This window comes from Thermogemmatispora tikiterensis (assembly GCF_003268475.1).
GTDB classification, from domain to species: Bacteria; Chloroflexota; Ktedonobacteria; order Ktedonobacterales; family Ktedonobacteraceae; genus Thermogemmatispora; species Thermogemmatispora tikiterensis.
In genome coordinates this window covers 5811088-5868758 of record NZ_MCIF01000002.1, presented here as the reverse complement: position 1 = coordinate 5868758, position 57671 = coordinate 5811088, and the positions used below count along the sequence as shown (strand labels likewise).

The 57671-nt window shown below is 63.6% G+C and carries 42 protein-coding genes, 1 CRISPR repeat array and 2 riboswitches (1 of these 45 running past the window's edge); of the genes, 17 read left to right on the top strand and 25 right to left on the bottom strand.

Annotation, left to right across the window (positions count from 1 at the left end):
• Window positions 1-756, top strand: the end of a protein-coding gene (locus tag A4R35_RS23355) for a glycoside hydrolase family 3 C-terminal domain-containing protein (RefSeq protein ID WP_112433777.1). It extends 2718 nt beyond the left edge of the window; 756 of the gene's 3474 nt are visible here — the last part of the coding sequence; its start codon lies off the left edge, out of view; it ends in the stop codon at window positions 754-756.
• Window positions 757-913: 157 nt separating this feature from the next.
• Here the strand turns inward: A4R35_RS23355 and thiS are convergent, their stop codons facing one another.
• The 4 genes from thiS to thiO are packed head-to-tail and all read right to left on the bottom strand — an operon-like array spanning window position 914 to window position 3962.
• Window positions 914-1147 (bottom strand): sulfur carrier protein ThiS, encoded by a 234-nt coding sequence (thiS, locus tag A4R35_RS23350; RefSeq protein WP_112433775.1) that lies wholly within the window; start codon window positions 1145-1147, stop codon window positions 914-916.
• A 41-nt stretch (window positions 1148-1188) separates the two neighbouring features.
• Window positions 1189-1905: a thiamine phosphate synthase gene (gene thiE / locus A4R35_RS23345; protein ID WP_112433773.1), complete on the bottom strand. Its 717-nt coding sequence runs from the start codon at window positions 1903-1905 to the stop codon at window positions 1189-1191.
• Between the two features lie 18 nt (window positions 1906-1923).
• On the bottom strand, window positions 1924-2709 hold the full coding sequence (locus tag A4R35_RS23340) for a thiazole synthase (RefSeq protein ID WP_317616013.1): 786 nt from the start codon (window positions 2707-2709) through the stop codon (window positions 1924-1926).
• A complete protein-coding gene (gene thiO, locus A4R35_RS23335; protein ID WP_112433771.1) occupies window positions 2706-3962 on the bottom strand; it encodes a glycine oxidase ThiO in 1257 nt (418 codons plus the stop codon). Before thiO ends, A4R35_RS23340 begins: the two co-directional genes overlap by 4 nt.
• Window positions 3963-4504: 542 nt before the next feature.
• On the opposite strand from thiO, the gene A4R35_RS23330 reads away from it, so the two are divergent.
• From A4R35_RS23330 to A4R35_RS23315, 3 genes are all read left to right on the top strand, one after another.
• On the top strand, window positions 4505-4903 hold the full coding sequence (locus A4R35_RS23330; RefSeq protein WP_112433769.1) for a hypothetical protein: 399 nt from the start codon (window positions 4505-4507) through the stop codon (window positions 4901-4903).
• Between the two features lie 63 nt (window positions 4904-4966).
• The gene (locus tag A4R35_RS23325) at window positions 4967-5275 is read left to right on the top strand and encodes a hypothetical protein (RefSeq protein ID WP_146747315.1); all 309 of its coding nucleotides are present in this window, start codon (window positions 4967-4969) and stop codon (window positions 5273-5275) included.
• 467 nt (window positions 5276-5742) lie between these two features.
• Window positions 5743-7185, top strand: coding sequence for an extracellular catalytic domain type 1 short-chain-length polyhydroxyalkanoate depolymerase (locus A4R35_RS23315; RefSeq protein ID WP_112433763.1), 1443 nt, complete (start codon window positions 5743-5745; stop codon window positions 7183-7185).
• 122 nt (window positions 7186-7307) lie between these two features.
• Here A4R35_RS23315 and A4R35_RS23310 read toward each other — a convergent pair whose 3' ends face one another.
• Both A4R35_RS23310 and A4R35_RS23305 read right to left on the bottom strand, forming a co-directional pair.
• Window positions 7308-9425 carry a WD40 repeat domain-containing serine/threonine-protein kinase gene (locus A4R35_RS23310; protein ID WP_112433761.1) on the bottom strand — a complete coding sequence of 706 codons (2118 nt, stop codon included), beginning with the start codon at window positions 9423-9425 and terminating at the stop codon, window positions 7308-7310.
• Window positions 9426-9533: 108 nt separating this feature from the next.
• Window positions 9534-10403 (bottom strand): class I SAM-dependent methyltransferase, encoded by an 870-nt coding sequence (locus A4R35_RS23305; protein WP_112433758.1) that lies wholly within the window; start codon window positions 10401-10403, stop codon window positions 9534-9536.
• Window positions 10404-10639: 236 nt separating this feature from the next.
• Between A4R35_RS23305 and A4R35_RS23300 the strand changes: the two genes are divergently transcribed.
• The 4 genes from A4R35_RS23300 (at window position 10640) to A4R35_RS23285 (ending at window position 16124) form a co-directional block, all read left to right on the top strand.
• Window positions 10640-11140, top strand: a complete 501-nt coding sequence (locus A4R35_RS23300; RefSeq protein WP_112433756.1) for a hypothetical protein — start codon at window positions 10640-10642, stop codon at window positions 11138-11140.
• A 240-nt stretch (window positions 11141-11380) separates the two neighbouring features.
• A CRISPR array of direct repeats spans window positions 11381-12453; the repeat unit is 37 nt; unit sequence GTCAGAATGCTTGTCCTGCCCGCTTTGGGATTGAAAC.
• Between the two features lie 455 nt (window positions 12454-12908).
• Window positions 12909-13613: an ArsR/SmtB family transcription factor gene (locus tag A4R35_RS23295; RefSeq protein ID WP_112433754.1), complete on the top strand. Its 705-nt coding sequence runs from the start codon at window positions 12909-12911 to the stop codon at window positions 13611-13613.
• Window positions 13601-14767 carry an MBL fold metallo-hydrolase gene (locus tag A4R35_RS23290; protein ID WP_223258464.1) on the top strand — a complete coding sequence of 389 codons (1167 nt, stop codon included), beginning with the start codon at window positions 13601-13603 and terminating at the stop codon, window positions 14765-14767. Before A4R35_RS23295 ends, A4R35_RS23290 begins: the two co-directional genes overlap by 13 nt.
• Entirely contained in the window at window positions 14751-16124 is a 1374-nt protein-coding gene (locus A4R35_RS23285) for an MFS transporter (protein ID WP_189362248.1), read from the top strand. Before A4R35_RS23290 ends, A4R35_RS23285 begins: the two co-directional genes overlap by 17 nt.
• On the opposite strand, the gene A4R35_RS23280 is transcribed toward A4R35_RS23285, so the two are convergent.
• From A4R35_RS23280 to A4R35_RS23255, 6 genes are all read right to left on the bottom strand, one after another.
• Entirely contained in the window at window positions 16058-17848 is a 1791-nt protein-coding gene (locus tag A4R35_RS23280) for a helix-turn-helix domain-containing protein (RefSeq protein WP_112433752.1), read from the bottom strand. The two genes, A4R35_RS23285 and A4R35_RS23280, sit on opposite strands and share 67 nt — an antisense overlap.
• Window positions 17849-17910: 62 nt before the next feature.
• Window positions 17911-19512: a hydantoinase B/oxoprolinase family protein gene (locus tag A4R35_RS23275; protein WP_112433751.1), complete on the bottom strand. Its 1602-nt coding sequence runs from the start codon at window positions 19510-19512 to the stop codon at window positions 17911-17913.
• Window positions 19506-21608, bottom strand: coding sequence for a hydantoinase/oxoprolinase family protein (locus A4R35_RS23270; RefSeq protein ID WP_112433750.1), 2103 nt, complete (start codon window positions 21606-21608; stop codon window positions 19506-19508). The genes A4R35_RS23275 and A4R35_RS23270 overlap by 7 nt, the downstream gene beginning before the upstream one ends.
• A gap of 99 nt (window positions 21609-21707) precedes the next feature.
• A complete protein-coding gene (locus A4R35_RS23265) occupies window positions 21708-22517 on the bottom strand; it encodes a putative hydro-lyase (protein ID WP_112434405.1) in 810 nt (269 codons plus the stop codon).
• A gap of 64 nt (window positions 22518-22581) precedes the next feature.
• Window positions 22582-23898 (bottom strand): MFS transporter, encoded by a 1317-nt coding sequence (locus tag A4R35_RS23260; RefSeq protein WP_112433749.1) that lies wholly within the window; start codon window positions 23896-23898, stop codon window positions 22582-22584.
• A 337-nt stretch (window positions 23899-24235) separates the two neighbouring features.
• The gene (locus A4R35_RS23255; protein WP_189362246.1) at window positions 24236-25462 is read right to left on the bottom strand and encodes an ROK family protein; all 1227 of its coding nucleotides are present in this window, start codon (window positions 25460-25462) and stop codon (window positions 24236-24238) included.
• A gap of 76 nt (window positions 25463-25538) precedes the next feature.
• On the opposite strand from A4R35_RS23255, the gene A4R35_RS24460 reads away from it, so the two are divergent.
• From A4R35_RS24460 to A4R35_RS23235, 5 genes are all read left to right on the top strand, one after another.
• Complete coding sequence (locus tag A4R35_RS24460; protein WP_189362244.1) at window positions 25539-25700, top strand: hypothetical protein; 162 nt, start codon at window positions 25539-25541, stop codon at window positions 25698-25700.
• Between the two features lie 461 nt (window positions 25701-26161).
• Window positions 26162-27499: an ABC transporter substrate-binding protein gene (locus A4R35_RS23250; protein WP_189362242.1), complete on the top strand. Its 1338-nt coding sequence runs from the start codon at window positions 26162-26164 to the stop codon at window positions 27497-27499.
• Window positions 27500-27740: 241 nt separating this feature from the next.
• Entirely contained in the window at window positions 27741-28625 is an 885-nt protein-coding gene (locus tag A4R35_RS23245) for a carbohydrate ABC transporter permease (RefSeq protein ID WP_112433746.1), read from the top strand.
• 119 nt (window positions 28626-28744) lie between these two features.
• Complete coding sequence (locus tag A4R35_RS23240; protein WP_223258462.1) at window positions 28745-29689, top strand: carbohydrate ABC transporter permease; 945 nt, start codon at window positions 28745-28747, stop codon at window positions 29687-29689.
• A gap of 77 nt (window positions 29690-29766) precedes the next feature.
• Window positions 29767-32481, top strand: a complete 2715-nt coding sequence (locus tag A4R35_RS23235) for a glycoside hydrolase family 78 protein (protein WP_112433744.1) — start codon at window positions 29767-29769, stop codon at window positions 32479-32481.
• A 154-nt stretch (window positions 32482-32635) separates the two neighbouring features.
• On the opposite strand, the gene A4R35_RS23230 is transcribed toward A4R35_RS23235, so the two are convergent.
• The 5 genes from A4R35_RS23230 to A4R35_RS23210 all read right to left on the bottom strand — a co-directional run bounded on the left by A4R35_RS23230 (window position 32636) and on the right by A4R35_RS23210 (window position 40136).
• Window positions 32636-34189 carry a DUF4129 domain-containing protein gene (locus A4R35_RS23230; protein ID WP_112433742.1) on the bottom strand — a complete coding sequence of 518 codons (1554 nt, stop codon included), beginning with the start codon at window positions 34187-34189 and terminating at the stop codon, window positions 32636-32638.
• Complete coding sequence (locus tag A4R35_RS23225) at window positions 34110-35513, bottom strand: DUF58 domain-containing protein (protein ID WP_112433740.1); 1404 nt, start codon at window positions 35511-35513, stop codon at window positions 34110-34112. The genes A4R35_RS23230 and A4R35_RS23225 overlap by 80 nt, the downstream gene beginning before the upstream one ends.
• Window positions 35510-36532 (bottom strand): AAA family ATPase, encoded by a 1023-nt coding sequence (locus A4R35_RS23220; RefSeq protein ID WP_112433738.1) that lies wholly within the window; start codon window positions 36530-36532, stop codon window positions 35510-35512. The genes A4R35_RS23225 and A4R35_RS23220 overlap by 4 nt, the downstream gene beginning before the upstream one ends.
• A gap of 77 nt (window positions 36533-36609) precedes the next feature.
• Window positions 36610-36676: riboswitch (Fluoride riboswitch) on the bottom strand.
• Window positions 36677-36793: 117 nt separating this feature from the next.
• A riboswitch (Fluoride riboswitch) is annotated at window positions 36794-36851 on the top strand.
• 226 nt (window positions 36852-37077) lie between these two features.
• Complete coding sequence (locus tag A4R35_RS23215) at window positions 37078-38604, bottom strand: MutS-related protein (RefSeq protein WP_112433736.1); 1527 nt, start codon at window positions 38602-38604, stop codon at window positions 37078-37080.
• Window positions 38601-40136, bottom strand: a complete 1536-nt coding sequence (locus tag A4R35_RS23210) for a MutS-related protein (RefSeq protein ID WP_112433733.1) — start codon at window positions 40134-40136, stop codon at window positions 38601-38603. The genes A4R35_RS23215 and A4R35_RS23210 overlap by 4 nt, the downstream gene beginning before the upstream one ends.
• 796 nt (window positions 40137-40932) lie before the next feature.
• On the opposite strand from A4R35_RS23210, the gene A4R35_RS23205 reads away from it, so the two are divergent.
• The gene (locus tag A4R35_RS23205) at window positions 40933-41829 is read left to right on the top strand and encodes a class I SAM-dependent methyltransferase (protein ID WP_112433731.1); all 897 of its coding nucleotides are present in this window, start codon (window positions 40933-40935) and stop codon (window positions 41827-41829) included.
• A gap of 128 nt (window positions 41830-41957) precedes the next feature.
• Here A4R35_RS23205 and uidA read toward each other — a convergent pair whose 3' ends face one another.
• Both uidA and A4R35_RS23195 read right to left on the bottom strand, forming a co-directional pair.
• Window positions 41958-43772, bottom strand: a complete 1815-nt coding sequence (gene uidA / locus A4R35_RS23200) for a beta-glucuronidase (RefSeq protein ID WP_112433729.1) — start codon at window positions 43770-43772, stop codon at window positions 41958-41960.
• 213 nt (window positions 43773-43985) lie between these two features.
• Window positions 43986-44855 carry a class I SAM-dependent methyltransferase gene (locus A4R35_RS23195; RefSeq protein WP_189362240.1) on the bottom strand — a complete coding sequence of 290 codons (870 nt, stop codon included), beginning with the start codon at window positions 44853-44855 and terminating at the stop codon, window positions 43986-43988.
• Between the two features lie 400 nt (window positions 44856-45255).
• Here A4R35_RS23195 and A4R35_RS23190 point away from each other — a divergent pair, with 400 nt between their 5' ends.
• Window positions 45256-46647: a sensor histidine kinase gene (locus A4R35_RS23190; protein ID WP_189362238.1), complete on the top strand. Its 1392-nt coding sequence runs from the start codon at window positions 45256-45258 to the stop codon at window positions 46645-46647.
• Window positions 46648-46749: 102 nt separating this feature from the next.
• Complete coding sequence (locus A4R35_RS23185) at window positions 46750-47469, top strand: response regulator transcription factor (RefSeq protein ID WP_112433723.1); 720 nt, start codon at window positions 46750-46752, stop codon at window positions 47467-47469.
• 145 nt (window positions 47470-47614) lie between these two features.
• Here A4R35_RS23185 and A4R35_RS23180 read toward each other — a convergent pair whose 3' ends face one another.
• The gene (locus A4R35_RS23180; protein ID WP_112433721.1) at window positions 47615-48277 is read right to left on the bottom strand and encodes a DoxX family protein; all 663 of its coding nucleotides are present in this window, start codon (window positions 48275-48277) and stop codon (window positions 47615-47617) included.
• A gap of 669 nt (window positions 48278-48946) precedes the next feature.
• Here A4R35_RS23180 and A4R35_RS23175 point away from each other — a divergent pair.
• A complete protein-coding gene (locus tag A4R35_RS23175; RefSeq protein WP_112433719.1) occupies window positions 48947-50302 on the top strand; it encodes a multicopper oxidase domain-containing protein in 1356 nt (451 codons plus the stop codon).
• 197 nt (window positions 50303-50499) lie between these two features.
• Here the strand turns inward: A4R35_RS23175 and A4R35_RS23170 are convergent, their stop codons facing one another.
• The 5 genes from A4R35_RS23170 to A4R35_RS23150 form a co-directional block, all read right to left on the bottom strand.
• The gene (locus A4R35_RS23170) at window positions 50500-52575 is read right to left on the bottom strand and encodes a PAS domain-containing sensor histidine kinase (protein ID WP_189362236.1); all 2076 of its coding nucleotides are present in this window, start codon (window positions 52573-52575) and stop codon (window positions 50500-50502) included.
• A gap of 243 nt (window positions 52576-52818) precedes the next feature.
• Window positions 52819-53271, bottom strand: a complete 453-nt coding sequence (locus tag A4R35_RS23165) for a cupredoxin domain-containing protein (RefSeq protein WP_112433715.1) — start codon at window positions 53269-53271, stop codon at window positions 52819-52821.
• 224 nt (window positions 53272-53495) lie between these two features.
• Window positions 53496-55415, bottom strand: coding sequence for a chloride channel protein (locus A4R35_RS23160; protein WP_112433713.1), 1920 nt, complete (start codon window positions 55413-55415; stop codon window positions 53496-53498).
• An 85-nt stretch (window positions 55416-55500) separates the two neighbouring features.
• On the bottom strand, window positions 55501-56136 hold the full coding sequence (locus tag A4R35_RS23155) for a TetR/AcrR family transcriptional regulator (protein WP_189362234.1): 636 nt from the start codon (window positions 56134-56136) through the stop codon (window positions 55501-55503).
• Window positions 56137-56443: 307 nt separating this feature from the next.
• Window positions 56444-57671 (bottom strand): glycoside hydrolase family 6 protein (locus A4R35_RS23150; protein ID WP_148668803.1); only part of this gene is annotated, 1228 nt, incomplete at its 5' end.

Here is a 57671-nt window from a genome sequence, read left to right as displayed (position 1 = left end):
CTGCAGGTTCCCCAGGGCTGGCAGGCACGTCCAGAGGGAACAACCACGTTTGCAACGGTGAGGGCCGGCCAGACGGTGCAGGTACACTGGCAGGTAACGGCTCCGGCGGGCGCCCCCGCGGGCAGCTATACGCTGCAGGCGAGTGCGCGCTTTGTGAGCGCGGACGGGCCAGGACACCTGCAGGCTTCGACCAGCCTGACGGTCCCTTATCCTTCGCTGGCGGCGGCCTACAACAATGTGGGCATCAGCGATGATAGTAACCCGTCGGCGGGCAATTTTGACGGCGGCGGCTACAGCTATTCGGCTCAGGCGCTGGCGGCGGTCGGGCTGACGCCTGGGGCGACGGTGATACATGATGGGGTGACCTTTACCTGGCCCAATGTGCCGCCCGGGCAGCCCGATAATGTGAGCGCTGAGGGGCAGGCTGTGGCCTTCTCGGCCCAGGGGACCACGCTGGCCTTCCTCGGGGCGGCGGCCTTTGGCACTCAGAGCGGGTCGTTGACGATCCTCTATAGCGATGGGACGAGTCAGCAGGCCACGCTGACGCTGGCCGACTGGTACGCCAATCAGCCGGCGCCGGGCGATGAGTTGCTGGCGACGGCGGATCACTGGAACCGTCCCCCGGGTGATACGCTCGGTCCCCATGCGGTGAGTGTCTACTATACGGCTCTGCCGCTGCAGGCTGACAAGCAGGTGGCCTACCTGCTTTTGCCGACGAACAGCAACCTGCACCTCTTCGCGGTCGCCGCCAGGTAAAGCAGGCGCCGACTCCACGCGGAGCGGAAGGCCGGGCTGTGCGCGCGGCAGCCCGCGGCCTTACCCCGCGTTGACAGGCTGGCACGGTTCCGCTCCTTTTCCCCCAGGGAGTGGGCCGCGCCAGTTTCTTTCTCTCCGCTGTGGCAATGGCCCCAGTTCAGCCGCCGCCAACCATCGTGACCAGCTCCAGGCGACAGCCCTCGTGCAGGCGCGTTTCGGCGAAGCGCTCGCGCGGGACAATGATACCGTCGAGCAGGGCCACGACGCGGCCTGGCGTCAGGGCGAGCTGGCCCAGGAAGTCGGCGATGGTGCACTCGCGTGGGACATTCCAGGGCTGGCCGTTAGCGACAATGGTCATCAGTTCCGCCTGGGATACTGCATCTTCTGCCATTGGTGTACTCGTCTCCTCCTTTCTTGCTCCTTGCCTGGCTTTCAGATCGCCTGGCTGCCGTGGGATGGCCGCCGGCGGGCCTGGGCACCAGCGGCCAGGGCCTGGCGCAGCGCCTCCACGGCCTGAGCCACGGAGGCAGCACCGTAGATGGCCGAGATGACGGCGATGCCGTCGGCTCCAGCGGCGATCACCTGGGCGGCATTGGCGGCACTGAGGCCGCCGATGGCCAGCAGCGGAAGGCGAGGCCAGCGGGCGCGCAGTTGTTCAAGCAGCTCAACGCCAGCGCCGGTCTGGCCGGGATGGGAGGGTGAGGGGAAGATGGTGCCGGCCAGCAGGTAATCGGCACCGGCAGCGACGGCCTCCTCTGCTTCGGCCAGCGAGTGGACCGAGGCCCCGAGCAGCAGCGACTGCCCACAGCGCTGCAGCAGGGCGCGAGCAACGGCCAGCGGCAGCGAGCGCCTGCCGAGCTGGACGCCGTCGGCCCCGGCAGCCAGGGCCACATCGAGGCGATCGTTGATGATCAGGCGGGCGCCGAGCTGGCGCGCCAGCGGTCTCAGGATGGTCGCCAGCTCATAGAGACGCGCCGCCGATAGATTCGGCCCGCGCAGCTGCAGGAGGTCAATACCCGCCTCCAGGGCCTGGCGCGCGATGTCCAGCAGAGCCGGATGCTGCTCGTCGGTGACCAGACAGAGCAGCGGCCCGCGCTCCGCAACCAGGGCCGGCCAGTCGCTCGCGGCTGGTGCTCTCTCTTCTGTCATGGTGCTCGCTTGCTCAGCTCAGGATGGGCTGCCGACCAGACCGGTCAGGGGGCTGCTGGCCACGGCCTGGGGACGGCGCGGAATGCGTCCGGCCAGGAAGGCGGCCCGTCCAGCTTCGATGGCCAGTTTCATGGCGCGCGCCATCAGAACCGGATTGCCGGCCTGGGCAACGGCGGTATTGATCAGGCAGGCTGCGGCCCCCAGCTCCATCGCAAAGGCGGCATCCGAGGGGGCGCCGATACCGGCGTCGACGATCACGGGGACGCGCGCCTGCTCGATGATGATCTGGATCTGCGGCAGGTTGAGCAGCCCCTGTCCGGAGCCGATAGGTGAGCCAAGGGGCATGACGGTGACGGCTCCAGCATCCTGCAGGCGCCGAGCCAGGACGGGATCGGCGTTGATATAGGGCAGGACCTCGAAGCCCTCTTTGACGAGCTGGCGCGTGGCTTCCAGGGTGGCGACGGGATCGGGCAGCAGATAGTCGGGATCGGGAATGACCTCCAGCTTGACCCAGCGCGGCAGACCCATCGCCGCCGCCAGATGGGCGATCTGGATGGCCTCCTCGGCAGTCTTGCAGCCGGCGGTGTTCGGCAGAATGGTGTAGCGCCCGGTATCGAGATAGTCGAGCAGCGTTGGCTGCCCGGGGCGCGAGAGGTCCAGGCGGCGCAGAGCCACGGTGACGATTTCGGTGCCGCTGGCCTCCAGGCTCTGTTGCATCTCCTCGAAGCTGCGGTACTTGCCCGTTCCCAGCAGGAGCCGGGAGCGGAAGGTACGCGTGCCAATAGTGAGCAGGTCCTCTGTCATGATCGTTCTCTCCTCTGGTCTTCTGCGGCGGCTTCGGCTTGGGTGGGAGCCTGGCTGAACAGTTCTGGCTGGCGCTGCGCGGCCTCGGCTGCGTTGAGGGCAGTCAGCCGGCGTCGCCAGGGGCCGAGGCGCTCGGGCGCGAAGGGACGCAGGTCGAGATCGTAGGGCACGGGCCGCCCCTGGATCAGCTCGGCGATGATAAAGCCCGTCACGGGTCCGGTGATGGCGCCAATGCGCCCATGACCGACGGCCAGCCAGAGGCCGGGGCTGCTGGGCGCCGGCCCAATGAAGGGCAGACCATCGGCGGAGACGGGGCGCAGGCCGGCCCAGGTGCGGTCAACGGCGGCCTCCTCAAGAGCCGGGGCCACACGGTGTACGACGGTGAGCAGATGGGCCAGGCCGCCAGCAGTCGGAGTCTTGTCGAAGCCGCGCCGCTCGGAGGTAGCGCCAACGAAGACGCTGCCGTCGGCCTTGGGAACCAGATAGCCCAGCGGACCAGCGTAGATGGTGTGACGCAAGGGCTGGCCGCTGGTGCGCAGAGCCAGCAGCTGGCCTTTGAGCGGGTAGACGATGGCCGCGCATTCGCCCTGCGCATGCCAGGCGCTGCTCCAGGCGCCGGTAGCGAGTACAACATGAGCGGCTTCGATGGGTTCGACCTCAGTGAGGACGCCCCGCACGCGGGCGCCGTCCCAGAGCAGAGAGAGGGCGCTCCGGGGCGCCAGCAGCTCGGCCCCGTTGAGCACGGAGGCGCGCGCGAGCAGGCGCGTGAGGTGGCCAATGGCAACGTTGCCCTCAGCGGGCGAGAAGACAGCGCCGCGTACGCTGGGAGACAGCAGCGGCTCACGCTGGCGGACCTCGTCGGCCTCCAACCAGCGCAGCTCGGGACGCAGGGTCTGCAGGGCGGCCAGGTCGCGGCGCAGGGCCTCAGCCTGCCCGTCGTCGAAGGCAGGATAGAGGGTCGGCAGATGGACGAGACCAGCCCACAGGCCCGCTTCGCTCTCTAGCTGGGCTTCGAGGGCTTCGTAGTGGCGCAGGCCGGCCAGGCCGAGGCGCAAGAGGGGATCGTTCAGGTCGCTGGCGCCGGCCTCGGCCAGGGGGGTGAGCATGCCGGCCCCAGCGTCGGAGGCTTCGGCAGCGACGCCGCTGCGGTCAAGCAGGGCGACGCGCTGTCCGGCCCGCGCCAGATGGTAGGCCGTGGCGCAGCCAACGATGCCCGCTCCCACTACCACGACATCATAGGTTCGCCGTTGCATAGGCTCTTGCCTTCCTCTCCTTGACAGACGGCCCCATAAAAAAAGGCCGCCTCCCCAGGCGGGCCGGGAAACGGCTTCTTGCCGACGCTCTCCGCTGGAGAACGTGATACCACGTTGGGCAGCGGAGCCGGTGGGAGAAGAAAGCGTTCCCTCCGCTGGTATGATCCAGATCAGGTGTCTGCTGCAGGGTCTGCGACATTGCGGGGTCGCACTCTCAGCCCGGCTCTCCGGACTCCCCTCGCTTCCTTCCTTGCTTATCCGTCCGCCTGTCTGAGTCTGTCAGCTCGCCCGCCGGCCTCAAGCCATTCAGCACGGCGGACGCCAGCACATCGCTCAGGACAGGTCGATCGTCTTCTTTCTACCTATCTACCTACAGAGATGATACCATATGGCTGCCGCCTGTTACCAGCCAGATGGGCACGCTCACGCCCGAGTGGAGTAGACTGTTGCTGGTCTCTGGCCAGAGGGTCTGTTATACCGGGCAGGAGTGCAAACAACGAGCGGCCACCAGGCCCATTCCTTATTATGAGGAGCTGATGACGATGAGGCAACCGGAGCAGCAGCCCGCAGCAGCCCGCGAGGAGGCCATTGCCCGGCTCTACCGCACCTCTGCTGCCGTCTATCTGTTCCGTCGGGAGATGTGGGCCTGTCCACATTGTATGGTAGAGGAGGAGATTGCGCGCCTGGGCCGCCTACCGCTGAGACAGTTGAGGGGCGCCGATCTGCAGCACTACGCCTGGAAGGCCATGACGACCTGGGGCGAGGTGACGGATTTCAAGCATTTTCTGCCGCGCTGGCTGGAGCTGGTCCTGCGCGGCCAGGATGATGGTTTTGCGCTGGAGTTGGGCCAGCTCGCTCACAAGCTGGCGTACGGCCAGTGGCGCAGCTGGCCGCGCGCCGAGCAGGAGGCCGTTGAGGCGGCGCTGCTGCTCGCCTGGTAGCTGCTGCTCTCGCAGCCACCCGCAACCCTGATCTGGTACGACGTGGCAGGCTCCTTGCGCTCAATGACAGAGGGCCGGGAGTCACCCACACCCTTCTTGCACCTCTGGGAAGAAACCGCCGGCTTTCTGCCGCTCTATCACCTGGCGCTTTTCTTCGTCGAGGAAGGTCCGGGCCTGGCAGCACCTGCTGAGGAGCGGTCATCAGCCTGGCGGCGGGGCCAGTGGCCTCTGCTGCGCGTCTGGCTCTTCTCACCTTCCACTTATGACCGGCTGATGGCGCTCTCCCGGCAGCGGTGTCAGGCGCTGACGCACGAGCTGGCCGAGCCCCTGAGCTTCTTCCTCAAGCAGCTGCGACCCTCTTCTGAGCAGTAAAGACGGCTCATAGCGCCAGCCCTTGACAAAGAGCCAGTGATATGATACATGATTCATATGTCATTTCAGCCCTGGAGAGCAGCGCTCACTCAGGGTCAGTCTGCCGCCCGGCAAGCTGGCCCGATCAGGCAGCCAGAACAAGGGTGAGGGCCAGCGCAGCGAGGCGCTATTTCAGCAAGGAGGACGCCGGCAATGACCAGCCGCCCGTCACCATCAGGATGGTGTGAAGCTGGAGCCAGAACTTGCCCATCTCTGGCTGGTCCTTTCTCTACACTGATCAGCCAGGCCAGAGCTGTGGAGGTGGCGCACCTCCTTCTTCCTCCCCTGCCTCATCTACACGAGAGCGCTTTTTACCGGGCTGATACTTCTGCTTTCTCACCCGTTCTCTCTTCCTACGCCCGTTTTTCCAGGGCGAGGATGCCAGAGAGCCTGCCCCTGGCATCACCTCACCGTCAAGGGGGTTCAGCATGCGGAACATCGTTCGCCTGGCGCTCGTTTGCACCTTGCTGCTCGTTAGTGGAGCGCTCTTCCTCCACCAGGCTCGCGCCAGCAGCGGCACCTTCACCCAATACACCTACAACGGACCAGCCGGCAGCCGTCCCTACTATGTCTATACGCCGGCCAATTACCAGGTTGGCACGGCGGTCCCCCTGATCGTCATGCTCCACGGTTGTACCCAGACGCCGCAGGACTTCGCTAACGGCACGCAGATGAACGCGCTGGCCGATCAGGATCAGTTTATCGTGGTCTATCCTCAGCAAACGAGCAGCTACAACTCTCTTTCCTGCTGGAATTGGTTTCTTCCCGCTGATCAGGCCCGCGGCAGCGGCGAGCCGGCCATCATCGCCGGCATTGTCCAAACCGTCGAGCAGAACACCTCGCAGTGGACCATCGACCGCAATCGCGTCTATGTTGCTGGTTTCTCGGCAGGGGCGGCGATGGCGGTGATTATGGGAGCGACCTACCCAGATATCTTTGCGGCCATCGCCTCGGCCTCGGGCCTGGAATATCAGGCGGCGACCTCGCAGACGGCGGCGACCACGGCGATGATGCAAGGCGGGCCGAATCCGCAGCAGCAGGGGCAGGCCGCTTATCAAGCGATGGGCAGCGCTGCCCGCGTGGTGCCGACGATCGTCTTCCAGGGCCAGAGCGACTATACGGTCTACCCGGTCAATGGCGATCAGGTGGTCCAGCAGTGGATGACAACCGATCACCTGGCTTCGAACGGCAGCTACAACGCCAGCTTCGGCAGTCCGAGCAGTAGTGTCAGCGGCCAGGTCTCGGGCGGGCACAGCTACACGGTGCAGTCCTGGAACGATAACCAGGGAAACGAGATTCAGGAGTACTGGAAGATCAATGGCATGGGTCATGACTGGTCCGGCGGCAGCAGCAGCGGCTCCTATACCGATCCGCAGGGTCCCAGCGCCACCAATGCCATCTACAGCTTCTTCATGAAGCACCCAATGAATGGCGGGAGCGGCAGCGGGACAGCCACGCCCACCAGCAGCCCATCGCCCACGCCGACCCCCAGCTCGACAGCCACATCGACGCCGACTCCGACACCTAGCCCGACGCCAGCGGCCTCCACCTGTCAGATCCACTACGGCATCGTCAGCCAGTGGAGCGGCGGCTTCCAGGCCAGCCTGACGATCACTAACACTGGCTCCAGCGCCATCAACGGCTGGACGCTGCGCTTCTCTTTCACCAACGGCCAGATGATCACGGTGAGCTGGAACGGGAATTTCTCGCAGGCGGGCAGCGCCGTGACGGTGACGAACGTGGCCGTCAATGCGGTGATCCCGGCCAATAGCAGCTTGAGTGTGCCGCCGGGCTTCCAGGCCACCTGGAGCGGAAGCAATCCGCCGCCGACGGCCTTTACGCTCAATAGTATGAACTGCGCCGTGGTGTAGCAGGGTCGTCCAGGAGAGGAGGGCGAGCAGCCGGCTGAGTGCTGCTTGCTCGCCACTGCTAGAGCGGGCTGCTGTCTCCGTGTCGGCGGCAGTGGCCCGCTTGCCTGTTTGTGAGATGTTTCCTAGGAAGGTTGCCAGATCTCTACGAGTGCATTCTGGTCGCCAGTGGCGATCAGGGTAGAGGTTGGCGACCAGGCAATGGCCTGGGGGGCATAGCTCTGGCCACGTTCCAGAGGCATTTCGATATAGCTGTACCAGACTTGGACGGTGTTATCATAGGAGCACGAGGCGATCTCGCCTCCCTGGGGCGACCAGCTCACACCGGTGACCGTATTGTGGTGTCCTCGATAGGTCTGTTGCAGCTGGCCGCTGTTGGGGTCCCAGACCTGCACGGTGGTATCAGCCGCACCGGAGGCGATTGTGTCACCGTCTGGCGACCAGGCCAGACAGGTGACCGACCAGCGATGGCCGCGATAGAGGAGCCGGCGATTCCCTGAGACGGCTTCCCAAATCTGGACAGTGCTATCGTCGCCCGCTGAGGCAAGCAGGCTATTGCCGGGCTGCCAGGCGAGGGCGCGGACACTGCCGCGGTGGCCCTCATAGGTAAAGATGAGCTGGCCGCTAAGGCCGTTCCAGATGTGCACGAGGCCATCCGCGCCCGCCGAGGCTAAGACTGAGCTTTTCGGCTCCCTGAGCCAGGCGAGGGCAGTGACCGGTCCGTGATGCGCCTGGTAGCTCAGCCGCGGCAGCCCGGTCTTCGCTTCCCAGACGTGGATGAGACCATCCGTGGAGGCAGAGGCTATGTAGATACCATCGAAGGACCAGGATATTGCCAGGACGCTGCTCCGGTGGCCATGATAAACGCGTAGGGTCTGGCCGTGCCTGGGGTCCCAGAGGCGAACGGTGCGGTCACTAGAGGCGGAGGCCAGCATGGCACCGTCTGGCGACCAGGCCAGGGCCGTCACCCAATCGTTATGCCCCCGGCAGGTCAGGAGCAGAGGTAGCGGATTCACCAGGATGCTCGCTGTTGCAGCAGAGGTTTGTTGCCTTGCCAACTGAGTGAGGAGAATTTTGATGCCGACGATGGTAAGAGGAAGAGCGACGGCACCGCCCAGGCCGAGGCCCAGGGCGAGCAAGGAGCGCCGTGATATCCCAGGCTGCTGAAGCAGGCGCAGCCGCCGCGCGTGAGCCGGGTTGCTTTGACCAGACTGGCCCACTACGTTAACAAATGGCCCCGCTGGAACCGTCGGCGCCAGGGCCTGCTTTGGCGGAGAAGCGCCGGAGGGCTGCGCTTGAGAAGGTTCACCGTCGGAGATTCCAGGCTGCTGGATCAGTGGCTTCAGCCGCTTCAGCACCTCGCGCGCTGATGGCGGGCGCTGCTTCGGTTCCAGCTCCACCAGCTGGGCAATGAGCCGGGCTAGTTCCTCGGGAACCTCCGGATTGAGCTGCCGCAAAGGGGCGAAACGAAACGGTTGGTGGCGGGGATCGCGCCCGCTCAGCAGGCTGTGCAGCAAGGCACCGAGACTGTAGAGATCGCTGCGCGGCGTGGTCTGCTCAAGCCCGTATTGCTCCGGTGCAGCAAAGCCGGGTGAGCCAAAGACCAGCGTGTCATGAGTCTGGCCCGGCTTGAAGTGACGCGCAATCCCAAAGTCAATCAGCAGCAGGCGCCCGTCGCTGCTCCGGCGCATTACGTTGGCTGGCTTGAGGTCGCGGAAAATAATCGGTGGCTGCTGCTCGTGCAGGTAGATCAGCACCTCGCAGAGCTGCTGGCCCCAGTCTAACACCTGCTCCAGGGGCAGCCTCTGCTGCGGGACCCGCTGCTGGATGGCTTCCAGGGTCTCGCCCTCGATGTAGTCCATGACCAGATAGCTGGCCTCCGGCTCACTCCAGTAGTCGAGAATGGTCGGCAGCCCGGGATGACGCAGCCTGGCCAGCAGTTCCGCCTCCTGTTGAAAGGCCCGCTCGGCCACGGCCCTTTCCTGGTCAGTCAGATGGCGTTTGTAGAGACGCTTCACCGCAGACAATTTTCTCCCAAGGTGCAGATCCTCGGCCAGAAAGACCGTCCCCATACCGCCCTGGCCCAGCCCGTGAAGCAGACGATAGCGCCCAACCAGCACCGCCCCCGGCTCCTCCTGCGGGGCTGTCAGCGGCGTCTGACAATGCCAACACCGCACGGCATCCAGCGGGTTGGCCGCCCCACAGTGATCACAGAAACGCTCGTGAGGGAAGGTACTGCTCATCCGGCCCTCCTTCAATGTGGGATTGTGGACGGCCACCGCGATCTGGGCCGCAGTTCCGCCCAGATTCGTGTTGCCTCTCTGCTACGGTTCATCCTGATGCGCTGCTGCTCAGCCGGGGCGACGGCCCCAGACGGTGAGCCAGGTCCAGAGGGCGCAGAAGTCGTCAGCCTGCATCTCGGCCACAGCCTGTTGATAGAGGCGGCGTAGCTCCTCTTCGCTGCCCATGCCCATCTTGCTCAGAAAGGGAAGTGACAGTTCTAATGCCACCATTTCATCTTTGAAAAACGCATAGTGCAGGGGCGTCTCAAGCGACCACTCAGCGGCGCTAGCGTGCAGGCGCACCTCCTCGAAGCCAGCCCGACGCAACAGCCGTGGCAGCACTGGGGTAATGCCGATATGGTTGCCGTCGGGCGAGAAGCTCTGACCGGCGCGCTTGAGGGCGGCGTAGCCCAGGGCAAAGAGACGCTCGGTGGCAGGACTGGTTGTCAGCGGTCCCTCGGTCTCGGTGAGACGGATGATACCGCCGGGTTTGAGGAGCCGTCGACACTCGGCGAGCAGCGCCGACCAGGCCGTCGGCGTCATGAAGCTGAAGAGGAAGCGCCCGTTGATCAGGTCAAAGGAGGCGTCGGCGAAGGTGAGCGGCTGCCTGATGTCCATGACGGCAAAGGCAACGTTGGTCAGGCGGCGGCTACGGGCCTGGGCGCGGGCATAGTCGATCACGCCAGGGCTGAGGTCAACACCGATCACCTCGACAGAAGGATAGGTAAAAGCAACCTGCATGGCCCAGCCGCCAGGGCCACAGGCCAGGTCGAGAACCTGCCCGTCGGGTGGGAGCGACTGCCCTTCGGGAAAGAGGCCGCCCATCGCCTCGGTCACCAGGCGATCCTGTTGCATCAGGCGCGCTAGCTCAGCGGTCTGCTCGGGATCGATTGGGTAGCTGCTCTGGGCCGGTTCGTCGTTGGAAGTGCTTGGCTCCATGCTGACTGCTCCTTCCTTGTGTTCGATCGTCTGGTTGTGCTCCCACACTGCACTCCCAGGCCTGTCGATCCCCTTTCCATAGAGGATGGACCTGATGCTTCTTGCTTCCTTTCTGTAGGATAACAGGACAGAATATCGCTTGACAAGTGATCTCGCTCCCTCTACAGGAGCCTCTACTTATGCCGCAGCAGTCTTGACTTATATCCCTGGAGAGCATGCATGGATGGAGCGAACGGATGACACTCTTATCTACCTCCTTACGCCGGCGCGCCTTCGGTCTCCGCTGGCTGGCGGCATTGATCTCGCTGATGAGCACCTGGCTGCTGCTGATCGGGCTGCCGCTGGCTGTCTACCGCCGCAGGGCTTCGATGCTGGCAACGGGAGCGCTCTTTCTGGCGACGGCTCTGCCCGATGTGCTGCTCGGTCCCCTGGTTGGGGTGGGGAGTCGATCGCTGGGAGCGCCGGCGGACGTTGCTGGTAGCCTGGCCCTGCTCTTGCCGCGCGCTGGAGGCCAGGTATCCGCTGCCGAGAGCGAGAGTACGATGAGATCGCCGTTGGCAGTGGGCAGCTCGATCTCAATGCCGACGGCGGGTCTGGCCGAAGGCGACGGGGTCTGCGTCTCTCTCCCCTGTGTACTCAGGTCAGGGTCTGGCTTCGTCGGCCAGCGGGCTGGCGCTGGAGGCCGGAGATGGTCGGTAGCAGGGCGAGTCGGTGCCGGTGTAGCTCCTCTCTGCTGATGCTGCTCCTTCGGCTGCTGGTAGAGGGGATGAGCCTCTTTTGCCGCTCACGCCGTTCGCTTCGAGGATCTCAGTTGCCGAGTTTTCACGCAGCGATCCTCGAATGGCTTTGCAGGCGGTCTCAGGCCGATTCTGGCTGGCATCATGACCGCGCAAAAGCGGTCACTTATGACCGTTTTCTTGGGATCATCGAAAAGGCTTGACTGAGGCCGCTTGTAATGCTACTCTAGAGGGGGTACCGTCAGAATGCTTGTCCTGCCCGCTTTGGGATTGAAACGATTCTACTGACTCATGGTGAAGTAGTTGCATCATTTTTGGTCAGAATGCTTGTCCTGCCCGCTTTGGGATTGAAACTCTGCCGCGCCCGAAATGCTCATGAGGGGAGGGGAGTTCGTCAGAATGCTTGTCCTGCCCGCTTTGGGATTGAAACGATGAAGCGCTAGCCCTTGCAGAAAATCAGACTACGTCAGAATGCTTGTCCTGCCCGCTTTGGGATTGAAACCTGAGGCCGCCTGCACGAAGCCGCCCAAGAGCCTGGGTCAGAATGCTTGTCCTGCCCGCTTTGGGATTGAAACATGACAGGCAGCTGCCACGCCTGCCGGCGTTCGTCCGTCAGAATGCTTGTCCTGCCCGCTTTGGGATTGAAACGACCAGGTCATCCGGCCAGAAGGACTGCTCCTCCTTCTGTCAGAATGCTTGTCCTGCCCGCTTTGGGATTGAAACCTGGTGGTACTCCCAGGGGCTGCCTGTGGCGCGCGACAGTCAGAATGCTTGTCCTGCCCGCTTTGGGATTGAAACATGACGTTATTGCCTGACCCTGCCACATGCACGTATGTCAGAATGCTTGTCCTGCCCGCTTTGGGATTGAAACGAGGCTGGTTGGCTAGGGCGGCCTTGGGCGGGCTGAGTCAGAATGCTTGTCCTGCCCGCTTTGGGATTGAAACTCAATGATGGCGCGGTGATCCAAAAACATCTCTGAGGGTCAGAATGCTTGTCCTGCCCGCTTTGGGATTGAAACCGAAATACCTGATCGATAAACTCGGCCAGCTCTTCTCGGTCAGAATGCTTGTCCTGCCCGCTTTGGGATTGAAACTAAATTGTAATCAATACTGATTGTTATTACCTTAGAGTCAGAATGCTTGTCCTGCCCGCTTTGGGATTGAAACGATTTCGACTGCAAAGAGCTGCTGGCCGATCACCACGTCAGGATGCTTGTCTTGCCCGCTTGGGGATTGAAAGACGAAGAGATGGACCTTACCGGTGCTCCCATCATCGCGTTAGAATGCTTGTCCTGCCCGCCTGGGGATTGAAAGAGCCAGAACGCCCCGATCAGGAGCAAGGCCTCCACGTCAGAATGCTTGTCTCCCCACTTGGGGATTGAAAATATCGTCAGTATGCCTCTTTTGCCTGCCCGAGTCTGCAGCCGCTTGACTACACCTAAGAACCGCTAGCCGTAATCCAGGTCAGTAAGCCTGCCCCGTCCGCTCCAGGCTTGAAGCTCCTCGCCCCTGCCTGGCCTGCTACCCTACCCTTGACATCTCTCAATCATTCAATTATTCTATTGAATATCAATCTATCGAAGAGAGCAACGCCTGGCGCAGAAAAGCCGGTGACCAGACAATCAGACAGCCAGAGACAACTGAGTCAAGCACAGAGCCAGGCCCACCAACAACGGCGCGCCGCTCGCCTCAGCCAGCAGACCAGCGAACCCAGGAGAAGAGCGAAGAGCATAACAGAGAGAGAAAAGAAGAGGAGAGCAGAGATCGGCATGGAATATCAGCGCTCTGAAAGCAAGCGAGCCTTTAAAGACCAGCTCTACGAACAACTGGCGCGCATCGGCAAAGCCCTGGCCAGCCCCCACCGACTGGAGCTGCTCGACCTGCTCGCCCAGAGCGAGCGCAGCGTCGAAGAGCTGGCCCGCGAGACCACCCTGCCCGTGGCCACCGTCTCCCAGCACCTGCAGATTCTCCACGCGGCGCGGCTCGTCGACGTACGGCGCCGCGGACGTCACCGGCGTTATCGCCTGGCCTCTGGCGAAGTCGCACGCCTCTGGCTGGCCCTGCGACGCACCGGCGAAGCCCACCTGGCCGAGCTAGAGCAGCTCGTCACGACCTGGCTACCCGAGCGCCGCCACTGGCCCGCCCTCAGCATCGACGCCGCCCTTGAGCTGCTCAACACCGGGCGCGCCCTGCTGCTCGACGTGCGCCCCCGCGACGAATACGCCAGCGCCCACCTGCCACAGGCGCGCTCGCTGCCCGTCGCCGAGCTGGCAACCCACCTGAGCGAGCTGCCCCGCGACTGCGAGATCATCGCCTACTGCCGCGGCCCCTATTGCGTCTTCGCCGACGAAGCCGTCGCCCTCCTGCGCGCCCACGGCTTTCGCGCCTGGCGCCTGGAAGTCGGCGTCCCCGAATGGCAAGAACGTGGCCTTCCCCTGATCGAGGAAAGGAGCGACTTCTCATGGCAAGTGTGAGCGTCGAAACCCTGCGCACCTGGCTGGAGAGCGGCCTGCCCGTGACCATCCTTGATGTGCGACCCGCCTCCGCCTACGCTGCCTGGTCGATCCCCGGTAGCCAGCACCTTGATGCCTACGAGGCCCTCAAGTCCGGCCAGACAGGCGGACTGGAAGAGCTAGAGCTACCGGCGGACCGGCCCGTCGTCACCGTCTGCGAGGCCGGCCAGGTCAGCCAGCGCGCCGCCGCCCTCCTCACCGCCCGCGGCTTCACCGCCTACTCCCTGGAGGGAGGCATGCGCGCCTGGAGCCTGGCCTGGAACACGGCCCCCGTCCTGCCCGATCCTGGGGTCTGCGGGCAGCCGGAAGCTGCCCGCAGAGCGCAAGCGCCAGAGCAGCGGCACGTCATCCAGATCCGGCGTACCGGCAAAGGCTGCCTCTCCTACCTCATCAGCGACGGCACCGCCGCCCTCGTCCTCGACCCGGCCCTCGATCCCGCCGTCTACCAGCAACAAGCCCGGCAGCGCGGCTGGCAGATCACCGCTGTCCTCGAAACGCACATCCACGCCGATCACCTCTCGCGGGCCCGCGCCCTGGCAGAGAGCTGCGGGGCCAGCCTGCTGCTGCCCGCTCAGCAGCGCGTCGCCTTTCCCTTCATCCCCGTCGCTGATGGCCAGCAGCTCGCCATCGGGCGCCTGCACCTGCAGGCCCTGCGCACGCCCGGCCACACGCCCGAGAGCACCTGCTATCTGCTGCCCGGCCCCCCGGGGACACCAGCCCTGCTCTTCAGCGGCGACACCCTCTTTCCCGAGGGCCTGGGACGCCCAGATCTCGACGCCGACACCGAGGAGGCCCGCCGCCGCGCCGAGATGCTCTACGCCAGCCTGCAGCACCTGCTCACGCTGCCCGACAACACCATCTTACTGGCCGCCCACAGCGCACGCCCGCTGCCCTTCGACGGCCAGCCCGTCCTGACCACCCTGGCCGCCGTACGCACCTGGCTGGTCCCACTCCTGGCATCGCCCGCCGTCTTCAGCACCCAGATGCTCAGCAACCTGCCCACGCCACCAGCCCACTATCAGGAGATCATCGCCGCTAACGAAAGCGGAGACTGGCCCGCCATCCCACCCGAAGAACTAGAAGGAGGACCCAATCGCTGTGCAGTCAGGCTTTAAGCACCCAGCCGGCCAGAGACAGCATCTCCAATCAGAGGCGCCTCAGCTGGGCCTGCGCGCCAACTGGCCGCAATTCACCCTGCTCGTCATCATCAACGCCTTCGTCGGCTCGCTTGTCGGCATCGAACGCACCATCCTGCCGCTGCTGGCCGCCCACGACTTTGGCCTGGCCTCCAAGACGGCGATTCTCTCCTTTCTGATCAGCTTCGGCCTCGTCAAGGCCCTGGCCAACCTGCTGGCGGGCCACCTGGGCGACCGCTACGGACGTAAGCGCATCCTCGTCGCCGGCTGGCTCGTCGGCCTGCTGGTCCCGCCGCTCATCATCATCGCACCTAACTGGGGCTGGGTCGTCTTCGCCAACGTCCTGCTGGGCATCAACCAGGGCCTGTGCTGGTCAACCACCGTCATCATGAAAATCGACCTGGTGGGACCGCGGCGGCGCGGCCTGGCGATGGGCCTCAACGAGGCAGCGGGCTACCTGGCTGTCTCCGGGGCCGCCCTGGCCGCTGGCTACCTGGCCGCCACCTACGCCCTGCGTCCCCAGCCCTTCCTGCTGGGCACCCTGCTCGCCCTCTGCGGCCTGCTGCTCTCACTCTTCGGCGCCCGCGAATCGCAGGGGCACGCCCGCCAGGAGGCCAGGGAGCTGCAGCAACGCGCCGCCGAGGAGACAGAGCCGGGCCAGGCTCAGGCGCAGCCCGCACTGAGCTTCTGGCAGATCGTGGCACACGTCTCCTGGCGCGATCGCACCCTGCTGGCCATCAGTCAGGCGGGCCTGGTCAATAATCTCAACGATGGCCTCTCCTGGGGCCTCTTCCCGCTCTACTTCGCCGCCGCCGGCCTCGATGCCGCTCACATCGGCTGGCTGGTCGCCGCCTATCCCGCCGTCTGGGGCGCGGGCCAGCTCCTGACAGGAGCCTTCTCGGATCACCTGGGACGCAAGGGGATGATCAGTGCGGGGATGTGGGTCCAGGCCATTGGTCTGGCCCTGATGCTGCTCACACGCGGCTTCTGGCCCTGGCTCCTGGGGGCCATCCTCCTGGGCAGTGGCACCGCTCTCGTCTACCCGACCCTCCTGGCCGCCGTCAGCGACGTCACCCCGCCCGACTGGCGCGCCTCAGCGGTCGGCGTCTACCGTCTCTGGCGCGACAGCGGCTATGCCGTCGGGGGCCTCCTGGCCGGACTACTGGCCGATCTACTCTCGATTCCCTGGGCCATCGGCCTGGTTGCCCTGCTCACCTTCCTCTCGGGCGTCCTCGCCGCCCTGCTTATGCGCGAGACCCTGCCGCGTCCTCAATCAGCGCCCGTGGCTCCGGCCCCCCCACTCTCCTCCCACAACGCCGCCAGCTCGCCCCCATAGTCGGCGGCCCTCTCCACCTCGCCCTGGCGCCAGGCCAGGTAGCGCAAGAGACGTAGAGCGCGCCGCCACTCACGCCGCTGCCCACCCTCGCGCGCCAGCACCAGCGCCTCACGTAGATAGCCGCCCGCCGCCTTGAGATCGCCCTGACGTAGTGTCACCTCACCCAGGCCCAGCAAGAGACGTACCTGCGTTGCCGCATCGCTCGACCAAATAGCGATCTGATAAGCACGCTGCAGATAGAGACGGGCCAGATCATAGAAGCCACGTCGGCGTAGAAAAGGTGCAAAAGCCAGCACTCCTCGAATAAAGCGCGCATGGCGCCCATTCTCAAAGGCATACTGCAGGCCGGCCACAATATTGCGATTCTCCAACTCCAGGGCTGCGTCGTCGCCTCCATGCCGCTCCAGCAGGCTCGTCACATAGGCCACCAGACGCTCGCCAGCCTGGGTATCGCGCAGATGGGCGCTGGCATAGTCGGCAATCGTCTGGTGCAACAAATAGCGCCCGGCGCCGCTGCTCTCCAGCAGGCCGGCATCGACCAGGGCATCGAGAGCCTCCGGCGGCGCCTGCGCCACAGCCAGAGCTGCCTCCTCACTAAAGCTATTGGGCTTCGGCGGAAAGACCGAGAGGGCACGCAGCACCTCGCGCTCCTGCTCATCAAGCTGCTGATCACTGACCGCGATCGCCGATTGCAGCGAGAGCGGTGTCCCCCAGGCCAGATGCGGTGGCTGCTCCAATGGGCTGCGCATCTCACTGACATGCAGGCGCTGATGCGAGCTGCGCAGCCGCGCTAGAGCAGCTTGCAAACGGCGCGGCTGCCCGCTATGAGCCTGGGACTGCAAATACTTTCCCAACAAGGTCAAAGCCAGCGGCAGCCCGCCGACCTCCTCGACCAGACTCAAAGCGGCACGCCGATCGTGGGCCACCACCTCCGGCGCCCACTGCGCCAGCAAGGCCAGACCATCGGCCCCCTCTAGCTCGTGGATCGTGCGCGCCCCCTCGCCAGCGATAGCCAGCGCCAGGCGGGGAAAGCGCGTCGTGGCGATCAAGACCGAGCGCGGCCCGCCGATCTTGAAGGCCAGGGCCGCCTCCAGCTCCCAAACATCATCAATGACCAGCACAAAGCTGCGCTGCCCGATGGCCACCCGCAAAGCGCGGGCCCGCGCCTCCAGCGATAGCTCTCCCGCCGCCGGCACCCCCAGCAACTGCTCCCAGCGGCGCAGATGCTCCAACACATTGGGGCGCGGCCCTAGCCCTGCCCAGAGCACGCCGGCCTCGAAGCGCGCCAGCACATGCGGATCGTGCACCAGCGTCACGGCCAGGGCCGTCTTGCCCACGCCGGGCAGCCCACAGAGGGCCAGCGAGCGCCCAGAACAGAGCTGGGCCGCCAAGTCCCCAAGCAGGGTCTCGCGCCCGACCAGGCCACGCCCCTCGTTCGGCAGAGGTGGCATAGTCGGATCAAGCACCCGCTCCTGATGGCGGCCCTGACCAGGAAGAGCGTCGCGCTCCACAGGCGCCCCCTCGGCATCCTCCACAAAGCCCAGCTCGCGGGCACTCTTGCCGAAGAGCTGACAGAGCTTCTCGCGATAATAGGGCTGCGGCGAGGAGACGCCCCGCTCCCAGCGACTGACATTCTTCTCCGACGAGCCGATGGCCTCGGCGACCCTGGCCTGCGACCAGCCGCGCATCTCGCGCTCATGTCTCAGACGCAGATTCGGTTTCATCGTGGGCACTCCTGCAGGAGATGACGACCGGCTTGGTCCAGCCCAGCCCGGGCCCGCCCGCGCTAGGTCCGTTCAGCGGCAGCAGGCGCGGGCGCCTGGCCCCAGCCACCACCGCCGGGCGAGGCGATCACCAGCCGATCGCCCGGCTCGGCGCGGAAATGCACCTTGCCCGGCAGCAAGGTCACCTCGCCATCGCGGCGATAGAGCCAGTTCTCTCCGCAGCGCCCCGGCTCACCCCCCTGCAGGCCATAGGGCGGCAGGCGGCGCCGCTCGGTCAACAGCGTCACCTCTGCGGGCGCCTCAAAGCGAATCTCGCGCAGCAACCCATCGCCCCCACGCGCCTTCCCCAGGCCACCCGACCCATCGCGCAGAGCATAGCGCGTCACACGCATCGGATAAGCGTACTCAAAGGCCTCCACCGGCGTATTCAAGGTATTGCTCATATGGGTATGCACCCCTGATAGCCCATCGAGGCCCGGGCGGGCCCCCATACCACCCCCCATTGTCTCATAGTAAGCAAAGGGCTGCTGCGTCCGCGGATCGATGCCGCCAGCGGCAATATTGTTCATCGTTCCCTGGCTGGCCGCCGGCACCACCTCCGGCAGGGCCTGGGCTAAAGCCCCAAAGATGGCATCGACCAGGCGCTGCGACGTCTCGACATTGCCCTGCGCCACCGCCGCCGGCGGACGCGCATTCACCACCGAGCCCCGCGGCGCGATCACCGTCACCGGCGCAAACGTCCCGTGATTCATCGGCGCATCTTCCGGCATCAAACAGCGCACCACATAATAGGTCGCCGAACGCGCCACCGAGGCCACCGTATTGACATTGCCGCGCACCTGGGGCGCGCTCCCCGTAAAGTCCACCGTCAACTCGCTGCCACGCACCGTCACCGTCACCGCAATCGGAATACACTCCCCCGTGACACCGTCATCATCCAGATAGTCGGTAAAGCGATAGGTGCCATCGGGAATGGCGGCAATGGTGGCCCGCGCCATGCGCGCTGCATAGTCGATGAGCGCCTCGACATGCTCCTCCAGAGCTGCCAGGCCCCAGCGATCGACCAGCTCCTGCAGGCGGCGCGCCGCCGTCCGATTGGCCGCCACCTGAGCCGCCAGGTCGCCGCGGCGCTCATCCGGCGTGCGCACATTGCGCAAGAGCAGCGCCAGCAAAGCTCGATTGGGCTGGCCCGCCTCCCAGAGCTTGAGCGGCGGAATAATCAGCCCCTCCTGATAGATCTCGGTCGCCAGCGGCATCGATCCCGGCGCCATCCCCCCGACATCGGCATGGTGAGCCCGATTGGCAGCAAAACCGATCAGGCGCTGCTCTTCCTCAACCTCCACAAAGATCGGCGCAATCAAGGTAATATCGGGCAGATGCGTGCCCCCCAGAAACGGATCGTTGAGGGCGATGATATCGCCAGGCGCAAAATGGTCGAAGGCCACCAGGGCCTCGGCCACCGAATCGGGCATCGAGCCAAGATGGACTGGGATATGGGCCGCCTGGGCCACCAGGCGCCCACGGGCATCAAAGAGGGCGCAGGAGAAGTCGCGCCGCTCCTTGATATTAGGCGAGTAGCTGCTGCGCATCAGCACGGCCCCCATCTCCTCGGCAATGGCCGTCAAGGCGCTGCGAAAGATCTCCAGACTGATGGCATCTACCATACGTGCGACCCCTCCTCAGCAAGCTGGGCCTGAGCCGCCTGCGCGGGCTGACGGCGCTGCTGCTGAAGCTGCTGCGCGTCCGTCGGGCCATCGCTGGCCAGCTCAATTAAGAGATTGCCAACGGCATCGACGCGCGCCCGCCAGCCTGGCGGCACCACGGTCGTCGTGTCGTATTGGGTGACAATGGCTGGACCGACGAACTGCACCCCCGGCACCAGCGCGCTCCGCTCATAGATAGCCGCCTCGTGCGCCAGCGGCCCGGCCTCGCCGGCGAAAATGACTTGACGCCGCTCCAGCGGCTGAACCACCGCCTCTGGCTGCAGCGGCTGGCGCTCCAACACCGGCGGCTCAACCAGGCCGCGCGCCTTGAGACGGACGTTGACCACCTGCACCGGCTCGTTGGGATCGCTGTAGCCAAAGCGACGCTCATGGGCCAGATGGAACTGCTGAGCCGCACGAGCACAGTCGCCCCCGTAGGGAATGGTCAGCTCGTAGGATTGGCCAACATAGCGTAGATCGAGATAGCGCTCGATCTGGATCTGCTCAGCCGCGAAGCCCTCGGCCAGCAGATCGGCCCGCCCCTGCTCTTCCAGAGCAGCGAGCGCCCCCTCGATCGCCGCCTGGGCTTGCTCCTGATCGATCGGCAGCATCAGCGTACGCACATAGTCCTTGAGAACATCAGCCACCAGCATACCAAGGGCCGAGAGCACCCCCGGGGCTGCCGGGATGAGCACGCGCGGGATCGAGAGGGACGCCGCCAGCTCACAGGCATGCAAAGGACCAGCCCCGCCAAAAGCCACCAGCGTAAAGTGACGCGGATCAAGCCCACGCTCAACCGAGATCAGACGAATGGCTGCCTCCATATTGGCGTTGGCGATACGCACAATGCCGAGGGCCGCCTCCTCCAGCGACGTGCCCAGGCGCTCAGCAATCCGCCCCACGGCCTGACGCGCCAGGGCTATATCGAGTCGCCGGCTGCCGCCGAGAAAAGCCTCGGGCAGTAGACGCCCAAGTACCACGTGAGCATCGGTCACCGTCGCCTCCGTGCCGCCGCGTCCGTAGGCTGCTGGTCCAGGCACAGCCCCCGCCGAGCGCGGTCCCACGCGCAGGGCACCGCCCAGATCGAACCAGGCCAGGCTCCCCCCACCAGCACCTACCGTATGGATGTCAATCATCGGCAGCTTCGTCGGATGGCCCCCAATGCGCCCATCGGTCGTCTCCGTAATCGCCCCATCGACCAGCGAGACATCGGTCGACGTTCCCCCGATATCGAGGGCGATCAGACGCTCAATACCGGAAGCGCGGGCTACAAAGCGCGCCCCCACGACGCCCGCCGCCGGACCGGAGAGCAGCGTCCGCGCCGCCTCACGTCGCGCCATCGCGCTCGAAATCGAGCCGCCGTTTGATTGCATGATGCGCAGGCCCGTGCCCGCTGGCAGCGCCTGCTCCAGTTGGCCTAGATAGCGATCGATCAGCGGCCCCACATAGGCATTGAGCACGAGCGTACTGGTGCGCTCGTACTCGCGAAATTCCGGCAGGACCTCCGCCGAGGCCGAGACGTACCAGCCCCGCTGACGGGCCGCCTCGGCTACACGCCGCTCATGGGCTGGATTGGCGAAGCTAAAGAGCAGCACCACGGCCACCGCCTCCACTTCTTCGCGCTCCAGGGTGGCCAGGGCCTCTTCGAGTGATCCCTCATCCAGGGGAATGAGCACCTCACCGCGCTCATCGAGCCGCTCGACAACCTCAACCCGCCGCGCCCGCGGCACCAGCGGCGGCACCTTCTGCACGCGCAGATTGTAGAGGCTGGGCCGCGTCTGCCGCCCGATCTCCAGCACGTCGCGGAAGCCCGCCGTGGTAATCAGACCGGTGCGGGCTCCTTTGCCCTCCAGCACAGCATTGGTGGCCACCGTCGAGCCATGCACCAGCGTGCGCAGGCGCGGCAACGCTCCCAGCTCCTGGAGGCCCTCCAGAATGGCCTGCGACGGATCATGCGGGGTCGAGAAGACCTTATGAACGCGCAGCTTCCCCTCCTGAAAGAGCACCAGATCGGTAAACGTGCCTCCTGTATCAACTCCGGCAAGAATCGCAGTCATTCCTGTACTCCTCGACAGTCCTCTCTCCTCTCCTACGACAAGCAGGCTGGCCTGGCCAGTGCAGCGCTGATGACAGCTGCCCGGCCTCATCGCAGACACTCAGAGCGCGCCCGCGCTTGTGCGCTGGTCGATCTCCTGGTCGCGCCAATCGGTAATAAACATATACCCTGGGGCATGAGTGATAGCAAGCGGCGGCTGACTCTCCATGATCACCGCCTGCGGTGTGACGCCACAGGCCCAAAAGACCGGCACCTCGTCGGGGGCCACCACGATCGGATCGCCCCAGTCGGGCCGGGACAGATCGACAATGCCCAGAGCCGTCGGCTCGCCGCAGTGCACTGGCGCCCCATGCGCCAGCGGATAGCGCGCTGTCACCTCGCTGGCTCGCGCCACCTGATCGCCTTTGATTGGGCGCATGCTCACCACCAGCGGCCCATGCAAGCGGGCCGTGGCCTGACAAGGCCGGCTCGTGCGATACATGGCCACGTTGCGCCCTTCCTCCAGATGACGCAGACGGACCCCGGCCTCCAGCAAGGCGCGTTCCGCCGAGAAGGAGCAGCCAAGCAGGAAGGCCACCAGATCGGGACGCCAGAGCGGGAGGAGGTCCTCCCGCTCTTCGACCAGCCGGCCTTCACGATAGACACGGTAGCGCGGCAGGTCAGTGCGCAGATCGGCCCCGGGCGCCAGGCGGCGCGGCTCAGGGTCGCCGGGGGCCGTCATTTCCAGCAGAGGAAGAGCCTGGGGATTGCGCCGACAGAATTCAGCAAACTCCTCAGCCCAGTCGGCGGGCAGAATTACCAGATTGGCCTGCACATAGCCCAGGGCCAGCCCGGTTGTTGGACGGCGCCAGCGGCCCGCGCGGATCAGCTGGCGCGCCTCCGCCGCGCTCAGGCGAGCGAGTTCTTCCATCTGCATGGCAGTCGTCAGAACCTCCTTTCAGGTCAAGACAACGAGTTAGCGAGGCTCCCCATTCCTAATCGACCGCCACCAGACGCTTGCCGCGCGTCTCCGGCAGCAACAGGAGAGCGATCAGGCAGAGGGCATAAGCACAGGCGCCAAAGCCGATGGCGCCCCCCAGGCCAATAGCTCCCGAGAGGAAGCCAATGATCGTCGGGAAGAAGGCCCCTACGCCACGCCCGAAATTGTAGCAGAAGCCCTGGCCAGCCCCGCGGGCCCGCGACGGGAAGATCTCCGCCAGGAAAGAGCCAAAGCCGCTGAAGATGCCCGAGGCAAAGAAGCCCAGCGGCGCCCCCAGGACCAGCAGCAGGCCATTCGCCCCGGTCGGGATCTGGGTATAGAGGAAAATCAGGGCAGCACTACAAATAGCGTAGATGGCAAAGGTCGGACGGCGGCCTAGCCAGTCGTTGATATAGCCGCTGGTCACATAGCCCACGAAGGAGCCGATAATGACCACCGCCAGGTAGGGAGCGCTGCCCACCACCGAGAGATGGCGCACCGTCTTCAGGAAGGTTGGTAGCCAGGTAAAGATCGCATAATAGCCGCCCTGGGCCCCAATAGCCAGCAAGGTTGCCGGCAGCGTGCGCCCAAGCAGGTCCGGCTGAAAGATTTGCAACAGCGAGCTGCGCGTACTACGCACCTGGCCCCCGGCAGTCTGCTGCTCGGCGGCGCGCGTCTGCACAAAGACCTCCGGCTCTGGCACACGCGAGCGCACATAAAGGGTCATGAGGCCCGGCAGAATGCCCAGGCAGAAGGAGATACGCCAGGCGATCGAGGCCGGGAAGAAGGAGAAGACCAGGGTATAGGCGATGAGGGCCAGGCCCCAACCTACAGCCCACGAGCTTTGCACCATGCCGAGCACGCGCCCACGCTGGGACGGATCGGCGACCTCGGCAATCAGAATGGCCCCGGCAGCCCACTCACCGCCGAAGCCCAGGCCCTGCAGCGAGCGAAACAGCAGCAAGAAACCATAGTTGGGCGCCAGGCCCGAGAGGAAGGTAAAGAGCGAATAGACAGCAATCGTCAGCATCAAGGTGCGGACACGCCCGATCAGGTCAGCAAAGACACCAGCCAGGATGCCACCGAAGGCCGAGACGACCAGCGTCACTGTGGCAATCAGGCCCGACTGACCGGTCGTCAAGCCAAAGGCCGCCGCCGTCGCCGTCAGCACGAAGGAAAAGATCTGGTAGTCGAAGGCATCGAGGGCGTAGCCGAGGAAAGCGGCCCAGAAGGCGTGTCTGGAGGAACCGCGCAGGGTGCGATACCAGTCCAGAGAGAGGAGACGGCTACGCTGGGGGGTAGCGAGACTGCTGTGGCCTTGCTCAAGGTTCATGGCAGTGGGTCCTCCCGCAAGTCAGCGAAAGACATAAGGCACACGAGCGCAATGAAGCGACAAGAAGCGAAGCCAGACCAGGCGGGCAAAGGCCACACCCAGGTTGCTGACCTGGCTGGCAGCCGGAGGGCGCAGGCAATCCGGGGCCGCCGCTCGCTTCCATGCCCTTCAGCTCAGCGCTGATTTGATAGAGAAGACAGTACCCGAAGAGAGGCCAGGGCGCCAGCCCAGCGGGAGGACAAACAGGGGTCAATTGCTCCCCTTCTGAGGGGACAAGCGAGAGCAAGCCGTGCACAGACGGGCTGGCACCACCCCCGTCCTGCAATCCTTCAGCCCTTTAGCTTTCCGGCAGCCCCGGCTCGGCACGCAGCTGAGCTGGCGGTGCGAAAAAGTGGCGCAGCACCAGGCTGCCCGCTCCGCGGGCCCAGCTCTCGTAGCCTGGCTTCTTGACCGTCAGAAAGCGCAGGTCGCGACCCATCTGCGCAAAGACATGCTGCTCATAGGTGGTACGCAGCGAATCAAGGAGCAGGTCGCTGACGCCAAGGGAGGTATCGGGGCTGGAGAGAATAATGCACTCGGGATTGAGCAGATTGACTAGATTGGCCAGAGCTACCCCCAGGAGAAGACCAGCACGCCCAATGGCCGCCCGCGCCGCCTCTTCACCTGCTCTGGCACGCGCAATGACCTCGCCCAAGGTCGGCGTGGATGGCTGCCACAGCGGATCAAGCTGCAGCGGGACCGCGCTCGCCGCCTGAACAGCTTCCAGATAATTCTGCACAATACCGCTCTCCGAGACATAAGTCTCCAGACAGCCGCGATTCCCACAGTTGCAGCGCCGCCCATCGAGGGCGACCGCTGTATGACCGAACTCACCCGCCCCTCCAAAGGCCCCACGGTAGAGGTCACCGTTGAGGATCAGACCCAGGCCCACACCGCGCCCAATGGCCACAACCAGCGCATGGTTGTAGGCCCGCGCCAGCCCAAAGAGCTTCTCGTAGATGGCCAAACAGTTGACGTCGTTATCGACAAAGACCGGCAGGCCCAGCCGCTCCTCTAATGGCTCCCTGATCGGCAGCTCCTTCCAGCCGAGAATGTGCGACTGCAGACACCAGCCCCGTTCGGCATCGATCAGGCCACTGAGACCAAGACCCAGCCCAATCACGCGCGCCCGCGGCAGCTCGCCACCGCTTAGCAGCTCCTCAACGCAGGCCGCTATCAGCTCTATGACCCGCTGCTGCTGACCAGCCAGCGTCAACGGCCATTGACGCGCCATCACCAGATCACCCGTCAGATTGACAATGGCCGCCGTCAGCGAATCGGGCTGCGGAATCAGACCAATGGCAAAACCGCCCTCTGGATGCAGCTCCAGCAGCCCGGCCCTGCGCCCACCGGTCGATTCCATCCCTTCGCGCTCCAGAATGAGCTGACGCTCTAGCAGGCTGTTGACGATCTTGATAACCGTCACCTGGCTCAAACCCGAGAGAGCCGCCAGCCGCGGACGCGAGATCGGGGCATGGGAACGAATGAGATTTAAGACAATGCTCTGGTTAATGCCACGGATCAAAAAACGATCCGCCGCCTTCCGAGGTTGTCCCTGCGCGGCCAGTTCCGCCACCGCCTTTCTTAAGTTAGTAAGGAAAATGGTAGCGCAAAAAGCCTGCGGCGTCAAGCTCGAGTTGCTCCTGCCTCTGCGCGCTCCCTCCATCTCAGCGGGCAAATTATCGCCCTTCGCCAGCCCAGTCGTTGCGCTGCTCTCCTCGCCCATTGACAAGCTCCCCGCACCCGACTATACTATCTACTAATCCTATTTTACTTAAGTTACTTACTTAACTTGTCAGCGCCGGAGGCCACCCCTGGGAGGCGGGCGATCAGGAAACCAACCTGTCAGCCGGCGGGCGGGCAAGTTTGGTAAGCGAGCAGAGAAGCACCAGGAAGAGGAGCGTGGCGCAGGCCCGCCCTGCCAGTGACGGCAGCCGGGCCGGACACCCAGGAAGCGCGCTCATCATGGCAGATCGAACTCACCGAGCGCGAAGGAGCGCGGGCAACGTGGCCCACTTGAGCCAAGGCGACGGGTACGGTGCGAGTGGAGGCCCGCCCAGGCTGCTGCGAGAGGGGCCGCAGCCAGCCACGGCGAGCCAAAACCAGCCAGCGTTTGTCTGCCTGCCGACGCGAGGTGAGGCGATGCGATGCAATGCGATGCGATGCAATGCAGATGCGCTGGCCCAAGTACGAGGGCCAGCAATCCAGAGGAGGATCGACGCCTATGCAGACCACCGACGATCGCGACCCCAAGGTCCTGCTGAATCGGCGCCAGTTTGTGCGCCTGGCTGGAGGCGCTACACTTGGATTGGCCGCTCTGCTGAGTGGCTGTGGCGGCGAGTCTGGAGGCGGGAGCAGTGGCTCCGGCTCACTCGCCGTTCACTTCCTCTCGGTCCAGCAAGCTGGCACCGGTTGGCCCCTGGTGCTGCAGACCATCACTACCGACTACGCCAAGACCCACCCCGGCGTTAGCTTCACCGTCGACTACGTCGCTCAGACGAATATCTACCAGAAAGTGCAGCTCCTGGCCGGGCAAGGTGCCCTGCCTCTGCTCTACAACAGTCCTCCCGTCGATACCTTGCTTCAACTGCAGAAGAATGGCCAGGTGCTCGATCTGGAGGCAGCCTTTCGACAACTGGGGGTTCTGGACCAGCTTGTGCCCGCCGCTGTTACCATTGTCAAACAGCTCTTCAACAATCAGCTGCTGGCTCTCCCCTTTGAGCTAAATATCGAAGGCTTCTGGTACAACAAGAGCATCTTCACGCGCTATGGGTTGCAGCCGCCGCAGACCTGGGACGAGCTGGTGAGCCTGGCTGGTCAATTGCAGCAGCACGGCGTTCAGCCCTTCGCCGCCTCGGGCATCCAGGGCTGGCCCTTGACGCGCCTGATCGGCAACTACCTCTTCCGCAAGTATGGCCCCGAGGCCCTGCTGCGCGTCAAAAACGGGCAGGCCAGGCTGACCGACGCTGGCTACGTTGAGGCAGCCCAGGCTGTGGCCAGCCTGGGGAAGCAAGGCTATTTCGGGAAGGGCGTCGCCGAGCTGGATTATGATCCCGCTGAAGATCTCTTCCTCCAGGGGAAGGCCGCCATCTTCTACATGGGTAGCTGGGCCTTGCGCGACTTCAACAATCCGGCCCGCAATAAGATTGGGGCCGAGACCATCGGCTATTTCCCCTTCCCCACGGTGGCCGGCGGCAGCGGCACCAGCGACCAGGCCCCGATGAACGCCGGCCAGACGACCTCTGTCAACCAGGCCAAGTATAACAGCGCCGCCGGCGACTGGTTGGCCTACGTCGCTCGCCACTATGGCGACGTCGCGCTCGCGAAAGAAGGGGCCGTCACCGGTTTCGTCGTTCATCAGCAGCCGGCCTCTGTTCCGGCCTTGACGCGGCTGGTGCTCAATCTGATCAGCCAGGTGAAGCAGCCGGTGCTCTGGTTCGAGGCCCTCTTCTCAACCAAGGCCACCACTCTGTCGCAGCAGAATGCGGCTCCCCTGGTGACCGGAGCGATGTCGCCGCAGGACTTCATGGCCGCTATTCAGCAGGCGCTTGACCAGGGCTAATCTTCCTCTGCACGGCAGGCGCGCGATCCTGGTGTGAGCGCCGCGTTGTGAGGCGCCGGACCTTGCCTTATTCAATCCGGGCTGGGGACGCCCCTTCTCCAGCCTGGTTGTTCGCCCGCCAGCGGCAAGGCCCCGGCGCCTTCCCTCCCACCGTTGCGCGCCAGAGACAGCCATCCTCGGCTCCTGGACTAGGCCCTAACAGGGAGAAGCAAGCAAGAGAGAGAAAGGGAGTGCTCTCCGTATGGAACAGATCTTGCACAACCGGCGGGCGATTGTGCTCCTGATGGGACCGGCTCTACTGGTCTATAGTGGCGTGGTGTTGTTGCCAATCGTCTGGTCGCTGGTCTATACCTTCTTCGAGGGCAATGTTATCGGCGGTTTCCATTTCGTCGGGCTGCAGAACTACCGTCAGCTTCTGAGCGATGCGGCTTTCTGGCAGGCCCTGGTCTTTACGCTGAAGTACGCCGTGACAGTAACGGCTGGTCAGATCATGCTTGGCCTGCTGCTGGCTTTGCTCTATGTGTTCTATCTGCGCCGGGCCTCGGCCCTGGTGCGTACGCTGGTTTTCTTTCCCGTGGTCTTACCGACGGTGGCCGTGGCCCAGCTCTTCGCTAAGATCTTCGCCATTGCCCCGCAATATGGCCTGGTGAATGCCGGGCTGGCGTTGCTGCATCTTGACGGCTGGATTCAAGCCTGGCTCGGTCAGGGATCAACGGCCTTCTGGGTGCTGGCTCTCATGGATATCTGGCGCGCGATGGGGTTCTACGCGGTGCTGCTCTATGCCGGCCTGGTGGAGATCCCCGCCGAGCTGATCGAGGCCGCGCGCGTCGATGGCGCCTCCGGCCTGCGTCTCGTCTGGCACGTGATTCTACCGCTGCTGCTGCCGATCCTGCTCTCAGCCCTGATCTTCAGCATCAATGGAACTCTGAAGGTCTTCGACAGCATCCTGGCCCTGACAGGGGGCGGCCCCGGCCAGGCTACTACGCCGCTGACGCTCTATATGTTCAACACCGCTTTTTCTTATGGCCAGTACGGCTACGGCAGTACTCTGGCAATGGCGCTGGCTGTGCTCAGCCTGATGGTGACCATCGTGATCTTTGGCTCAGCGCGCCGCGATGTGGCCTGAGCCGCGCTTATCAGCTAGCCAGCCTATCTTCTGGTTTAAGGACCTGCGCCAGTTTCAATGTTGTTGCAAGGCAAGAGATAGACAGGGAAGAAACAGACTAAAGAGGGAGGCCGTTTTCAATGATGCGCTCTGATGTGGCTGCCAGATCGTCCCGGCCTGCTCCGGCCCCTGTTTTCACCCGCGTAGCTCGCTGGTCGCCGCGGAGTCGCTCCCAGCGTCAGCCGCGCCGACGCCGTCTGTCCTGGCTACGGCGCCTTCCTGTGCGCCTCCTCCTGTTGCTGCTCCTGACGATCGAGATCTATCCACTGATTTGGCTGCTGCTCTCTTCGTTTAAGGAGGACGCGGAGTTCTCGCTCAGGCCGCTGTGGGCCTTGCCCGCGGGCCTGCACTGGCAGAACTATGTCGAGGCCTGGACCACCGGCAATATCGGCCTCTACTTTCTCAACAGCGTGCTGACTGTCTTTCCGGCGTTGGCGCTGATCCTGGCCCTGAGTGTGCCCGCCGGCTTCGCGCTGGAGGTTATGCGCTGGCGTGGGCGCAATCTCGTGCTGTTGCTCTTCCTGGCGGGTATTATGGTCCCGCTGCAGATTCTGCTGCTGCCCCTGTTTACGATCTATTTTCATCTGGACTTGATCGATACACGCTGGGCCTTGATCATTACGTATACGGGCTTCGGGCTGCCACTGACGGTCTTTCTGATGGCCGGCTACTTCAAGGCTATCCCGCGCGAGCTGCTGGAAGCGGCTATTCTCGATGGAGCGGGTCTTGTGCAATTGTTTTTGCGCGTGGCGGTGCCGCTGGTGAGCAATGGTTTGGTGACGGTGGCCCTGGTACAGTTCTTCTTTCTCTGGAATGACCTGCTTTTCTCGCTGACCTTTATCAGCAACGATCAGCTGCGCACCATTCAGACGGGTCTGCTGAACTTCACCGGCCAGTATGGACAGGTGGCCTGGGGGCCGACGTTCGCCGCGGTGAGTCTGGCGGTCTTCCCGACGTTGCTGCTCTACCTGCTGCTGAATCAGCGTGTGATCAAGGGGCTGACCGCTGGCGCTCTCAAGGGTTAAGCCGCAAGTAAGCGAGTGAGCAGCTCGCGGTCGCTGCCCTTCCGCTGCTGCAATCTCTGTGTCTGTAAGGAGCAACCATGACCGATCGCGAAGGAGATCAGTACGAACACGATCCGGCGCAGGCCGCTGGCGCCGAGATTAGAGCAGAGAGAGAGGCGGCGCTGTACATCCGTCGAGTCCGGATTGAATATCATACAGAGTCGGAGGTCCTGGGCCTGGGTGCCGAGCGCCCCCGCCTGAGCTGGATGGTCGAGACGGAGCGTCCCGCCTGGCGTCAGGCTGGCTATGAGATCGAGGCGTATGACGCCGCTGGCCAGCTCTGGGCGAGCAGCGGCCTGCTGCGCTCGGCTGAGTCGGTGCTGGTGCCCTGGCCCTTTGCTCCCCTGCACTCGCGGCAGCGTTTACAGGTGCGGGTGCGTGTCGAGGGGCAGGATGGTAGCCGCTCGCCCTGGAGCGCGCCGGTCACGTTGGAGGCTGGGCTGCTGCAGCCTTCCGACTGGGAGGCGCGCTTTATTACACCCGACTGGGATGAGGATACGACGCGCCCGCAACCGGCGCCATTCCTGCGCCGCGAGTTCGAGGTGGCGCCAGGGCTGGCGGCGGCCCGCCTCTACATCACAGCCCTTGGCGTTTATGAGGCTCACTTGAATGGGCAGGTTGTCGGCGATCAGGTGCTGGCCCCCGGCTGGACGAGCTACGATCAGCGCCTGCTTTACCAGACCTTTGATGTGACGGCGCTCTTGCACGAGGGGCGCAACGCTATCGGGGCGATCGTGGGCGACGGCTGGTTTCGTGGGCGCCTCGGCTTTCACGGCGGAGGGCGTAATCTCTATGGCGAGCGTCTGGGGCTGCTGGCCCAGCTAGAGCTATACTACGCCGATGGACGCTGTGAGCGCGTCGTCACCGATCTGAGCTGGCGCGCCAGCACTGGCCCTATCCGCGCCAGCGACCTCTACGATGGCGAGGAGTATGATGCGCGCCTGGAACAGGACGGCTGGTCTGAACCGGGCTACGACGATCGCGCCTGGCAAGATGTGCGTCTGCTGGAGTGGGACCTGACACGGCTGGCCGCCCCCGAGGGGCCACCAGTGCGACGCATCGCCCTCCTGGCGCCGCAGGCCATCTTAACCTCCCCGAGCGGGCGCACGATCCTCGATTTCGGGCAGAATGTGGTTGGGCGGCTGCGCCTGCGTGTGCGCGGCGAGGCAGGGCAACAGATTACGCTGCGTCACGCCGAGATTCTCCAGGAGGGCGAGCTGTGCACCCGCCCGTTGCGCACCGCTCGGGCGACCGATCGCTACATTCTGCGCGGCGGCGGCCTTGAGATCTGGGAGCCGCGCTTTACCTTCCACGGCTTCCGCTATGCCGAGGTCAAGGGCTGGCCCGGCTCGCTGCAGGCTGATGACATCCAGGCGGTGATCTGTCACTCTGATCTGGAGCGCACGGGCTGGTTCAGCTGCTCGGAGCCGCTGCTCAACCGCTTCCATGACAATGTCGTCTGGAGCATGCGCGGCAACTTCCTGTCTATTCCGACCGACTGCCCCCAGCGCGATGAGCGCCTCGGCTGGACAGGCGACATTCAGATCTTTGCGCCGACGGCCTGTTTCCTCTACGATTGCGCCGGTTTTCTCTCTTCCTGGCTGCGCGATCTGGCCAGCGAGCAGACGCCGGAGGGCATTGTCCCATTCGTGGTGCCCGATATTTTGCGGCGCATCCCAGCTCTGCCAGAGGGGCGACTGCTGCCGGTGGCAGCCTGGGGTGATGCCGCTGTGCTGGTGCCGTGGACGCTCTACCAACGCTATGGCGATAGCGAGCTGCTGAGGCGGCAATTTCCCAGTATGCGGGCCTGGGTCGATCTGATCGATCGGTTGGCCGGCGCGGAACATCTGTGGCGTGGGAGCTTTCAATTCGGCGACTGGCTTGATCCGGCGGCCCCGCCAGAGAAGCCAGCGGCGGCGCGCGCGGCGCCAGAGGTTCTGGCAACGGCCTACTTTGCTCGCTCAGCCGAGATCGTCTCGCTGACGGCGGGTGTGCTGGGCCTGCGCGCGGAGGAGGCGCGCTATCGAGAGCTGGCCGCCCAGGTGCGGGCAGCTTTCCGACAAGCCTACGTTAGCCCCGATGGGCGCATCTTCAGCGATGCCCCTACTGTCTACGCCCTGGCCTTGCAATTCAACCTGCTGGAGAATGAGGAGCTGCGTCAGGCTGCGGGCCGGCGCCTGGTGGAGCTGGTGCAGGCTGAGGACTATCACCTGTGCACAGGGTTTGTCGGCACACCCTTGCTCTGTGATGCGCTCTGCAGTGTTGGAGCCGCTGAGGCTGCTTTCCGCCTGCTGCTGCAGCGTGAGTGTCCTTCCTGGCTTTATCCGGTCACAATGGGAGCAACAACCGTTTGGGAGCGCTGGGACAGCCTGCTGCCCGATGGTTCGGTCAATCCTGGCGAGATGACTTCCTTTAACCACTATGCTCTCGGCTCGGTGGCCGACTGGTTGCATCGTACGGTTGCAGGTCTGGCGCCCGCGGCACCGGGCTATCGCCGGCTGTTGGTGCGCCCGCTGCCGGGCGGCGGCCTGACCAGAGCTGAGGCTCGCCTGCGTACCCCCTACGGTCAGGCGGAAGTCCGCTGGCAGCTTGTCGATGGTCTCTTTGAGCTGACGGTCGTGGTCCCGCCCAACACGACAGCCAGCATCATCCTGCCGGGCCGCCAGCAGCCCGCTGCCGAGGTGGGCAGCGGTACCCATCGCTGGCGCCTACCCTATCCTGCTGGAGCTGAGGCGGACTCCGTCAGCTCCTAGACTGGAGCCGTGAGCCACCCAGGGCCGAGCACAGGTAGAGATGGGCGGCCTTTCTTCGCGCCGCCTGCTCACCTGGGCCCGGCCCTCTGCCGGTTCTCCCCCCTACTGCCGTCCATGCGCTGGCGCTGCCAGCTCCCAGGTCGACTACGATCCGTTAAGATGGACCTTCGCTTTTCTGTCGATCATCAAATCGACCGCCTCGGGTCGAGAGGGAAGTGTGCAGTTTCTTCCAGGATTGCCGGAGAGCTGCCAGTCGTCCCGCTTCAGCGGGTTGACCGCCGTAGCGCTCGGGCAGGTACGCTTGCGTGAGCTGGTCCCCGAACTCTACCAATTGCTGAGTTGAGGTCGTTGCCGGAAGCGAAGTGCGAAGGCGCGCCAGATATTCTTGTGGCGTTTCTGCTGGATGACGTACCCATGTCCGATCACGGGCAGCCAGATCCTGCAGCCAGGCCCGGTAGAGCCAGCGCAGCGAGGTTGGTGGCAGCGGCTCTATCAAGACTCGCCTTCGACGCTGACCCCGCCTCTGTCTCAGACGTTCGCCGAGGAGTGCCAGCGGATTGAGCATCTCGCGTTCCTCCTCGACCTCGGGTACAAGGGATTGCCAGCGTCCAAGATGGACAACGCGGATTACAAGCCAGAGGAGACCGCCGATGATCAGGAGAAGCAAGAGCAGACGCCCACCCATGAGAAGGAGCGGCGGCACAGAGAGATGGCTCTGTCCTTGCTGTGTCAGCAACTGGCGGCGCAGAGTCGCTGGCGAAATCAGGACGGGAGCGGAGGCCGGTCCTTCACGACGCACTGCGGCCACGACAAGAGCAAAGAGATCGAAGAAAGGCGTCAGGATGAGGACGATGAGCCAGAGGAGGACCTCGCTTACCCAATCCCAGGCCCTGGCGACAACAGGAGTGAGCAGCGTGATCGCGGCCTGAAACGTAACGAACGAAAAGATTGTCTCCAGAAGGGCTACCAGCAGCAGGATCAGGAGAGAGAGGAGGGCCAAAGCCAGCAGCCAGGGGCGTGTCGGATCAGCAACGGCGCCCGTATCCCCGGCGCGACGCAGACGCTGGCGGCGAATCGTGCTCAGACGTGCCAGCGAGAGCGTCAGCAGGCCAGAGAAGAAGAAGAGTGGCAGCGTCAGACTGAGGACGGCCAGCAGGTCGCGCCAGGGGGCCAATAGGGCCAGCATCAGGCTAGCCAGCAGCGCCAGGAAACCCAGGCGGAAGGAGCGCGTCAGCGCTTCATGCTCAAAGCCGAGACGGGCCCGCGCCAAAGCCCGGCGCCAGAGCCAGACGAGGAGCAAGGCAGCCAGGGAAAAATCGACCAGGAATCGGCCCACCAGTAGCTGTGGCAGCAGTGGTCCCCAAACACCTCCCAGAGCCAGTGCCAAGGGCAGCAGTCTGGCCGGAGCGCGCCAGCGCTGGCGCGCTGGCCGTTGTTCAGTCCAGACTTCGACAGAGCGCGCCCACCAGAGCAGAATCAGCCCCCCAAGAAAGGCCAGCCAGTCGCTTTGTGGGAAGAGAAGCAAGGGCAATAACGGCCTGCCTTCCAAGAGCTTTGCAGCCACAAGGAGTAGCGCACTGGTCGGCTGGGCCTCCATCAAGGTGACGCTCAGTGGCAGAGCCAGGCGCTCAAGCCAGCTGGACGGGCTGCCCGGACTGTGATGTCGTTCGCCTCCTCTTCTCCATATCAGCCATCTGGAGCAGCTCATGCCATTGCTCCTTTCCTCGAATATGTTGCACAGGAATCAGTCCAGCGGCCTGCGCCAGCGCCGCCTCAGCCCGCTCATCTCCTTCACCACAGAGCACCAGCTGCACCGCTCTCCCCGAGCGCCGCAGCTCTAGCAGCCGCTCGATGGTGCTCTCTTGCAGGACGGCGGCGGCACAGACGAGGACCAGCGTGCCCCCTGTTGACAGAGGCAGTGCTTCTTGCTCTAACAGGGGATCGATGGCCGCTCCCATGTAGGGCAGGAGACGTGCCAGAGCGGTGAGCAGGCGCCTTTCCTGCTCGCTACCCCGCGCGCAGGGCACCGTGACGCGTGCATGATAGGTGGCTTCGGCGCTGCGTACCAGTTGACGCCCCTCCTCCAGCTCGTTCTCATCGTCGCCCCAGGGTGCCAACAGGCTGTTGACCAGCAGACCAACCTGGTAGCCGGCTTTCAAGGCCCAGACGGCCAGCGAGGCCGTCAAGCTGATAAGCCACTCCTGCAGATCAACGTCAATGCCCATCCACGGCTCACGAAAGGTATTGATGTTAAGCACCAACAGCAGGCGCGCCGTGCTGGCAGGATCAAAGACCTTGCGATAGAGACCAGCCCCACGGGCGCTGGCTTTCCAATGCAGGTAGCGGGGGTCATCGCCTGGCTGGTAGGGGCGCACCCCGGCGAAGCGCAGAGGGTCCTCCAGCAAGCGCAGCAGCGAGGTCTGCATCCCAAGAGGAGCCAGGGGCGTCAGTCCAAAGTCTTCGAGCGGAGCCACCAGGGGATAGACTAATAGCCGCACCTGCTGCTTCAGTTGTTCCTGGCGAATGAGCCAGCCGAAGGGATCGCCGGTGCGCACCATGACTGGCCCCAGACTGTAGACACCCCGCTGGGGACAGGACAACCGGTAGCGACGCCTGACACGCTGAAACCACCAGATGGCCAGCGTGTTGACAAGCAAGGCCCGCTGAGCTTTATAGCTAGGCAGGCTGCGCCCGCTTAAGAGCGGCAGTTGCGCGGGAATCTCGATCTCGACTTCCAACCACGGCAAGGGCAAGAGCTTGCGGTTCTCAACGCTCAGGGTGAGCCCAAGCTCCTCCCCAAGAGGGAGCGTGCGGCGATCCAGCTCCAGGTCTAGCCGCAAGTGCTGCAAGGCGCGCCGATACCACAGCTCTGGCACCAGAGCGCAAATCAGCGCAAAGAGGGCCGTCAGGAAGACCAGCGACTGCCGGCTGACGGCGCTCAGCAAGAAGAGGGCCACAGCCAGAACCAGCCAGGGACGACGCTTGAGCAGGGTCTCGCGCGCCATCTGTTGTAACAGTGCCGTATCGCTCATGGGCGCTCGCTCCTTGCGCTCCGCCGAGAGAGAGCTGTCAGGTCAGGAGTCTCGACCGGAACCGCTGTGTTTTCCAGAATTTCCTGTAACACTTGCTCCGCGTCCTGATGCCGCAGACGCCCACGCGTTGTCAGCATCAGGCGATGAGCCAGCACGACAGGGGCCAGACGCTTGATATCATCCGGTAGCACGTAGTCGCGTCCATGAATGGCGGCGTAGGCAGCGCTGGCTCGCTGGAGAGCCAGGGTTCCACGCGGACTGACGCCCAGACTGATCGCTGGATGATTGCGTGTGGCCCGTACCAGGGTCAGCAGATAGCGCTCGACTTCAGGCTGCCAGTAGAGACGACGAATCTCACGCTGGGCCCGGAGAATAGCCTCCGCGTCGGCTACGGGCTCCAGCTCTTCCAGCGGCTCGGCCTCTCTGAAACGCTGAAGCAGAGCCAGCTCGGCCTCTTCACTGGGATAGCCCAGCGGCAGGCGCATCAGAAAACGATCGAGCTGAGCCTCTGGGAGGGGAAAAGTCCCTTCCAGCTCAACTGGATTCTGCGTTGCCAGCACCAGATAGGGTCGGGGAAGAGGCCGTGTCTCGCGCTCGATCGTGATCTGCCGCTCAGCCATCGCCTCGAGCAGGGCCGCCTGCGCACGTGGGGTCGCCCGGTTGATCTCGTCGACCAGGACAACATGACTGAAGAGGGGGCCGGGACGAAAGACGAACCTACTGCTGCGCTGATCGAAGTAGGAAATGCCTGTCAGATCGCCAGGCAAGAGATCGGGTGTCCCCTGAATGCGCTGAAAACTCAGGTTTAGTGAACGTGCCAGAGCTTTCGCCAGCAAGGTCTTCCCAACGCCGGGGACATCCTCTAGCAGCACATGCCCGTCGCTGAGCAGGGCCACAAGCAGCAGATCAATAACGGCTTCTTTGTCAACGATGACGCGCGCGATGTTGCTCCGCAGTCTGACGGCCAGCTCCTGCAGGCCGAAGTTAACTCGTGAGGCTCTTTCTTCTCTGCATTCCATAGAGCAATACTTCCCTTGTTTACTGGATACCTCAGCACCCGGCACCATAAAAAAAACTTCTACAGCCTCTGGCAAGAGAGGATGTAGAAGCTATCAGCGCCGACTGGCGCGATCTATACGGCGAGCTTCATCGCCGTGTATCAGTTGTTCAGTACTGGTATAGTATAGCCCATCGCAGTGCGTAAAACAAGGAACCGCTTCTTTTTCCAACCTGCTCTTGACAGATTTCCGCCACTGTGCTATTGTCCTTCCAGGAAGTACAAGACAACCTGCGATGAAGCCCGCTTACCGCCGCAAGGCTGATGGCTTCTACCCAGCACGGCATATGGAGCCGTGTTGAGTAGAAGCCTTTTTTTGTGGGCCGAGGTTGGCTTTGGGAAAGCCGCTTCTTTGGGGCCATTGAGGGGCGGCTTTCCCCTTCCTTCTTTCCTTCTTTTGCCTGCCCTTGGACGTCTGAAAGGGCCAAGCCAGCCCTCTACCCTGGCGTACTGGCCGATCGCAGGCTCCTTTCCCTCTCTCACTCATCTCTCTCGGCTAGTTGCTCCTCAGCCGGGCTTCGCCTCTATCTCCAGGTCAGAGGCAAAGACGCGGGCATAGAGATCTCGAGCATAGCCTGTCTCCTCCGGTTCCCCTTCCACTAGGCGGAAGGTGCGCCTGCCGTCGGCCAGGCGTTCGGCACGTAGGAAGAGCATCTCAGGTCGATGCTCTTGCGCGAAACGACGGGCCAGGGTAGCGAGATGGGTCACATAGCAGACAGTGATGCCATGCGCAACCAGAGCCGTTATTATCTGGTGGGCCAGCTCGCTCCCCTCGTGCTCATTGGTGGCCGCAAAGGATTCGTTGAGCAGGAGCAGGGCATGTGGCCTGATATCGTCGACAATAGCACTCATGCGGTTGAGTTCTTCATCAAGCTTCCCACTCTTCAGCGTGGCATCCTCGCGTCGGCGAAAATGGGTGAAGAGACCATTGCAGAGACTGGCGTGGAAGGCGCGCGCTGGTACAAACATGCCGCTTTGCAACAGGAGCTGTGCCAGGCCCAGGCTGCGCAGAAAGGTGGACTTTCCCCCCCGATTAGCCCCCGTAATGAGGATGAGACGTTTGCCATCGGCATGGCCATCGTTGCCAACGATGGCCGTCCGCTGCGTGAGGGCCAGAGCGGGATCATAGAGGCCCTCGAAGGTGCGACGCTGCTCCTCCGTCGGCGCCACTGTAGGGAAACAGAACGGCAGCTTGCGCCCGGCGAGCTCCTCAGCCAGATTGAGACAGCCGACATAAAAGGCCAGCTCGCGGCGCAACAGTGCGAAGAAGCTCAAGATGTGCTCAGTGGAACGCGCCAGGGCATTGGCCACCAGATTGAGGCCGCGGTTGCGCAGCTCCGACAAGGCCCGTGCGCCGGCCTCATCTCGCTCGGGAATGCGGAAGGTGTAGCCCGGCGCTCGCTTTCCTCGACTCAGGAGACGGCTGAACCACGGGCCTTGCGGAGCAGCAGCACGGCGCAGCGTATAATCTCGGCCTTTGTTCCCCTGGCCCAGGCGCGCACTGAGTAGCACGCCATCGCGAAAATGCAGCTCACGCAGGTGTTCCTCAATACGCGCGAGATAGTCATCACTTAGCTCGCGCTGCAGCATAGCACACAGTTCACGCAAGCCTTCGGAGCAAAAGGTCTCTGTCTGCTCGTCAGCAATCGCGCGTAGCTTACGCAAGACCGCGAAGAGCAGTTCCAGAATCTGAACCGAGCGCATGAGAATGAGACTGGGATCTTTGAAAAAAATGAAAGAAGCTTTGCGCTCGCTCTCCTGGGCCTCAATGGTAAGCTGATAGAGGGTGCGAATCAGGGCCGGCTGGCGTAGACAGTCTTCTAGCACAGCCTGCCGATAGCGGACGGTCTCCAGATCGCTGACAAGGCTGGAGAGGATCACTCTCCTGGCTGTTTCAAATACGAAACGGTCGCCGCGGGCCATCGCATTGAGCACCGTTTCTAGCTCCAGGTCCTGGATGAGGTCAGCGGCATGACGTGGCAACGGTTGCGTGACGTCAAGGTCACGGTCACGATAGAGCAAATGTACCTTCATGCTGGCAGTCGCTCCTTGAGACAGGCAGAGGTCAGACGATATTTCTGGGCCAGGGCCAGGGCATAGGCCAGGCCATCGGCTGGACGACGCAAGACGCGAAATGTGCGGCGCGCCGGATCGCCCGGATCAACCTCGGCCACCATGCTCACCGTCTGCTGGCTGTAGGAAGCCAGCTCATCGAGGAAGGTCACCCAGACGCCAAGGACATCGAGAGCGAGCAGGCGGCGCAGGATCTGCTGCGAGAGAAAGAGGGCATCCTGCAGCGTTGTGGAAGTGAAAATCTCATTGAGAATGATGAGGCTGGCCGGAGTGGCCTGCTTCAGGATAGTCCGCAGACGGACAAGGTCATCCTCCAGCTTGCCACGCAGATTCTCAATCTGTTCCTCGCGTTCAAAATGGGTGAAGATGCGGTCGGGAAGAAAGAGGCGAGCGCTGCGAGCAGGCACAGGGCAGCCAAGGGAGGCCAGGTAGTATAGCTGACCTACTGCGCGCGCGAAGGTGGTCTTTCCCCCCTGATTAGGACCGGTGACGATCAGCACGCGCTCCCGCCCAGCGAGGGCAAAGCTATTGGTGACAATCTGGCCCCCCTCGCGTAGGAGGAGGTCAGCTAATGCCAGGTCAAAACAGTCCTCGGCAGCCGATGCTTTCTCCTCCAGAGAGAGCAGAGGATAGCAGAAGGGGAGACCACGCCGCCGGAAGGTGGCCAGGTATTCCAGATAGGCCAGATAGAACTGGATTTCGCGCTCAAAGCGCGCAATGGTCTCGTCGAGATACCGCTGATAGCGCAGATAGTAATCATCGAGCTGAGCAAACACCGAGGGATAGAGACGGGCCACCCGTTCGAGAATCTGAGCCTCAACGTGATTCATCTCCTGCCAATCGATCAACCTGACGCTGTAGTCCTTGACTGCTCCTTGTTTGAAGCGGGCAAAGGTTGCCTCAATCTCAGCGCTGTAGTCCTCTTCGCCAGCATAGAGCCGCACAGTAACAGCGTCGCCTTTGATGTGCAGGCAGTAATGGACCTGAGCCAGGGCCTCCTTGAGGGCCTCCGTCTCCTGCTGCAGGGCCAGAAAGGCGGGCGAGGTCAGGTAGTCCTGAAGATAGCTCAGGAAAGCCTGCAGGCCGCGTGACTCGATAGGGAGCTGTTTCAAACCCTGGGTCAAAGTGACGAGCGCCTGACAATACTGGTCAATGGCGTCGAGCCACCAGCGTTCTTGCTGATAACGGTAGTAGAGCTTCTGCGCCTGCTCCCGGTAGCGGTGCATCGTACGCATGTGCTTCGAAAATTGATCGAGCAGGGCAAAAACCTCCGGCTTCTCGAGATCGCGCATGACCTCGTGACGATAGGCGATGAGATCAAGATCGCGCAGAGGCGTGTAGAAGAAAGGTCTGAGACGATAATCCTCTTTCGGGGTCGTGATCGACTCGATGATACGTTCAAGCTGGAGGTCGCTGAAACAGGCGGGCACGGGGTTGGCCTCGGCCTGCTGACCTTGCTCGCTGTCAGCAAACAGGATACTGCGAAAAACCATGTGTGAGACAAGCCTCCAGTACAGTACAGATACTCAGGTGTCTCGACCTTCTGCTCTGATGAGGAGTAGAAGCTTCTTCGAGAGAAGGGGTAACGCCTTGGGGACGAGCTTGTCTCGCAGGGGCGCCAGCGTGGCTGAAACAGAGGGAGAATGCGCCAGCGCCTGGTCCTGACGGCGCGGCGCGCACGATAGACGAGGCAGGCAGTGCTGGCAGGCAGCAAGCAGGTTTCGACAAAAATGGCTCCTACCCCTCAGCCAGCCGCGCACCGGCACGCGCCAGCGCACCCAAGGCCATGAGTAGAAGCCATCAGCCTCCTGGCCTGGCCACCCTGCTCCCTTCGACAGAAAGCACGGGGCAGCACTTAGCCAGTCGGCGGTATGCGGGCCTCATCGCTATGTAGTTGTTTTGTTCTCCAGCCTCCTCGTGTTGAGAGGCCGTATCTCTTTTCAGTATAGCCACCTACCTCGAGGAGCGTCAAGCCAGGCCGACGCTAGCATAGCGTCGACAGCTTCCTCAGCGGGTAGGCTCGCAGTCGTTGTTGCTCTAGAGATCAGCAGGATAGCTGCCGTCAGATAAGGCGTCCAAACAGCCAGCAAGGCAGTGACGACGTAGCCAAGTCGCTCCCCAGGAGAGTATCGCCCTTACCCGGCTCTGTCTGCGACCTCTAGCCGGGGGCCGCCGAGCCATTCTACTTGCTTGCTGTATTTCAGTGTGCTATTATCGAAATATCTGCCGAAAAAATGCGCTGTCGCCGTCAGAGAGTCTGAGAGCCGGTCTTGAGGAGGTAAAGCACAGATGAGCAAGCCCGACGAGGGTATCCCACCTTCAACCTACGTGATCGACCCAGAGCAGGTAGCCGAGCTGGCGCGCCTTATGCAACAAGAGCGGGTGGTGACCGAGGGCATGGGGGGCCTCTTGCCAGAAGGGCAGGAGCTGCCGGAGGATGGACGGGTCTTAGATCTGGCCTGCGGACCCGGCGGCTGGGCAATGGAAGTAGCCTTCACCTATCCCCAGATGAGCGTCTACGGTGTCGACATCAGTCCGTCCATTATTGAGTATGCCCGGGGGCAGGCGCAGGCGCGCCACCTGGAGAATGTGCACTTCCGCGTGATGAATATTATGCAGCCGCTGGCTTTCCCCGCGAGCTTCTTTGATTTGATCAACGCGCGCTTTATCGCCTGGTTTATGGTGCCCGCGGCCTGGCCGAAGCTCCTGGCAGAATGTCGGCGGCTGCTCAAGCCCGGCGGGGTGCTGCGTCTGACCGAGGGGGAGCCACCGCTGACCACCAGCGCCGCCTTCGAAGCGCTGATGGACCTGGCGACACGCGCGCTCCAGCGGGCCGGCCAGAGCTTCTCACCAGACGGACGCCATGTCGGTATCACGCCGCAGCTCCCTCGCCTGTTGCGCCAGGCCGGCTTTGAAGAGGTGCGCCTGCGCGCCAGTGCCATCGAATGGTCGAGTGGCACCCCAGCCCATTACGGCTTCTTCAAGGACTTCTTGATCGCCTTCGAGATAGGACGTCCCTTCTCGATCAAGCTGGGGTTGGCTACTCTGGAGGAGCTGGAGCGGCTGACCCAGCAGGCCGTGGCCGAGATGCAGCAAGATGATTTCTGCGCCGTGAGCCTGCTGCTGACCGCCTGGGGCCGCCGTCCCGCTACAGATTCAGCTCCCTCCAACCTCAGCAGCAGCTAGCGAGCATGAGGAATAGCCCGCCCGGCTGAGTGTGAGCAGTCGCCACAGTCGCATCCAGTGCTCACCCCGGCATTTCCCGCGGCTGGCCAGCCGAGAGAGACCGAACCAGGCAGGATCACCGTCTCATGCTAGCCTGGCCCAGCCTTGTAGCCAAAATCGGGAATGGCCCGCCAGCGCTCCCGCAGCAGGTGGGCCGCCAGCTTGGGCCGCCGATCACGGGTAAAGATCCCTTTGCGATTGCCCTGCACGCGCGTGATGCCCTGCGCCGTCTGAAAATCGGCAAAGTTCCAGACATGCTCACCGATAACCGCCGAGCAGCTATCCAGTACCTCGTGGTAGCTCAGCAACAGCGCCGCCTGGTACTCTTCCGAGAACATGGTCGGCGGCTCGTCATGCATGCCGGCAATGGCATCGGCACCGTACTCGCTCAAGAGGATCGGCTTGCCTGGCAGACGCTTCATCCATTCTGTCAGCTCGGCCCGCAACAAGGCTCGCGCCGCTTCCAGACGCCCACCGTGGACATACCAGCCATAGTAGCGGTTCAGGGCAATGACGTCGAGCAGATCAGCAACGGTGTCGGTGGAGGGCGTGGCCAGCATTTGTAAGGTGATGGTCAGCGGACGACGCTGCGGATCAAGCTGACGCGCCAGGTCCAGCAGCGGCTCAAAGTAGGCCCGCGCCCCCTCCTCTTCAGTGGCCGGTTCGTTGGCTAGCGACCACATGACAACACAGGCATGGTTTTTGTCGCGGGCGATCAGCTCGCGCAGAGCCTGCTCATGCTGTGCTGCCGTTGTCAGCTCCCGCCAGGTCTGGCGCCGTGCGCCACCGGGGCTGGAACCAAGGTTGAGGTGGAGGCCTACCGCCGGCACCTCATCGATGACGACCAGGCCCAGACAGTCGGCCAGCCGCATCAGCTCCTCTGCGTAGGGATAGTGCGAGGTGCGGAAGGAATTGGCCCCAAGCCAGCGCAAGAGGTTGAGGTCCTTGACGCAAACGGCCTCGTCAAGGCCACGCCCGTGAATCGGGAAATCTTCATGCTTGCCGCAGCCCTTGAAATAGAAGGGCTTGCCGTTCAGCAGGAACTGCCCATCCTCAACAGCCACCGTGCGCACTCCAAACGGCTCCTCGTAGCTGTCCAGACACCCACTGCCGTCCCAGAGTTCAACCAGGCAGGTGTAGAGGTAGGGCCGGCCTGGCTCCCACAGCTGCACATCTTGGATGCGCAGCTGGCCCTGAGCCCCCTCGCCACTGGCCACTGTTCTGCCCTCCGCCTCAAGCAGCCTCACACGCACAGCGACTGCATCGCGCCTAACCCCGTCAACCTCTACCCGGTAGGTGACCAGGCCATCGGCGCCGTCCAGAGCGCTGGTGAGCACAATATCACGGATGTAGGTGGCGGCAGTGGCATAGAGACGGACCGGGCGATGGATGCCAGCATAGTTGAAGAAGTCGAAGTTGGGGATGTCGGTAACCAGCCGGCTGCCGTCGGGAAGCTGCTCCTCGCGATAGTGGGCGACGGGCAGGGTGCTGTAGTCAAGGGTGTTGTCGACCAGGACGGTCAGGCGGTTCTTGCCCGGTTGGACTAGAGCGTTGATTTCGGCTTCGAAAGGTGTGAAGCCACCGCGATGGGCGACCAGCAGTTGCCCGTTGAGGTAGACCTGCGCGGCATGGGCTACAGCCCCAAAGCGCAAGACAAGGCGCCGCTCCAGGAGACGGCGAGGAATGAGCAGTTCGCGCTCGTACCAGACCCGCCCGACATGGTCGCGATCGGCGGCAGCTGCTCCAAGCTCGTTAAAAGAGGCCGGCACCGGCATAGGCACGCCCTCCCGCAGAGGGCGCTCATACCAGCGCTCGGCCAGCCCCTGACCAGGGTCCAGGCGGAACTGCCAGATACCGTTGAGATCAAAGACTTCCCGCGTGTCGGTCATAATCGGATAGAGCATTGCGCGCTTTCAGTTCCTCCTCCTCTGCTTTTCTACTGCTGATCCTGACTGGAAGCGGCAGCCAGCGCGGGCCAGGATAACGCAGCGTCGGGTCAGCCCAGCCCGCGCTGGCTCTTCCTTTCCCTTCTGTTCTGCCATCCCCACTGACCCCAACTGCAGCCAGCGGGCAGGGAGAGACGAGGTAAGACGGAGTTGAGGCCCTGACAAGGTCGCTCAGGCCTCCGGCCTGCGTCCCCAGACAGTGAGAAAGTTCCAGATGGCACAGAACTCTTCCTGCTGCATCTCAGCGACCGCCTGCTGATAGAGGCGAGCTAGTTCCTCGCGGGTCGCTACGCCCACGCGCACCATGAATGGCTGGATGAGGTCCAGGAAGACCAGGTAGTCCTTGAAGAAGGGATAGTGATAGGGTGTACCCGCCGACCACTCAATAGCACAGGGACGCAGGTGCACATCGACAAAGCCGGCTCGACGCACCAGGCGAGGCAGAACGGGCGTAATGCCGAAGTGACGCCCATCGGGCGAGAAGCTCAACCCCGCCCGCTTCATGGCCTGTGCGCCCAGGGCCGCGAAGCGCTCAAAGGCCGGGCTGGTGGTCAGCACTGGCTCCATCTCGGTCAGGCGAATGATGCCGCCAGGTTTGAGCAGACGTCGGCACTCCGCCAATAGCCGCGGCCAGGCTTCAGGCCGCATGAAGCCGCACATCAGGCGTCCATTGATCAGATCGAAGGAGGAGTCGGGGAAAGCCAGCGGCTCCATGACATTCATGACACGAAAGTGGACATTGGCGAGGCGACGCGACCAGGCTTGAGCGTTGGCATATTCGACAATCGGAGGGCTGATATCGACTCCAATGACTTCAAGGTGGGGATACGCGAAAGCGACCTCCAGGGTCCACCCTCCAGGGCCACAGGCCAGATCGAGCAGGCGTCCATCCTCGGGCAGCTGCAGCCCCTCCGGGAAGAGTCCCCCCAGAGCTGTCGTCAAGATACGATCCTGCTGCATGAGGCGCGCCAGTTCGGCAGCCTGTTCCGAGTCGATCACGTAGGTATTCTCGCCCGGCTGCGCCTCATCGTACTCATCCATGAGGTTCCTCCTTCCTCTCATCTCAGTCGGAGAGAAATCAGCCAACTGTTGTGCGCGCCTTGTGCCATCGCACTTTGTGAGCATGGTACCATGCCAGTAACAAGGGCGCAAGCCTCAGCAAATTCACAGAAGCGGAACAGTAGCCACATGATCCCCCACGGGCACAGAGCGCCCGGCTGGCGCAGCCGCGGCCAGACTGACCAGGGTTGTGATAACTTTGTGAGGATGGAGACACCGGGCGTGATGGTATGGTGATTCTCTCTCTGCTAGAATGAGGGCAACCCACTATCCAAGCTGGACAGGAGAGAACTGGGCCGCTCGGCTTGCTCAGGCGCGCCTCCCGCCACCTCAGCAGGGGATAGCGCGCCCAGCGGGGAATGGAGTCAGGAGAGGAGCCGCTATGAGCTATCGCGATCGCTCTTTGTTTGCCGATGAAGCTGCGCCGGCGGAGCGGGCCGCGGCTCTTCAGAGGGAGCTGCTGACCCTGCTGCCGGCACTGGCAACGGCGCCGCTGGCAGAGGTGGCCGCCGCCTTGCTAGAGACCCTGCGTGAGGCGACAGCCGCCGAGCACGGAGCCCTCTTCCTGCACTGGGAGACCACTCAGGAAGCTCCGCAACAGGCGGAGAAGCTGCAGCTGCTGGCGGCGCAGCGCCTCGAAGAGGAGCAGGCCCGGGCGCTTGTCAGCGTGGCCAGCGCCGGCAATCCACCCAGACCGGCCAGGTTCAGCGCTGGCGAGCAAGCCCTGCGTCACAGCCAGGTACAGACTGCCGAGACAGGCTGGCTGCTGCTGCATCTGCCGCTGGTGACGCTGCGAGCAGAGAAGACAGATCCCGGCGCAGCCAGACCCACGCTGCTGGCACTGCTAGGACGCGCGAGCCAGTCAGCCCTGTTTGATGGCTGGCTGAGGGAGAGCACGGCCCTCATTGCCGCCAATCAGCACCTGCTCACCGCCCTGGTGCGCCAGACCCTGCTCGCCGAGCTGCTGACCAGCACCGGGCAGGGGTTGCCAACGCCTACCAGCCAGGCCACGCCAGCTGGCCCTCAGAGCGAGCTGCTGGCCACGCTCAGCCACGAGCTGCGCAGCCCTCTGGCGATCATCAGCGCCTCCGTTTCGACCCTCCTGCGCCACGAGCGTCGCCTGCCCCTGGCAGAGCGCCGCCTGCTACTCGAAACCGTTCAGGAAGCCGGCGATCGCCTGATTCAGCTCTGCGACCGCTTTCTGGAGCTGAGCGAGCTGGAGGCCGGTCTGCTGCGCCTGGAGCCGACCGCCGTTGACCCGCTCAGTGTAGTGCATGAGGCCCTGCTGGCCGCCGTGCAGCGACTGGCCCCCGAGCAAAAGGAGATATTTGCCTTCCAGGTGGTACCGCTCGATGCGAGCGGGGTTCCAACGGAGAGCATTCCCTCAGTGCTGGCCGACCGCCGCCGTCTGCGCGAGATCCTTGATCATCTGCTGGAGAACGCCATTCGCTTCTCGCCCGCCGGGGGCGAGATCCGCGTGGTTCTGCGCCCGCAGCCGGCCTCTGCCGCCGGGGCCAGTCAGCTGGCGTCCGCGGTAGAGATTTGCGTCAGTGACCAGGGGCGCGGCATCCCACCGGAGCAGCTTCCGCAAATTTTCCAGCGCTTCTACCGTGGCGATACTGGCCTGGCGCGTCAGGCCAGCGGCCTGGGACTGGGCCTGACGCTCTGCAAGTATCTGGTCGAACTGCAGGGGGGCCAGATCTGGGCCGAGAGCGAGCCGGAGCAGGGCAGCACTTTTCATCTGCTGCTGCCAGCCATCCCGCCGGCAGCCTGAGCCGGCGTCGGACCGGGTCCTGGCGAGCCGGGCCAGTTACCCTCACTGCCGCTCTCCGCCCTCGCCCCGACAACGCGCTCATAAGAGGAGGATAACAGGAGCATGGTGCGTAAGACAACAATCTTGTGCGTTGACGACGATCCGCATCTCTTGCGCCTGGTCTCGCGCAACCTGGAGCTGGAAGGCTACGCCGTCCTGACCGCCAGTGACGGCGAGCAGGCCCTGGCCGTATTTAAGGAGCAGCAGCCGGACCTGATCCTGCTCGACGTGATGATGCCCCGCCTGGATGGCTTCAGCGTCTGTCAGCGCGTGCGCGAGTATTCCGGCGTGCCCATCATTCTGCTGACGGCCCGCGGCCAGGATCAGGATAAAGTGCGCGGCCTGGATCTGGGCGCTGACGATTACCTGACGAAACCTTTTAGCATTGAGGAGCTGCTGGCCCGCGTGCGCGCCGTGCTGCGCCGCGCCCAATTTAGTAGCGGCGAGCGCGTCAGCGGGCTGCGCTCGATTATTACGGTCGGCGATTTGACTATCGACGATACGCGCCACCTGGTCACGCGCGCCGGGCACGAGATTGCGCTGACGCCGACCGAGTATCGGCTGCTGGCCTATCTGGCGCAACATGCCGGGCGCGTGGTGACGCAGGACCTGCTCTTAGAGCGCGTTTGGGGAGCGGAATACGTTGGTGAGAGCCATATGCTGCAGGTCAATATCAATCGCCTGCGGCGCAAGCTGGAGGACGACCCGGCTCACCCGCGCTATATTCGCACCAAGGTCGGCGTTGGCTACATGCTGGTTGCGCCCGAAGACCTCGCTTCGTAAGCTGGTCGCCGCTCGCTCGCTCCACCCAGGCACTGGCCCGATCTCGACCAGGAAGCAGACAAAGAGAGAGCCAGGGGTGATCACCCCTGGCTCTCATGCCTGCCAGCATGTCCTGCATTTGAGCGCAGCAGATCCGCAGTCCCGACTAGCGACCTCCAGCTCCAGCCTCCAGCGGCTCTGTGCGCTGCGCGCGCAGGCGGCTCAGCAACGAGCCGGTCCACGGCGTGCCCAGCAGCGGCAGCAGAAGGCTATCGAGTCCATAATAACCGGCGATGCGCCAGGCCAGCATCAGGAGCAGTCCAAGCGTGCCCAGGATCGGGTTAATGCTGACCGCCCCAGCCAGCATGAAGTTCAGGTTCATGAAGACGCCGAAGAAGGCCGCGATACCGGTCAGGGCGCCGAAGATCAGGCCCAGACCAACCAGCACCTCGCCAAAGGTCACCATGTAGGCGAAGAGGCCGGCGTTCGGCAGAACAACGTGCTGCAGGAAGGCCGCGTACCAGCCCTGCACTGCTGGATGCGGCCCGCTGCTCAGCGCTAACGCCCCTTTGACAAAGCCTTGCAGGGCGACTCCATCATGGCCGCTAAAGACCCACGGGCTGCTGATGCGCTGGCCAAAGCCGGCCCCAAAGGCGAAGTTGTAGCCGGTGAGCTTCTCAAGACCGGCGGTCAGCCATTCGTAGCCGACGTAGAGGCGCACGAGTAGCCACAGCCAGGCGATGCGCGTGTCGGCAAAGAGGAAGCGCGCCAGCGGCGGCTCAGGGATTTGAGTAACAGAGCGCGGCTTCAAGACGCTGATGATTTTCATAGGTGGTCCTCCCTCCTGTATCAGTGCGAACAAGCGATTCTTCATAACTCCGATGCGATGGCCCGCGCGGCCTCCGCTGTCCGCCTCCCAACGGCTGCTGCACCGCCCGGGCGAACAGCGGAGAGCATCAGCGATCGGGCCACCCCCTCTTCCCTTTCCTCCATCCCAGCCACTCCCAGCCACTCCCCGGCCTCCTCATCTCCAGCCCCTACCACCGCTTCCAGAAGGGAATATAGCCCACACTTCTCACGAGAGGCTCTCGGCCACCTTCACCCTCATCACAGGAGCGTCACAGGCCCCCACTACGACCGTGTTCCTCTCCCTCTCCCCTCCCCAGTTTGGCCCACCCCTACCCCTTAAGTATGACTATACGACACACAGCCGCAGTCGCGGCCTCAGTGGTGGTCGCCGCCACCGCCGACATTAACCCAGACCTGCGCTTGAGCTGTGACGCCTTTGAGAGAACGGGAGCCGGCTCTGTGAGGGGGCTGACACCTGGCAGCGCTACTGTTCTCAATGCGAGCTGATCTGATCTCTGTTGAGCTGATCCCAGCCAGCCAACCAGATCGGCCCGCAAGACAGGATGCACAAGGCATGATCGTTCAGCTCAGACGCTGAAGCCAGTCAAAGAGCTAAAACTATCCCTGTCCATAGATAGGAGGCAGTATCATGGCATCGCAAGAAACGGGAGAGGTCGTCAAGGAGACGCGAACGCAGCCAGCCGCCTCAGCTTCTCCTGAAGCCGGCCCAGACGAGCAGGCGCCAGCGCCAGCCCAGCGCAATGGTACAGCTCAGGCGGGGCAGCCGGAGCTGCCGCCGGCATCGGCAGCGGGGCCAATCATCCTGGAGGCGGGCAGCTATCGCCCGGAGACCTACCGCCAGCTCGCAGCTGGAAGCGGCAACGTCGTCTTCGTGCGTCGTCGCCAGCCGCAGCCCGCCTATCCCTGGCGCCGGGCCTTCGCTCCACTGGCCGTTCTGATCGCTGCCCTGCTCGTCATGGTGGCCGTTCTCAGCTTTGGCCTTGGCAGTACCCTTGCCAGCGGCGGGAGCGCCACAGGCAGCACCAGCTCGGACCAGAGCGCCACCATGAGCGGCATGAGCAACATGAACATGAATACGAGCAGCCAGGACGCCAATGCCACCGCCACAGTCGCGGCTCTGCCACGGGCAACCCAGAGCCAGGGCAATCAGCTCGCCACCTACGTGCGCGATCCCGACGGAGCCAAACACTTCACCCTGGTCGCCGAGCAAGTGCTCTGGGAGGTTGTTAAAGGCAGCTGGGTGCCAGCCTACACCATCAACGGTACCGTACCAGGGCCGATGATCCGCGTTACCGCCGGCGACCACGTGCGCATTACCTTCATCAATCATTTCCATGAGGCCACCAGCATCCACTGGCACGGTCTGGAGGTGCCCAGCCAGGAGGACGGCGTGCCTGGCATTGGTCAGCAGCCGATTCAGCCAGGCCAGAGCTATGTCTACGACTTCACGGTCCACGACCAGGACGTCGGCACCCACTGGTACCACAGCCACTATAACGACCTGAATGAAATAGCCGGCGGCTGCTACGGGGCCTTCATCGTTGACCCACGTCCCGGCTCGCCCCAGGCCCGCGCGGAGGTCCATGCCGACGTCGACTATACGGCCTTCATCGGCACCTTGCCCGGCGGCTACTACGTCATCAATGGTAAGAGTTTCCCCGATACCCAGCCGCTGCACGTCAGGCATGGCCAGACCGTGCGCCTGCGCCTGATCGGGGCCGATACGCTGAGCATCCACCCGATGCATCTGCACGGGCACACCTTCACCGTGATCGCTCAGGACGGCCATCCACTCACACAGCCCTATCAGCGCGACACCCTGCAAGTCGCCCCCGGCGAGACTTATGACCTGATCTTTACGGCCTGGGCCGCGCCGGGCAGCATCTACCCCTTCCACTGTCACATTCTCTCGCATCTGATGAATCCAGGGCAGAATGCGAGCGAGATGGGCGGCCTGGTCATGTTGGTGATCTACGACCGTTAGCAGATTGATCAGTCAGTCGCTGAGGCACAGGTTCCCGACAAGCCCCACAGGAGAAAGCGCCTGGACTGGAGGATAGTCCAGGCGCCTGGTTTTGTCTATGAAGATCACTTCACAACGCCATAAGGAAAGGCGACGGCCTGCTCCCGTCTTTCTGCTCACTCTGGTGCTAATCGGCCTGGCCGGTGCCAGTGCCACTATCAGGCGCTGGCTTCCGGCAGGCCCGGCGTTGCCGCGCTGGCCTCGCCATCTAGCCGCTGCTCACAGCCCTCCTCGCTCTCCTCACACAAGAGCGGCAGACGCACAAAGAAGGTCGAGCCTCGCCCCTCCTCCGACTCAAACCAGAGGCGGCCCCCATGCTGTTCTACCAGGGCGCGGGCCAGGTAGAGGCCGAGGCCCGTCCCTTCGATGCCCCAGGCGCGGGCATTCTCAGCCCGCATGAAACGCCCGCCGATCTGCCCCTGCTGATGACGCGGGATGCCGATGCCGTGATCCTGGACGCTGATCAGAATGGCCCGTCCGTCGCCCTCGGGCACCACCCTGACCTCAACCGGACCACCCTGGGGGCTGTATTTAATGGCATTCTCCACCAGATTGGTCAGGACCTGCTCCAGGCGATGGGGATCGATCAGGGCCACCAGCGGCTCCGCCGGCGCCTGTACCGTTAGCTGATGGCGCGCGGTCGTCGGCTGGAGGCGCCGCACCACCTGGCGCACCAGGGGAACCAGGTCCGCCGGCAGGCGCTGCAGCTGCAGGCGTCCGGCCTGCAGGCGGCTGAGATCGAGCAGCTCCTCCGTCAGGCTGACCAGACGCGCCGTGCCCTGCTGGATCTCTTCCAGGGCTTCGCGCTGCCAGGAGGCCAGCGGAGGACCGTGTCCGCGCTCGGTCTGGCGCAGGAGCATCTCGGCATAGCCGGTCAGAGCGGCCAGGGGTGTGCGCAGCTCGTGAGCTGCGATGCTGATGAACTCATCTTTCAGCTCGTCGGCCTCTTTGAGGGGCGTCACGTCCTGGTGAATGACCAGAGCGAGCGGCTCCCCCGGCTCACACTGGCGCAGCCGCTCGCCTTGCAGAGCCTCGGGAGGGACATGCAGCGGCAGAGCGCTCACCAGCACGGGGAGGAGGGTCCCATCGGCACGGCGAATCTGCTCCTGATAGAGCGAGATCGCCTGTTGCTCGCGCAGGACACGCAGCGTGACCAGCTCTTCGGACGCCAGAGCCTTGCCTCGCAGATCGCTGATGACGATGCCATGCTCCCGCAGAAATTCCAGAAACGGCAGGCCCGGCGGCCAATCGGTCCCCCAGACCCGGCGCACGGCTTGATTGGCCAGCAGGAGACGGGCCTGCTCGCCGGCCACCAGGGCCACAGCAAAAGGCAGGGCCTCAAAAAGCTGCTCCAGCAGCGAGAGATGGCCCGCCAGCATGGCCCGCGCCTCGCGCTCGCGCTGGCGCCGCTCGCTGATGTCGCGATTGATCTCCAGGGTGGCCAGAACCTGGCCCTGCTGATCACGCACCAGGGCCTGTCGGCTCTCGACCACGACCAGGCGCCCATCACGACAGACCTGAGTCAGTTCCCCTTCCCATTGACCGTTTTGCTCCAGCGCGGTCCGCACTGCCACCTCTCCTTCGGGGAAGCCAGTCTTGAGCAGGCGCGTGCTGATGCGCCCAAGAGCCTCCTGTGCAGGCCATCCGTAGAGACGCTCAGCCCCGCGATTCCAGAGCAGAATGCGATCAAGAGGATCACGCACAATAATGGCATCGTAAGCCTGATTGAGCAGCTCGCCCTGCACGCTCAGATTCTGCAACAGGAGGGCCTTCTCGCGCTCGGCCCGGCGCTGGGCGGTCATGTCACGTACGGCAGCGATGACATAGAGCCGTTCGCCGACGCGCAAGGGGCTGAGGCTGATCTCAACCGGGATCTCGCTGTTATCCTTGCGACGGGCAAAAAGGTGTAAGCCGATGCCCATCGGACGCAGGCGCGGGGCTTTAAAGTAGTGGGCAGCATGCCGACGATGGATCTCGCGGAAGCGCTCCGGCAGGAGGAGATCCAGCGATTGGCCGAGCAGCTCCTCGCGGCTATAGCCAAAGACCGTCGTAGCCTGGGCGTTGGCCTGGACAAGATACCCCTGCTCGTCTACGACGATGAGGGCATCGGGTAGGAGGTCGAGGAACTGGCGGAAGAGCGCTGAGGTGACATCAGCAACGATCGGAGGAAAGGTCGAAGGAACTGGCTCCCCCTGGCCTTGCTCCGGCGCTCCTTGAGGATCGTGCGCTGTCATGACACCTCCGCTTCCCATGCAAACAGGCAGTAAGGTCACTCAGAGAGCAAGTCAGGGGCGGCTGCGCTCGCTGGGCGTTGCTGCCTGTCGATGCGGCAAGTTCTCGCCAGAAGGATTATAGCATCGCCGGCTGCCAGCGACAAGCACAGCTCCGACCAGAGTGGCCCGTCGGCCTGGCTGGCCGCTCTGGCCTGGCCATCTTTCCTGTCAGAACAGCCAGCCAGCAAGCCAGACCAGGCTCTCTCAGCCTTGAACGGAGACGGCCAGCTTCATGCCGGCTTCGTAGTGTCCCGGGAGATAGCAGGCAAATTCGGGATGCGAGCCAGCCGCAGAGCGGGGGAAGGTATAATCGAGGGTCACAGTGGCCCCAGGTGGAATGTTCTCTACCATCGCCAGGGCCATATGGTCCATCTCATCCATTGACATATGCTGCGCCATCGACCCCATACTGTGCGGCATGATCATAAACTCATGGGCGACCACCCCTTGATTGGTAATCACAAAGTGATAGGGTACGCCAGGCCGAAAAGTGGTCAGCGAGGCCTGGATCGCAAAGTCACGCTCTGTAATGGCCACAGTCTGGGCCCCAGCGGGGGCCGAAGACTGCGTCGGCGCCGACCCGCCACAGGCTGCCAGCACAAGGGCCAGAGGGGCCAGCAGCACAAACCATCGTTGCCAGTTCCAGATATGGCGCATATGCTTCTCTTCCACTCCTTTCTCATCCGACCTGGATCAGCTGGTAGACGGAACCGCAGAGGCTGGACCAGCCATGACCAGACGATCTGCTGCTTGTTCTCACTTCTTCATTCCGAACATACTATAGCAAACATCGAAGACCCGCGACAACGAGCAGCCAAGGCCAGGCCCAAACCTGGCCCGCCTGTCTGGGGGGATCACAGCGAGAGGCTTTCCTCAGCCTTCTACCGACCAACGCCGATTGTCTCTCCATCTGTGCCGGTGAGTGCCAGGACGGACGAGGGCGGCAGTCCTGGTTCAGGCCCAGGGGGCTGGGCCTGGGGAGCGCGCGCCGCCTGATAGGCCTGCAGGATCGACCGGGCAGAAACGTAGCCTATCAGATAGCGGGAGCCAGCCCTCTCCTCCACTACCGGTAACCAATCGCAGCGCTGGTCGAGCAGCACCGCCAGCACCCGATCAAGCGGGTCAGAGGGCGTCACCGCCAGGGCCTGCCCTGGCTCAAGCAACTCTGCCACGCGCCGCTGCTCCCGTTCGGCAGCCGCCACCGCCAGCACCTGCGCCAGCGCCAGCCTGCCCAGCCAGAGCCCCCGCTCATCGAGGACCGCCACACTGTCGATCTTCCACTCCCTCAGCAACGACTCGGCCTGGGAGAGCGATAGGTCACCGGTTAGCACAGGCTGAGGAGGCAGCAGCGCTTGACGGACCTGGAGGAGCGAGAGCAGGGGCCACGACCAGCGCTGGCGATGCGCTGGCGAATCGGCCCGTGTTCGCAGCTGATTGCTGTAGATCGATTGCTCGCCGACGATGAGCACGGCTATCCCTACGGCCAGCATGGCCGGAGCCAGGAGCGAAAGATTGCCGGTCATCTCGGCAACCATCAGCATGACCGCCAGCGGCGCATGAGCGATCCCACCAAAGAGCGCCATCATCGCTACGATGACAAACGGAGCAGGCACCCCCGGCAAGCCCGGCACCAGGGGAGCTAGCAGGCGCCAAAATGCCGCCCCGACGGCAGCCCCGATCACCATGCCAGGGCCGAAGATTCCACCCGAGCCACCCGAGCCAATAGAGAGACCAGTCGCCAGGATCTTGAGGAAAGGGAGCGCGAGCAGCACCCAGAGCGGCCAGGCGCTCAGGCCCGGCCCCATCCAGAGCTGCACCCAACCGTAGCCCATGCCCAGGACCTGGGGAACCGCCAGGCCGATGAGTCCCACCAGCAGGCCGCCCAGGGCCGGTTTGAGCCAGCGCGGGCAGGGCAGACGATGAAAGAGAGCCGTCAGGCCGTAGAAACCTGTGGCATAGGCCCGCCCAACCAGCCCGCAGAGCACACCAAGCAGGCCATACCACAGCAGCTGTAGAGGCGAGCTGAAGGCCAGGTTGGCAGGGACAGCAAAGATGGGACTCCAGCCCGAGAAGACGCCAAAGACGCTGTATCCAACAATCGAGGCGATCAGCGCCGGGAGCAGCGCCTCAACTTCCAGATCCTCTTTATAGAGAATCTCAGCAGCCAGTACAGCCCCCCCCAGCGGCGCCCGAAAGATTGCTCCAATACCGGCCCCGATCCCCGTGGCGATCGCTAGGCGACGCTCGTAGGTATCGAGATGCAAGAATTTAGCGAGTAAAGAGCCAAAGCCAGCGCTGATCTGGGCGGCAGGCCCTTCACGCCCGCCAGAACCTCCAGAGCCAATGGTGATGGCCGAAGCGATAAGTTTGACCAGGGGGACCCGCGCCCGGATCGGCCTGCCCTGGTGAAAGGCCGCGATCGCCGCATCGGTTCCATGTCCTTCGGCCTCGGGCGCCCAGCGAAAGACAATCAGGCCGGCCAGCAGGCCGCCACCGGTCGTCACCAGCGGCAGCAGCCAGGGACGGCTCGCCTCCCAGAGCGGGGCCCAGGCCGTGCTGCCTTCCCCCGCCGGATCAGGCGGTCGATAGCCAATCAGCAGGCCCAGGAAAAAGGCGCTCGCCAGCTGGATGGCCTTGAAGAAGGCGATGGCCCCCAGGCCAGCTACCAGACCGATGGCCGTGCTGAGCAGCAGCCACTTCCAGAGCAGATGAGGGCGCTCTACCCCCTTCTCACGGCCCTCCCGACGAGGCCCGCCAGGCCTCCAGCCCCGAAGGAGAACGGTCAGCCAATCAGTCAGCATGCACTCTCTGCCTCCTTTTCATGATGGGTGGGTAGTCAGTCAAAATAAGAGATAAAAGAAGGGGAAGGAAGAGAAGCCCTGGCGTTTACTTTCCTTGCTCACGCTCACCAGCATGGCTGTCGGAGGTCCCGAGGCCATGTAAGACGAAGTCGGCCACCGCTCCAGCCTGGCTGGCCAGCACAGAGGCAGGATATCCAAGCACGCGCGCAGCCAGAACGTAGGATTCGGTCACCGACAAGACCATCAGCGCGCTGGCCTCCAGCTCTGACACGTTCATGGCCCCACAGGCCCGACTCTCGGCCAGCAGGTGGGCAATTGCCGCAACGTACTCTCTCAGCAGCGCCGCGGCCTCTTGCTGGAAGATGCGGTTGACCCCATAGAGCGCGCTCATGAAGACATGGAAACTGTCGCTTTCCTGTTCCGCCAGCCTGACAAAGGCCAGAAAGAGAGCCTCCAGGCGCTGACGCAACGAATCCCCCGCCCCCAGCGCAGCGCGGATCTCCCGCAGGTGGGCCTGGGCAATAAAGCGTAGCATTTCCAGGAACAATGTCCGCTTGTTTTCAAAATAGAGATAGATCGTGCCTTTCCCGATGCCAGCCTGCTCGGCAATGAGGTTAATGTTGGTCTGTTCAAAGCCCAGACGGGCGAACTCGCTGGCTGCTACGCGCAAAATGCGCTGGCGCGTGGCCTCGCGCGTCTGCTCATCGACGATTTTCGGCATGGCCTCGCCTCCTCTGGTTCGACAGCTCTCGACTGCCGTGTCCCCTCCTTTTTGATTAATGACCGACCGGTCACCCATATTCATGGTACACTTCAGGGGGCCTGGCTGTCAAGAGCAAGAGGCGGAAAGAGGGCCTGGAACGGGGGAAGTCAGGGAGAGGAGAGCGGCAGCGCCCCCAAAAAAGGCGGTGCCGTGACTGAACCGGAGGAGTCAGCCACGGCACCCGCCTCTGACCGAACGAGGAGTCCCCGGGAGAAAGAGATTCTGTATGTAACCAGCTTCTCCCGGCGGACCGAACGTCTCTTTATTAGAAGGGCGGATAGGCGTTCTGGACCAGGGTGTCGAAGCCCGCCTGGAACCAGGCCCCAGCCACCGGCGCGTTCGGCATCGCTCCCGTCGGCTGATAGTTGTTCATGGCATTACCGCCATAGTTGGGATCGCACATTTCGTCGAAGCCCTTGCCCGTCGGGTTGTTCGGCCCCTGCGGGATCAGGCTGCTGGAGCCATCCGACTCCCCGGGCGGCTTGATCCACACAAAGGCGTCAAAACCCGGCGCCGGGTCGGCCTGCGGACGCGCTCCGATCCCGCCCGGCTGGTTGCACCAGTTCCCTCGACTGTAGCGCCGATCGATGCGCGTCTGATCCACGAACGTGTTCACATCCGTGGCACTGCTCGGCCCCGTCGGGCGGTTCGGCCCTCCCCAGCCGTTGCGCGACGTATCGATGAGCATCCCGATCGTGCTCGGGAAGCCCTGCGCTATGAAGGCATTGCGCATGTCAATGTCATAGGGCATCTCATCGATATAGTTGTTCCACTGGTAGAAGTTCGCCGAGCGCACCGGCTGCCCCCCGATCATCTCGTTGGCCGTCATGTACGGCTCCGTCGTCGGGGTGTAGTTGGCCGTGTTGCTGATGAAGCCATCAATGCTGTTGACCCCCGCCGCCGTCCCCTTGATCGTGTTGCTGATCAGCGTCACGGCGTTCTGGAAGTTATTCGTCCAGCCCAGCCAGCCGCTGTGAGCAATATCGATGAACAGATAGACGTTGGGAATGGGGTGCAGCTTGTTGATGGCGTACTGAATCCCCTGCACATAGGCCCCGCTGGAGTTGGCCTCCGCACACTTGGGAACGCTGAGGTTGGTCACCAGGTTGGGCAGCGAGTCCGGCTCAATAATGGCCACAATGCGCAGGTTGCTGTACTTGGCCTGGCTGAAGGTGGCCGCAATCGGATCGATGAACTGCGACTCGTAGATGGCCAGCCCGTTGTTGGAGACGCTCAGCTCTCCATTGGAGGCCAGAGCCGCACAGTCGCGATCCGGCAGATCGTAGATCACAAAGGTGATCACGATCGGCTGGCTGCTGGAAGCCGCCTGCTGCTCGGCAGCATCCAGATAGCCGGACAGGTTGGTCGGGTAGCCGGTCCCGCCGGTCACCGCCGCAATGCTATCCAGCCAGACGGCGGTCGGGTAGTTGGCCACCTCGGCTTCCTTCTGCCCCAGGGTGCCTCCGACACTGGCCGCGCCCGCCTTCACTTCC

Excerpts from the sequence above, each read along its gene's own strand:
- thiS (WP_112433775.1), bottom strand. The coding sequence starts at position 1,147 with ATGGCAGAAGATGCAGTATCCCAGGCGGAACTGATGACCATTGTCGCT.
- thiE (WP_112433773.1), bottom strand. The coding sequence starts at position 1,905 with ATGACAGAAGAGAGAGCACCAGCCGCGAGCGACTGGCCGGCCCTGGTT.
- A4R35_RS23340 (WP_317616013.1), bottom strand. The coding sequence starts at position 2,709 with ATGACAGAGGACCTGCTCACTATTGGCACGCGTACCTTCCGCTCCCGG.
- thiO (WP_112433771.1), bottom strand. The coding sequence starts at position 3,962 with ATGCAACGGCGAACCTATGATGTCGTGGTAGTGGGAGCGGGCATCGTT.
- A4R35_RS23330 (WP_112433769.1), top strand. The coding sequence starts at position 4,505 with ATGAGGCAACCGGAGCAGCAGCCCGCAGCAGCCCGCGAGGAGGCCATT.
- A4R35_RS23325 (WP_146747315.1), top strand. The coding sequence starts at position 4,967 with ATGACAGAGGGCCGGGAGTCACCCACACCCTTCTTGCACCTCTGGGAA.
- A4R35_RS23315 (WP_112433763.1), top strand. The coding sequence starts at position 5,743 with ATGCGGAACATCGTTCGCCTGGCGCTCGTTTGCACCTTGCTGCTCGTT.
- A4R35_RS23310 (WP_112433761.1), bottom strand. The coding sequence starts at position 9,425 with ATGAGCAGTACCTTCCCTCACGAGCGTTTCTGTGATCACTGTGGGGCG.
- A4R35_RS23305 (WP_112433758.1), bottom strand. The coding sequence starts at position 10,403 with ATGGAGCCAAGCACTTCCAACGACGAACCGGCCCAGAGCAGCTACCCA.
- A4R35_RS23300 (WP_112433756.1), top strand. The coding sequence starts at position 10,640 with ATGACACTCTTATCTACCTCCTTACGCCGGCGCGCCTTCGGTCTCCGC.
- A4R35_RS23295 (WP_112433754.1), top strand. The coding sequence starts at position 12,909 with ATGGAATATCAGCGCTCTGAAAGCAAGCGAGCCTTTAAAGACCAGCTC.
- A4R35_RS23290 (WP_223258464.1), top strand. The coding sequence starts at position 13,601 with ATGGCAAGTGTGAGCGTCGAAACCCTGCGCACCTGGCTGGAGAGCGGC.
- A4R35_RS23280 (WP_112433752.1), bottom strand. The coding sequence starts at position 17,848 with ATGAAACCGAATCTGCGTCTGAGACATGAGCGCGAGATGCGCGGCTGG.
- A4R35_RS23275 (WP_112433751.1), bottom strand. The coding sequence starts at position 19,512 with ATGGTAGATGCCATCAGTCTGGAGATCTTTCGCAGCGCCTTGACGGCC.
- A4R35_RS23270 (WP_112433750.1), bottom strand. The coding sequence starts at position 21,608 with ATGACTGCGATTCTTGCCGGAGTTGATACAGGAGGCACGTTTACCGAT.
- A4R35_RS23265 (WP_112434405.1), bottom strand. The coding sequence starts at position 22,517 with ATGGAAGAACTCGCTCGCCTGAGCGCGGCGGAGGCGCGCCAGCTGATC.
- A4R35_RS23260 (WP_112433749.1), bottom strand. The coding sequence starts at position 23,898 with ATGAACCTTGAGCAAGGCCACAGCAGTCTCGCTACCCCCCAGCGTAGC.
- A4R35_RS24460 (WP_189362244.1), top strand. The coding sequence starts at position 25,539 with ATGGTAGCGCAAAAAGCCTGCGGCGTCAAGCTCGAGTTGCTCCTGCCT.
- A4R35_RS23250 (WP_189362242.1), top strand. The coding sequence starts at position 26,162 with ATGCAGACCACCGACGATCGCGACCCCAAGGTCCTGCTGAATCGGCGC.
- A4R35_RS23245 (WP_112433746.1), top strand. The coding sequence starts at position 27,741 with ATGGAACAGATCTTGCACAACCGGCGGGCGATTGTGCTCCTGATGGGA.
- A4R35_RS23240 (WP_223258462.1), top strand. The coding sequence starts at position 28,745 with ATGATGCGCTCTGATGTGGCTGCCAGATCGTCCCGGCCTGCTCCGGCC.
- A4R35_RS23235 (WP_112433744.1), top strand. The coding sequence starts at position 29,767 with ATGACCGATCGCGAAGGAGATCAGTACGAACACGATCCGGCGCAGGCC.
- A4R35_RS23230 (WP_112433742.1), bottom strand. The coding sequence starts at position 34,189 with ATGAGCTGCTCCAGATGGCTGATATGGAGAAGAGGAGGCGAACGACAT.
- A4R35_RS23225 (WP_112433740.1), bottom strand. The coding sequence starts at position 35,513 with ATGAGCGATACGGCACTGTTACAACAGATGGCGCGCGAGACCCTGCTC.
- A4R35_RS23220 (WP_112433738.1), bottom strand. The coding sequence starts at position 36,532 with ATGGAATGCAGAGAAGAAAGAGCCTCACGAGTTAACTTCGGCCTGCAG.
- A4R35_RS23215 (WP_112433736.1), bottom strand. The coding sequence starts at position 38,604 with ATGAAGGTACATTTGCTCTATCGTGACCGTGACCTTGACGTCACGCAA.
- A4R35_RS23210 (WP_112433733.1), bottom strand. The coding sequence starts at position 40,136 with ATGGTTTTTCGCAGTATCCTGTTTGCTGACAGCGAGCAAGGTCAGCAG.
- A4R35_RS23205 (WP_112433731.1), top strand. The coding sequence starts at position 40,933 with ATGAGCAAGCCCGACGAGGGTATCCCACCTTCAACCTACGTGATCGAC.
- uidA (WP_112433729.1), bottom strand. The coding sequence starts at position 43,772 with ATGCTCTATCCGATTATGACCGACACGCGGGAAGTCTTTGATCTCAAC.
- A4R35_RS23195 (WP_189362240.1), bottom strand. The coding sequence starts at position 44,855 with ATGGATGAGTACGATGAGGCGCAGCCGGGCGAGAATACCTACGTGATC.
- A4R35_RS23190 (WP_189362238.1), top strand. The coding sequence starts at position 45,256 with ATGAGCTATCGCGATCGCTCTTTGTTTGCCGATGAAGCTGCGCCGGCG.
- A4R35_RS23185 (WP_112433723.1), top strand. The coding sequence starts at position 46,750 with ATGGTGCGTAAGACAACAATCTTGTGCGTTGACGACGATCCGCATCTC.
- A4R35_RS23180 (WP_112433721.1), bottom strand. The coding sequence starts at position 48,277 with ATGAAAATCATCAGCGTCTTGAAGCCGCGCTCTGTTACTCAAATCCCT.
- A4R35_RS23175 (WP_112433719.1), top strand. The coding sequence starts at position 48,947 with ATGGCATCGCAAGAAACGGGAGAGGTCGTCAAGGAGACGCGAACGCAG.
- A4R35_RS23170 (WP_189362236.1), bottom strand. The coding sequence starts at position 52,575 with ATGACAGCGCACGATCCTCAAGGAGCGCCGGAGCAAGGCCAGGGGGAG.
- A4R35_RS23165 (WP_112433715.1), bottom strand. The coding sequence starts at position 53,271 with ATGCGCCATATCTGGAACTGGCAACGATGGTTTGTGCTGCTGGCCCCT.
- A4R35_RS23160 (WP_112433713.1), bottom strand. The coding sequence starts at position 55,415 with ATGCTGACTGATTGGCTGACCGTTCTCCTTCGGGGCTGGAGGCCTGGC.
- A4R35_RS23155 (WP_189362234.1), bottom strand. The coding sequence starts at position 56,136 with ATGCCGAAAATCGTCGATGAGCAGACGCGCGAGGCCACGCGCCAGCGC.